Annotated in this window: 60 protein-coding genes and 2 pseudogenes (2 of these 62 only partly in view); 38 read left to right on the top strand and 24 right to left on the bottom strand. The window is 45.6% G+C overall.

Going from position 1 to position 57,671, the window contains the following annotated elements:
• The 11 genes from EJL04_RS01705 to EJL04_RS01765 all read right to left on the bottom strand — a co-directional run.
• A protein-coding gene (locus EJL04_RS01705) for a GNAT family N-acetyltransferase (protein ID WP_009124287.1) crosses the window boundary here: on the bottom strand, positions 1–720 show its 5' portion. The gene continues 138 nt to the left of window position 1, outside the view; 720 of the gene's 858 nt are visible here — the first part of the coding sequence; its start codon is at positions 718–720; the stop codon falls past the left edge of the window.
• Between the two features lie 28 nt (positions 721–748).
• Positions 749–1,315 (bottom strand): flavodoxin family protein, encoded by a 567-nt coding sequence (locus tag EJL04_RS01710; RefSeq protein ID WP_009124286.1) that lies wholly within the window; start codon positions 1,313–1,315, stop codon positions 749–751.
• On the bottom strand, positions 1,312–1,827 hold the full coding sequence (locus EJL04_RS01715; protein WP_009124285.1) for a GNAT family N-acetyltransferase: 516 nt from the start codon (positions 1,825–1,827) through the stop codon (positions 1,312–1,314). The genes EJL04_RS01710 and EJL04_RS01715 overlap by 4 nt, the downstream gene beginning before the upstream one ends.
• On the bottom strand, positions 1,827–2,390 hold the full coding sequence (locus tag EJL04_RS16790) for a zinc ribbon domain-containing protein (protein WP_370540970.1): 564 nt from the start codon (positions 2,388–2,390) through the stop codon (positions 1,827–1,829). Before EJL04_RS16790 ends, EJL04_RS01715 begins: the two co-directional genes overlap by 1 nt.
• Before the next feature lie 303 nt (positions 2,391–2,693).
• Positions 2,694–4,097 carry a mobilization protein gene (locus tag EJL04_RS01735; RefSeq protein WP_125103924.1) on the bottom strand — a complete coding sequence of 468 codons (1,404 nt, stop codon included), beginning with the start codon at positions 4,095–4,097 and terminating at the stop codon, positions 2,694–2,696.
• A 206-nt stretch (positions 4,098–4,303) separates the two neighbouring features.
• Positions 4,304–5,260: a toprim domain-containing protein gene (locus EJL04_RS01740; protein ID WP_039968574.1), complete on the bottom strand. Its 957-nt coding sequence runs from the start codon at positions 5,258–5,260 to the stop codon at positions 4,304–4,306.
• 212 nt (positions 5,261–5,472) lie between these two features.
• Positions 5,473–6,555, bottom strand: coding sequence for an AAA family ATPase (locus tag EJL04_RS01745; protein ID WP_009124281.1), 1,083 nt, complete (start codon positions 6,553–6,555; stop codon positions 5,473–5,475).
• A gap of 8 nt (positions 6,556–6,563) precedes the next feature.
• Complete coding sequence (locus EJL04_RS01750) at positions 6,564–6,872, bottom strand: DUF3853 family protein (RefSeq protein WP_008664960.1); 309 nt, start codon at positions 6,870–6,872, stop codon at positions 6,564–6,566.
• A 223-nt stretch (positions 6,873–7,095) separates the two neighbouring features.
• On the bottom strand, positions 7,096–8,121 hold the full coding sequence (locus EJL04_RS01755; RefSeq protein WP_009124280.1) for a hypothetical protein: 1,026 nt from the start codon (positions 8,119–8,121) through the stop codon (positions 7,096–7,098).
• An 11-nt stretch (positions 8,122–8,132) separates the two neighbouring features.
• Positions 8,133–9,422 (bottom strand): PDDEXK nuclease domain-containing protein, encoded by a 1,290-nt coding sequence (locus tag EJL04_RS01760; protein ID WP_009124279.1) that lies wholly within the window; start codon positions 9,420–9,422, stop codon positions 8,133–8,135.
• Positions 9,423–9,487: 65 nt separating this feature from the next.
• Positions 9,488–10,771, bottom strand: coding sequence for a site-specific integrase (locus tag EJL04_RS01765; protein WP_009124278.1), 1,284 nt, complete (start codon positions 10,769–10,771; stop codon positions 9,488–9,490).
• A gap of 471 nt (positions 10,772–11,242) precedes the next feature.
• Between EJL04_RS01765 and EJL04_RS01770 the strand changes: the two genes are divergently transcribed.
• The gene (locus EJL04_RS01770) at positions 11,243–12,463 is read left to right on the top strand and encodes a site-specific integrase (RefSeq protein WP_007756657.1); all 1,221 of its coding nucleotides are present in this window, start codon (positions 11,243–11,245) and stop codon (positions 12,461–12,463) included.
• A 121-nt stretch (positions 12,464–12,584) separates the two neighbouring features.
• Here the strand turns inward: EJL04_RS01770 and EJL04_RS01775 are convergent, their stop codons facing one another.
• Complete coding sequence (locus tag EJL04_RS01775) at positions 12,585–12,794, bottom strand: hypothetical protein (RefSeq protein WP_071122899.1); 210 nt, start codon at positions 12,792–12,794, stop codon at positions 12,585–12,587.
• Between the two features lie 1,039 nt (positions 12,795–13,833).
• On the opposite strand from EJL04_RS01775, the gene EJL04_RS01780 reads away from it, so the two are divergent.
• The 17 genes from EJL04_RS01780 to EJL04_RS16290 all read left to right on the top strand — a co-directional run bounded on the left by EJL04_RS01780 (position 13,834) and on the right by EJL04_RS16290 (position 27,586).
• Positions 13,834–14,223: a hypothetical protein gene (locus EJL04_RS01780; RefSeq protein WP_071122898.1), complete on the top strand. Its 390-nt coding sequence runs from the start codon at positions 13,834–13,836 to the stop codon at positions 14,221–14,223.
• A 133-nt stretch (positions 14,224–14,356) separates the two neighbouring features.
• Positions 14,357–15,952 (top strand): relaxase/mobilization nuclease domain-containing protein, encoded by a 1,596-nt coding sequence (locus tag EJL04_RS01785; protein ID WP_071122482.1) that lies wholly within the window; start codon positions 14,357–14,359, stop codon positions 15,950–15,952.
• A gap of 325 nt (positions 15,953–16,277) precedes the next feature.
• On the top strand, positions 16,278–17,153 hold the full coding sequence (locus tag EJL04_RS01790) for a ParA family protein (RefSeq protein ID WP_071122481.1): 876 nt from the start codon (positions 16,278–16,280) through the stop codon (positions 17,151–17,153).
• 40 nt (positions 17,154–17,193) lie between these two features.
• Positions 17,194–17,652 carry a hypothetical protein gene (locus EJL04_RS01795; RefSeq protein ID WP_071122480.1) on the top strand — a complete coding sequence of 153 codons (459 nt, stop codon included), beginning with the start codon at positions 17,194–17,196 and terminating at the stop codon, positions 17,650–17,652.
• Positions 17,633–18,229, top strand: coding sequence for a MarR family transcriptional regulator (locus EJL04_RS01800; protein WP_071122479.1), 597 nt, complete (start codon positions 17,633–17,635; stop codon positions 18,227–18,229). Before EJL04_RS01795 ends, EJL04_RS01800 begins: the two co-directional genes overlap by 20 nt.
• 8 nt (positions 18,230–18,237) lie before the next feature.
• Positions 18,238–18,891: a hypothetical protein gene (locus EJL04_RS01805; RefSeq protein WP_071122478.1), complete on the top strand. Its 654-nt coding sequence runs from the start codon at positions 18,238–18,240 to the stop codon at positions 18,889–18,891.
• A 213-nt stretch (positions 18,892–19,104) separates the two neighbouring features.
• Complete coding sequence (locus tag EJL04_RS01810) at positions 19,105–19,416, top strand: DUF4134 domain-containing protein (RefSeq protein ID WP_071122897.1); 312 nt, start codon at positions 19,105–19,107, stop codon at positions 19,414–19,416.
• Between the two features lie 29 nt (positions 19,417–19,445).
• Positions 19,446–19,736, top strand: a complete 291-nt coding sequence (locus EJL04_RS01815) for a DUF4133 domain-containing protein (RefSeq protein ID WP_071122477.1) — start codon at positions 19,446–19,448, stop codon at positions 19,734–19,736.
• A gap of 16 nt (positions 19,737–19,752) precedes the next feature.
• On the top strand, positions 19,753–21,108 hold the full coding sequence (locus EJL04_RS01820) for a TraG/VirB4 family ATPase (RefSeq protein ID WP_277595983.1): 1,356 nt from the start codon (positions 19,753–19,755) through the stop codon (positions 21,106–21,108).
• A 225-nt stretch (positions 21,109–21,333) separates the two neighbouring features.
• Entirely contained in the window at positions 21,334–22,059 is a 726-nt protein-coding gene (locus tag EJL04_RS01825) for a helix-turn-helix domain-containing protein (protein ID WP_048317560.1), read from the top strand.
• Positions 22,060–22,398: 339 nt separating this feature from the next.
• The gene (locus EJL04_RS01830; protein WP_048317558.1) at positions 22,399–23,538 is read left to right on the top strand and encodes a site-specific integrase; all 1,140 of its coding nucleotides are present in this window, start codon (positions 22,399–22,401) and stop codon (positions 23,536–23,538) included.
• A 25-nt stretch (positions 23,539–23,563) separates the two neighbouring features.
• Complete coding sequence (locus tag EJL04_RS01835; protein WP_048317556.1) at positions 23,564–24,013, top strand: helix-turn-helix domain-containing protein; 450 nt, start codon at positions 23,564–23,566, stop codon at positions 24,011–24,013.
• A 97-nt stretch (positions 24,014–24,110) separates the two neighbouring features.
• The gene (locus tag EJL04_RS01840; RefSeq protein WP_048317554.1) at positions 24,111–24,953 is read left to right on the top strand and encodes a hypothetical protein; all 843 of its coding nucleotides are present in this window, start codon (positions 24,111–24,113) and stop codon (positions 24,951–24,953) included.
• Positions 24,954–25,183: 230 nt separating this feature from the next.
• Entirely contained in the window at positions 25,184–25,579 is a 396-nt protein-coding gene (locus EJL04_RS01845) for a plasmid mobilization protein (protein WP_048317552.1), read from the top strand.
• Positions 25,576–26,841, top strand: a complete 1,266-nt coding sequence (locus tag EJL04_RS01850) for a relaxase/mobilization nuclease domain-containing protein (RefSeq protein ID WP_048317550.1) — start codon at positions 25,576–25,578, stop codon at positions 26,839–26,841. Before EJL04_RS01845 ends, EJL04_RS01850 begins: the two co-directional genes overlap by 4 nt.
• 19 nt (positions 26,842–26,860) lie before the next feature.
• Positions 26,861–27,409, top strand: coding sequence for a hypothetical protein (locus EJL04_RS01855; protein ID WP_048317548.1), 549 nt, complete (start codon positions 26,861–26,863; stop codon positions 27,407–27,409).
• Between the two features lie 21 nt (positions 27,410–27,430).
• Positions 27,431–27,586, top strand: coding sequence for a hypothetical protein (locus EJL04_RS16290; RefSeq protein ID WP_153093198.1), 156 nt, complete (start codon positions 27,431–27,433; stop codon positions 27,584–27,586).
• An 80-nt stretch (positions 27,587–27,666) separates the two neighbouring features.
• On the opposite strand, the gene EJL04_RS01860 is transcribed toward EJL04_RS16290, so the two are convergent.
• Positions 27,667–28,029 carry a hypothetical protein gene (locus EJL04_RS01860; protein WP_053078087.1) on the bottom strand — a complete coding sequence of 121 codons (363 nt, stop codon included), beginning with the start codon at positions 28,027–28,029 and terminating at the stop codon, positions 27,667–27,669.
• A gap of 119 nt (positions 28,030–28,148) precedes the next feature.
• Between EJL04_RS01860 and EJL04_RS01865 the strand changes: the two genes are divergently transcribed.
• Positions 28,149–29,435, top strand: a complete 1,287-nt coding sequence (locus EJL04_RS01865; RefSeq protein WP_125103926.1) for an IS1380-like element ISBf11 family transposase — start codon at positions 28,149–28,151, stop codon at positions 29,433–29,435.
• A 324-nt stretch (positions 29,436–29,759) separates the two neighbouring features.
• Here EJL04_RS01865 and erm(F) read toward each other — a convergent pair whose 3' ends face one another.
• The 4 genes from erm(F) to EJL04_RS16295 form a co-directional block, all read right to left on the bottom strand.
• Entirely contained in the window at positions 29,760–30,560 is an 801-nt protein-coding gene (gene erm(F) / locus EJL04_RS01870) for a 23S rRNA (adenine(2058)-N(6))-methyltransferase Erm(F) (protein WP_002682030.1), read from the bottom strand.
• 299 nt (positions 30,561–30,859) lie between these two features.
• On the bottom strand, positions 30,860–31,540 hold the full coding sequence (locus EJL04_RS01880; protein ID WP_049129570.1) for a UpxY family transcription antiterminator: 681 nt from the start codon (positions 31,538–31,540) through the stop codon (positions 30,860–30,862).
• A 715-nt stretch (positions 31,541–32,255) separates the two neighbouring features.
• Positions 32,256–32,696: a retropepsin-like aspartic protease gene (locus EJL04_RS01885; RefSeq protein WP_048316574.1), complete on the bottom strand. Its 441-nt coding sequence runs from the start codon at positions 32,694–32,696 to the stop codon at positions 32,256–32,258.
• A 2-nt stretch (positions 32,697–32,698) separates the two neighbouring features.
• Positions 32,699–32,866, bottom strand: coding sequence for a hypothetical protein (locus EJL04_RS16295; protein ID WP_153877556.1), 168 nt, complete (start codon positions 32,864–32,866; stop codon positions 32,699–32,701).
• Between the two features lie 579 nt (positions 32,867–33,445).
• On the opposite strand from EJL04_RS16295, the pseudogene EJL04_RS01890 reads away from it, so the two are divergent.
• From EJL04_RS01890 to EJL04_RS01945, 12 genes and pseudogenes are all read left to right on the top strand, one after another.
• Positions 33,446–35,008 (top strand): annotated as a pseudogene (locus EJL04_RS01890) (TraG family conjugative transposon ATPase); the annotation flags it as partial.
• Positions 34,996–35,733 (top strand): hypothetical protein, encoded by a 738-nt coding sequence (locus EJL04_RS01895; protein WP_071122476.1) that lies wholly within the window; start codon positions 34,996–34,998, stop codon positions 35,731–35,733. The pseudogene EJL04_RS01890 and the gene EJL04_RS01895, both read left to right, overlap by 13 nt.
• A gap of 14 nt (positions 35,734–35,747) precedes the next feature.
• Positions 35,748–36,446, top strand: a complete 699-nt coding sequence (locus EJL04_RS01900) for a hypothetical protein (protein ID WP_071122475.1) — start codon at positions 35,748–35,750, stop codon at positions 36,444–36,446.
• A gap of 25 nt (positions 36,447–36,471) precedes the next feature.
• Entirely contained in the window at positions 36,472–37,113 is a 642-nt protein-coding gene (locus tag EJL04_RS01905; protein ID WP_200800565.1) for a DUF5045 domain-containing protein, read from the top strand.
• A gap of 30 nt (positions 37,114–37,143) precedes the next feature.
• A complete protein-coding gene (locus EJL04_RS01910; RefSeq protein WP_071122473.1) occupies positions 37,144–38,292 on the top strand; it encodes a TraJ family protein in 1,149 nt (382 codons plus the stop codon).
• A gap of 18 nt (positions 38,293–38,310) precedes the next feature.
• A complete protein-coding gene (traK, locus tag EJL04_RS01915) occupies positions 38,311–38,907 on the top strand; it encodes a conjugative transposon protein TraK (protein WP_005938437.1) in 597 nt (198 codons plus the stop codon).
• Positions 38,908–38,928: 21 nt separating this feature from the next.
• Complete coding sequence (locus EJL04_RS01920) at positions 38,929–39,420, top strand: hypothetical protein (protein WP_071122472.1); 492 nt, start codon at positions 38,929–38,931, stop codon at positions 39,418–39,420.
• Entirely contained in the window at positions 39,420–40,658 is a 1,239-nt protein-coding gene (locus EJL04_RS01925; protein WP_071122895.1) for a conjugative transposon protein TraM, read from the top strand. Before EJL04_RS01920 ends, EJL04_RS01925 begins: the two co-directional genes overlap by 1 nt.
• A 134-nt stretch (positions 40,659–40,792) precedes the next feature.
• Positions 40,793–41,665, top strand: a complete 873-nt coding sequence (gene traN / locus EJL04_RS01930; RefSeq protein ID WP_125103927.1) for a conjugative transposon protein TraN — start codon at positions 40,793–40,795, stop codon at positions 41,663–41,665.
• A gap of 12 nt (positions 41,666–41,677) precedes the next feature.
• Positions 41,678–42,151, top strand: a complete 474-nt coding sequence (locus EJL04_RS01935; protein ID WP_071122470.1) for a hypothetical protein — start codon at positions 41,678–41,680, stop codon at positions 42,149–42,151.
• A gap of 34 nt (positions 42,152–42,185) precedes the next feature.
• Positions 42,186–44,522: a type IV secretory system conjugative DNA transfer family protein gene (locus EJL04_RS01940; RefSeq protein ID WP_071122469.1), complete on the top strand. Its 2,337-nt coding sequence runs from the start codon at positions 42,186–42,188 to the stop codon at positions 44,520–44,522.
• A gap of 54 nt (positions 44,523–44,576) precedes the next feature.
• Positions 44,577–45,269: a TraX family protein gene (locus EJL04_RS01945; RefSeq protein WP_125103928.1), complete on the top strand. Its 693-nt coding sequence runs from the start codon at positions 44,577–44,579 to the stop codon at positions 45,267–45,269.
• An 870-nt stretch (positions 45,270–46,139) separates the two neighbouring features.
• Here the strand turns inward: EJL04_RS01945 and EJL04_RS01955 are convergent.
• The 3 genes from EJL04_RS01955 to EJL04_RS01960 all read right to left on the bottom strand — a co-directional run bounded on the left by EJL04_RS01955 (position 46,140) and on the right by EJL04_RS01960 (position 48,892).
• Positions 46,140–47,075, bottom strand: coding sequence for a phospholipase D-like domain-containing protein (locus tag EJL04_RS01955; protein ID WP_234983071.1), 936 nt, complete (start codon positions 47,073–47,075; stop codon positions 46,140–46,142).
• Positions 46,999–47,346, bottom strand: a complete 348-nt coding sequence (locus EJL04_RS16530) for a DEAD/DEAH box helicase family protein (protein WP_338142727.1) — start codon at positions 47,344–47,346, stop codon at positions 46,999–47,001. The genes EJL04_RS01955 and EJL04_RS16530 overlap by 77 nt, the downstream gene beginning before the upstream one ends.
• A 289-nt stretch (positions 47,347–47,635) precedes the next feature.
• Positions 47,636–48,892, bottom strand: a complete 1,257-nt coding sequence (locus EJL04_RS01960) for a transposase (protein WP_071149385.1) — start codon at positions 48,890–48,892, stop codon at positions 47,636–47,638.
• 1,288 nt (positions 48,893–50,180) lie between these two features.
• On the opposite strand from EJL04_RS01960, the gene EJL04_RS01970 reads away from it, so the two are divergent.
• The 3 genes from EJL04_RS01970 (at position 50,181) to EJL04_RS01980 (ending at position 51,846) form a co-directional block, all read left to right on the top strand.
• Positions 50,181–50,594, top strand: a complete 414-nt coding sequence (locus EJL04_RS01970; RefSeq protein WP_005807140.1) for a single-stranded DNA-binding protein — start codon at positions 50,181–50,183, stop codon at positions 50,592–50,594.
• Positions 50,595–50,828: 234 nt separating this feature from the next.
• Positions 50,829–51,584, top strand: a complete 756-nt coding sequence (locus EJL04_RS01975; RefSeq protein ID WP_125103929.1) for a ParA family protein — start codon at positions 50,829–50,831, stop codon at positions 51,582–51,584.
• 7 nt (positions 51,585–51,591) lie between these two features.
• Positions 51,592–51,846 (top strand): hypothetical protein, encoded by a 255-nt coding sequence (locus tag EJL04_RS01980; protein ID WP_007215995.1) that lies wholly within the window; start codon positions 51,592–51,594, stop codon positions 51,844–51,846.
• Between the two features lie 167 nt (positions 51,847–52,013).
• Here EJL04_RS01980 and istB read toward each other — a convergent pair whose 3' ends face one another.
• Together istB and istA are read right to left on the bottom strand one after the other, a co-directional pair.
• A complete protein-coding gene (gene istB / locus EJL04_RS01985; RefSeq protein ID WP_011965959.1) occupies positions 52,014–52,769 on the bottom strand; it encodes an IS21-like element helper ATPase IstB in 756 nt (251 codons plus the stop codon).
• Positions 52,770–52,780: 11 nt separating this feature from the next.
• Positions 52,781–54,379, bottom strand: a complete 1,599-nt coding sequence (gene istA, locus EJL04_RS01990) for an IS21 family transposase (protein ID WP_011965960.1) — start codon at positions 54,377–54,379, stop codon at positions 52,781–52,783.
• A gap of 45 nt (positions 54,380–54,424) precedes the next feature.
• Between istA and EJL04_RS01995 the strand changes: the two genes are divergently transcribed.
• The 4 genes from EJL04_RS01995 to EJL04_RS02010 are packed head-to-tail and all read left to right on the top strand — an operon-like array spanning position 54,425 to position 56,509.
• Positions 54,425–55,054: a CatA-like O-acetyltransferase, family 2 gene (locus EJL04_RS01995; RefSeq protein ID WP_125103930.1), complete on the top strand. Its 630-nt coding sequence runs from the start codon at positions 54,425–54,427 to the stop codon at positions 55,052–55,054.
• A gap of 2 nt (positions 55,055–55,056) precedes the next feature.
• Complete coding sequence (locus tag EJL04_RS02000; RefSeq protein WP_007215997.1) at positions 55,057–55,596, top strand: GNAT family N-acetyltransferase; 540 nt, start codon at positions 55,057–55,059, stop codon at positions 55,594–55,596.
• 20 nt (positions 55,597–55,616) lie between these two features.
• Positions 55,617–56,015, top strand: a complete 399-nt coding sequence (locus EJL04_RS02005; protein ID WP_007215998.1) for an SRPBCC family protein — start codon at positions 55,617–55,619, stop codon at positions 56,013–56,015.
• Positions 56,012–56,509, top strand: coding sequence for a GNAT family N-acetyltransferase (locus EJL04_RS02010; RefSeq protein ID WP_071148956.1), 498 nt, complete (start codon positions 56,012–56,014; stop codon positions 56,507–56,509). The genes EJL04_RS02005 and EJL04_RS02010 overlap by 4 nt, the downstream gene beginning before the upstream one ends.
• Positions 56,510–56,614: 105 nt before the next feature.
• Here the strand turns inward: EJL04_RS02010 and EJL04_RS02015 are convergent.
• A pseudogene (locus tag EJL04_RS02015) lies at positions 56,615–57,589 on the bottom strand (sensor histidine kinase family protein); the annotation flags it as partial.
• Positions 57,589–57,671, bottom strand: the final stretch of a protein-coding gene (tet(Q), locus tag EJL04_RS02020) for a tetracycline resistance ribosomal protection protein Tet(Q) (protein ID WP_125103931.1). It continues 1,843 nt past the right edge of the window; the window shows 83 of its 1,926 coding nt (coding positions 1,844–1,926); its start codon lies off the right edge, out of view; it ends in the stop codon at positions 57,589–57,591. The gene tet(Q) and the pseudogene EJL04_RS02015, both read right to left, overlap by 1 nt.

Genomic DNA, 57,671 nt, shown 5'->3' on the forward strand with positions numbered 1-57,671 from the left:
TTTTAGCAAGGAAGATGCGACGCCTTTTCTGCGGAAAGTCGGATCAACAGCTATCTGGGTAATGTCACCGGACTTTGGAGAGAAAACACAGTATCCTGACAAAACAGAATCAACCATAGCTCCCAACGTCACCAAATCATCACCTGCTCTCTTAATAGATTCAATGTCATTCTGCCAGGATGGGGTAAAATCATGGAATGATTGGGCTGACAAAATATCTTCAGACTTCAGCGCGACGATGGAGCATTTGGCAGGTTTGTCAGATAGATGGTTAACAACCAGTTGCTTCTTTTGAGTGAAGAAATTAAATTCTCGTAAAATCTCGAAACCGAGACTTTCATATATTTTTAACGCTCTTTTATTATGTTGAAGCACCTCAAGCAAATAATTCTCTATACCGGCATTTTTCAGGAATGGCATAGAGTGCGTAAATATTCTTTTGGCAAGTCCTTGCCCTCTGAACTCTTTTCTTGTACCTGTTCCCGTATCGTATGCAGTAAGTTTGCCATTATAGTATTTACCAATACCATTAAACGTGAACGCCACGATATTGTCATCATAGAATGCACCGAATGATAAAGCCGGATTGAAGCCTCGCCGTTTCAGCATTGACTTCAATTCTGTCTTATCCACGCTGATTTCGTAATCCGAGAAAGCTGACTTGAAAGCCGTATATATTTGCTCGAATGAAATGCCTTCGAGGTTTTTTATTTCAATCATGGGTTACTTGCTATCGGATTCGTTACCATTAATTTAATTTGAACAGGATTGAAGCCATGTTCTGACCGAGATTGCGCATATTGGCAATTCCTTCATTATCTTTAAGAACATCGCCAATTTCTCGCCCATAAACCATGTTCCAGTATGTGGAACCAGCAACTATCATCTCCTTGTTTAAGAAAAAATGATTCATTGTATCGACCGCCGTCATACCTCCGGCACGACGAACGGCGGCAACTGCCACGCCCAGTTTGTGTTTCAATATTCCCGGATTGACAGCAGCGACAACGCCACCTCTGTCCAACAATGCTTTCATTCGAGAGGAAACATCTGCTGAATAAACCGGCGAACCGAGAATTATCCCGTCAGCTCCAACTATTTTGCTAAATACCTCGGCAAAACCGTCTTTGCGGAATACACAATTACCTTTACCTTTACAGGCAAAACAAGCACGGCATGGCTCTATATCGACATCGGCCAATTGGATAAACTCGGTTTCAATACCTCTCTTATTCAGTTCCTCAAATATCGTGCGGATTATGATAGCTGTATTACCATCTTTCCGTGAGCTGCCGTTAATTCCAATTACTTTCATAGTCCTTTGTATTGTTCCATTTCAATGCAATTCCAAGTTTCGCCCAAGCAAGAATAGCTTTCTGTTGTTGGAACAATCACGCGCCTGAATCCGGCAGACTTATAGCAATGGATGGCTGACGGATTATTTTCAAAGACACCGAGTGATACTTTCGTAGCACCAAGCGTCTCAAAAGCATATTTGACTGCCATTGAAACAAGAGTTTTACCAAAACCTTGACCACGTTTTGAATCATCGACAATGACGAATCCCAAGCGTTGTTCCGATGAATCATCTGCCGGAGTGCGCAGGGTGATATATCCCACAATGTTATTGCCATTCAACATTGTCAGGGCGCGTTGACTTTGTCCGTCAATATACCGCTCGTGATAGATATTCATATCTTCTGGTGTGACCGGGTAACACTCATATCTGTCAGCGCACCATTGGCGCATAAGATATTCGTTTTTTAGCCAAGTAGTAATTACATTGGCATCTGTGGGCTGATATGGTCTAAGACTAAGGCGCATCATTATAGAATTGTTTTCAACTCTTCATTGCAAAACATTGTCGGGGTAAATTCCACAATCTGATAGTTGGCAATGTCGTTGATGTGGAACGGATCTTCGGAAATAATAGCATCAACCGCTTCACGGTTGTTGGCTTTTATCATTATCACGCCACCAATGCGAGGGATCTGTGGCCCAGATGTTATGAAATCTCCGATGGCATAATGTTTGGCGAGATATTCACGGTGCGCACTCAGATAGTTATCAACCTCGCTCAACGGCTTTTTGTATGTGAGAATTGCAATAAACATAACGAGTCTATTTTTCCAGCGTTTAAGGTGAGGGAAGAATTGACGCATCATGTCTTTAGCCTGTTCCTGTGTCAAGTTCTGTCCTGACTGTTTGTTTATCTCATCAGTGAATTGGGCGCAGTGGTCAATCATCTGCTCCATAGTCATATCCTGCGCAAACTTGCCATCTTTGTAGCAGTAGATGCAATAATCTTCATTGAGTGTGCCATCGGTATTCGTACCGAGGATTTCGTTTGTTAGCGGCATTCCGCAGCTTTGACAGAATTTTTGTTCCATATCGTTTTCCTTTTCGCCCATCAGTCCAACAGGGTAGGTTATTAAATACAAAAGCGTGGACTACCTATGTCAATCTAACTTGACGGCCCTGAGAAAGCCTATGATGCAGATACAACGATAGCAGCCCACGCTATATGCGTGAGAACCACTATGCTATCTCTTGCATCAAATTTGAAAGGCTCTCAGGTTTTCAAGTTACAAGATGAGCATAACGCTTCTTTTTCTTATGTCTTGGAAAGAGTTGCCCCTATCCGAATGCAAAATTAGTTATTTTATTGATGTTTTGCATTATATAGAGTGGAATTATAGCTTGAATCCTCTACTTTTTCTTGGCTCTTCCGCTGATTGTCGTAAACCTTGCCGGAGTTTCTCCCATTGCTCTTTGAACCATTCGCCTATCGGTTGCCTGTTTATTGTAAGCACCAATTTATTATTATCAACCAAACTTTTCTCAATCTTGAAAATATCGTTCTTTATGTCAAACTTTCGTCTATGCTCTTCGGAATAGATTTTCCCATTGCATCTGATTGCTTCTTTTTTTGTCAAAAGATTGTTTACCATATCTTTGGTAAATCCGATGGCATAGCAGAATTTTTCCATTCTCAACATCTCTTTGAGTAAAGGGAACCAGTTGAACGCTTTTTCAAGAATGGTGTTCAATCGTGATATTTCCTTGTCTTTGATTTCAAGCTCTTGATTATGTATTCCTTGTAGGTTACGAATCTGCTTGCCGTGCTGTTCCTGCATTTGTTGCATCTTGGCTTTTAATTCATCAATACCCTTGTCACGCTTGGCAATTTCATGACGTAAATTCTCATTAGTTTGTTCCAAATCTTTCAATTTTCCGCTTCCGAAAAGAGAACCGACACCGCTTGCTATGGCTGTGGCTGCATCGGTAGCTGCGCTTTTGAGTTTGTCGGTGCGTATTTCCGATTTTACCTGTTTGAGTTCTTGCTCAGCAAGAGTTACCTGCTGCTTCTTGTGCCTTTGGGTTTCCTCTATACGTTGCAGTTCGGCTTTCTGTTTCTTTATGATGAAATCGTTACGTTCCAGATGTTCCTTGCCTGTTTCGGTTTTAGATTGTCCTCGTTCCATCAGGAGAATGTCAGAAGCCAAACTTTGCATTTCGGTCATATCCTCGTCATTGAGTTTACAGCTTTTTCCTGTATCGTGGTTCATCCAATCGAAAACGATATGAGCGTGATAATTCGGCTTGAACCACTTTCCATCAATTTGGAAACTCTCTCTGTCTTCAGCTTCGGGTTGTCCGCTCAGCCAATGTCCTTCATCTTTGTGCAGGAAGATTTGCAGCGGAGTAATACCCCAGCGTTGTTTGCACTCCTCGCCAAATTTATGCACATCTGCCAATGTGGTGTCCGCTCTGATGAGCAACACCCCCTCACGGATAGGTGAACACCCTGCCACCTTGATGATTTTTCCGTTCTTGCCTTTGCGTTCACGTTCTTTCTCCTGCATGGCACGTCCGGTCTTTTCCTTGACCATCCGTTTGATGTTGTCGTAATGTGTCCGCAATTCGGTAGTGCCGAAGTCAGGATTTACCCACTGCTCGTTATTGGTGGAAAGTTTGGAAACGACATAGATTCTGGACTCTCCGATGTTGCGTATGTACTCGGCAGTCCTTCGGTTGTGTGCCTCGCTCGATGCGATGTTGCAAGGCTTGATATGTATGCTTGATTTTGTTGCCATAGTTTTTTTGTTTACATTAGATTACTTTGTTCGCTTCCGCAGTGGGGTTCTTAGGGGTGCAACCCATAAGCGGTGATTGCAAAGAGAGGGTCACTCTTTGCTCGGGGTTCTCAGGGGTGAACGCCCTGAGTGGGTTATTAGGGCAAAGCCCTAATCCCCTCGGGAGAGCCCACAACTACGAAAGCGGAGCGTGTAGTTATAGTGGGCTATAACCGAAAACCGTTCTTCTTTTTCGGTGGCTGGGTGTGCGTCTCTCTTACGGACTGGACTTGCCTGTTTCTTTCAGCCTGTTTCTGTAAGTATTCGTTCAAGTCCTTGCATCCGCTGTAGGTTTGCGAAGCGTCACGGATGTATAAATCCCTGCCGTATTCCATACGAATTTGCCGGAGTGCTTCCATCCCTGCACGGTCATTGTCAAAGAAACAATGTATGCGCTCGTAGCTACCCAACGGATAGAGAGCCTTGCTCACATTCGATACAGAGTTCAATACCATATAATCTTGTCTGTCCAGTTCGGGAAATTTCGGGCAATTTTCCAATCTCAAAGTAAGAAATGAAAGATAGTCCATAAATCCCTCGAACACATAACACGTTTCCCTCGCTTTTCCCGCCTGTCTGATGTGGGAGATTTCCTTAGGGGCAATACAGCCCTTGAAATAACGGTTGCGAATCTCATAGCCGCCCGATATGTTTGGAAAGGCAATGGCGAAATACCGTTTGCCGTTGTTGGTGAAATGAGCTTCGCGGCATTCTCTTTTCGCCAGTTCCGTGTTTATTCCCCTTTCCTGCAAATATGAGAGTAGGGCAGGCGAAGAAAGCGGTACAATCTCCAGTTGTTGAAAACGTGGCTCGGAAGATGACTGCTTGCCAAAAGAGAAAGAATCAGGACGGATATGTGGTGTCTGTTCCGCTATGCGTTCCAATATATAAGGTATATGGTCGGTAGCATATAAGTGTGACGCCAGTTCGATGGTGCCGCCGCCTTTGCCGAGTGCAAAATCATACCATTGGTTACGCTCGATATTTACCTTGAACGAGGCTTCAGTTTCTTCCCTTAACGGTGATTTATACCATAGGTTGATACCCTGTTGTTTGACGGGAGAATATCCCAAACTGTGCAGATAATCTGCTATCCTGATTTGCTTGGCTGTCTGTATATCCATAAGATAATTGTTTGAGTAGTTGGTGAATTGATTTATTTTTCTTTTCGCCCGTACCATTTTAAGAAGTACGGTCTATATAACCACTTCACTAAATTGTCGTATATATAGAATACGGCAATAAAGTGAAGCGGTTTATCCATTCCTTGCATCACTTCGCTTTATCCTTAATATATAGACCCACAGAATGAAGTGAAGCGATTGCAGGTAACGGGTTAATAGTGGAAGTCGGGCATGAATGTGTATTTTCTGCCGTTCTCTTGCACTATCATCCGTTTGTTGCGAAGCATGGTGATGAGCGGTACTGCCTTTTGATGGTTCAGTTTTACACCTATTGACGTATAGCTTTTGATTAAAGCATCTTCCAGTTCCTTGTAACCGTATTCCTCTTTCAGCCCGAAAACGGCTTCCAATGCGATGCGGTGCTGCTGTTCGGTGATATGCCTGTAAGGGTCGAACTTTTCTTCCTCGGGTCTTCCCGGTTTCTTGCTTTCTGTTTTGTAACCCTCTATGAGTTCGGGCAAGGCATTGTCGTTGATGCGAAAGGCAAAAGGCTCGAAATCCATTGCCCGGATGTGCATGGCTGAAACACTGCTTATATCCCCGTTGCTCTTGTCCTTTTCCACCAGCAATACGGTTTCCGCCTTATTGTTTAACTCCGTGCCGATATGCCCTCTCGCATTCTCATCCCCTTTGTTCTGATGCAGTATCGTATGGATGTGTATCTGCCTGTCGTCCGTCCACTGCATCAGTTTGGATATGATGCGTGTGGATTCGCCGGGGCTGTTGATGTCATATACCATGTCACGGATGCCGTCTATGATTACAAGACCAATGTCGGGCGTATTATAGATAGCCTGTTCGACAATCCTGATACGCTGTTCAGGCGTGTATTTCCTCAAAGCGAGAAATTCAAGGTTTTCGCTGTCCCTGTCATCGGGCAAGCCAGCCATCCGTAAAATGCGTTTCATGACTTTCAGGCAATGATAAGGGCTTTGCTCCGTATCAACATAAAGCACTTTCCGCTTCCCGTCGGAGAGCTCTGCCACATACCGCAACACAGTGCCATTCTTCAATGTAGCGGCTACGATAGCCGATACATTGAATGTCTTTTTACTTTTGGCTTTGCCGATGGATGCGCTGAAGTTGCCCAATGTCCCAATGACAGAACCATGCACTTTGAGGATTTCGGGTGCTTTCTCATAACTTTTCGACAGGCTCAAACGTGAGGCTTGCCAAAGGATTACGGCTTCTTCTGCCGATATGTCCTTAATCTCTTTCATATAGTCCATAGCCATACCACCCGTTATTTCCGTCCTCCGGTTTTCTTTCCTGCCAGTTCAAGGGCAAGTTCCGCATCAACGATAATCTTGCGCCCTATTTGCGTAATAGCTTTGTCTATCTTACCGCTTTTCTTTATACGGTTGGCGGTGGGCAGACTACACCCGAACAGTTTGGCAATGCCCAGTATTCCGTACACATATTTTCTTTCTGTGTCCGTAACGGGTCGTGGTTGCGTTTCCGTTTGACCGGAAGCGTGCTTGCTCAGGAATATGAACTCTTCGCCTGTCATCTGCCAGACGGGTTTTAATAATAACTCTTGAAGATTTGTCATCGTTCAATCTATTTAGCCGTTAAACAATCAGCCCTGCGCACTGGCTGTTATCTCTGTTCTCGAACGATGCAAAATTAGGTAGGGGCGTGAGTGGTAAGGATGTGGTTGGTGTAAATGGAATATCCTGTTATTTCTCTGAATATCAAATAATAAAAATACCACTCAAAAATTAATTTGAGTGGTAAAAGTGGTGATTTCGTAAAATGTCAGGACATATCACGGATTATCGGAATATTGCGTCCATTTCTTTAGCGAACTTTTGGTTACTGTCACTTGGAAAATCCGACACCGGTTCCTTGTACTTTGACTTGTAGTAGTTCTCGTCAATATCCAACTGTTTCAGGATTATATTCTTCCATTTATCCCTGTCTTGTTTGGGCAGTCTTTCACTCATCAGGAATATCAGGTAACACACCCGTATTTTTTCTCGTGCCTTGATTTTTAATTCCTTTTTACAGGAGTAGAGGTTCATGTTGGCATAAAAGTCCTGCGTTGCAATATCTTCAAACTGTTCCCCCACACAGACTTTATGAATAAGCGAAAGTAATTCTGCATCGAAATATTCGGGTTGCTCCTTTGGCGCATCCTGCTGTTTCTCTTGCTTGCTCGGTTCATCCGGCTTGTCTTTTGCTACGGGAATATATTTTGCCAATATTTCCATAAAATGAAAACTCAGTTTATAAATATCTCCGCAACAGTTCTCAATGTATTGGAAAGCTTCCTTTCTTGCCTGCCTTTCCAATTCATAAAGCCTTTCCAGTTCTTTTTTTTCCTTCTCATATTCAGCCTTGCAGCGTTCATACTCCTTTTCGGCTTGCTTTTCTTCTGCTGCCGTATGTACCCTATAGCCAATGGAATCATACCTGTTGTATGCTTCATTCAAAGGCTTGCTTAATTTTTGTGTAACCTCCAATTGTGCCTTTATATCAGCGTCATATCTGCCTGCGAAGTTGTAGCATACACGAGAAATTACCTCGTTATCAAACAATGGATGTTTTTCGTAAATCAGTATGTTTTTCTCTATTTCGGTTCTCAGGCTGTTGAGAACTAGAGTATATTGTTCCTTCGGTTTGTCAAGCACCAGTTCAAGGATGGCGGCTTCGAAAGCTTTTGTGTTATTGTATTGCTTGTAGAAGTCCGTGATGAATTTCTGCCTGTCAAAAGAGAAAGTATGGCTGATTAAAAAGTCGTTGTATATCCGATTGAGTTCACCATATTGGGGAATCATAATCTGTATTTCTCCTGCCATATACGCTTGGTTTATGGGTTCTTATCTTTATCAAGAAAGGAAGTCAGTTCTTCCTCCACTTCCTCTATACTTGGCAGAGCCGATTTTAAGTTTTCAGGTATAGCCTTGCTCAACTGGTAATCGCTGATGCCTATCGGCTGGTCGTAGCCTGTCAATGCGTATTGCGCTACAACTTCGTCTTTCCCCTTGCACAGCAACAATCCGATAGTCTTGTTGTCATTCTCTCCCCTCAGTTTGTCGTCCACCACATTGATGTAGAAGTTCAGTTGCCCTGCATACTCCGGTTTGAATGGGGTTGCTTTCAATTCCACTACGATGTATGCGTGCAGGGGGATTGAATACAGAATCAGGTCGGCAAAGAAATCGCTGTTGCCAATTTGAAAGTGTTTTTGTCGGGCAACGAAAGCAAAGCCATTTCCCATTTCCAGCAAGTAACGGGTGACGTGCTTAACCAGTTGTTCTTCTATGTCCCTTTCGTCTGCCTTTTCCTTAGTTCCAGCCAAGTCAAAGATGTATGGGTCTTTCAGAAGGTAATTGGCAAGGTCGCTTTGCGGTGCAGGAAGCGTGACTGTGAAATTATTAACCTTGTTGTTGCTGATTTGTCTGCTATACAGATTGGTTTCAATTTGTATTTTAAGAACATTGCTGCTCCAGCCCATTTCTACGGACTGTTTCATGTACCAATAGCTTACACCCAATGGAAGCGAACTGTTAAGCATAATCACATGGCTCGCCCAATTGGTTTTTGCAACAGGTGATGCCATAAATACGTTTTCTATATCCTTAATTTCCATACGGTAAATGTCGGATACGGTTTTAGCAACATTATGAATTTGTGCAAGAGGTTCTTGCGTGATTGTAATTTCCTTGTTACCAGTAGATTGAATTTGCGCAAGAGGTTCTTGCGTAAATTGCGAATCGTTTAAGTAGTGTACTTCATCTTCAATTTTCTTCACACTTGGAGCTATTAGTTTTGCATCCGTTTCAATGAAATTCTGCAATACTCTCAATGGATATGTTCTTGCAAACTGACACATATAGGTAAGGTTGCGTTCCGAATAGCCTTTCTTTTCAGGGAAATTCAGCCGGATAGCCTTTGCCAACTGTTTGATGGTTTTGCTTCCCCATCCATGCAGTTGCTGATGATAAAGAATATAGTTGCCCATTTTCCAGTAGTGGAACAGCATTTGCGCATTGGCTGCGGTAATCAGCCGTACTTGCGCCTGTTGTATTTCCGAACCGACAGCATTTATAAATGCGTCAAAGTTCGTCTTTTCTATGTTATGTCCGTTGTTGCTCATCTTATGATATTTTCAGAATACAAATATACTTCAATGGTGGTAATCTATGAAACTAATTGATACTTTTATAGTTGATTAAACTTGTTCATGGCGTTTGCCCTGATGTCATCCGCTATGTCAATGTAGGGCTTCATGGCTTTGTAATCACTGTGTCCAGTCCATTTCATAACCACCGGTGCCGGAATTCCGAGTGCCAACGCATTACAGATGAAAGTCTTTCTTCCGGCATGGGTACTTAACAATGCGTATTTGGGTGTGACTTCATCTATGCGCTCATTTCCCTTGTAGTAGGTTTCCCGTACAGGTTCGTTGATTTCTGCCAGTTCACCCAGTTCTTTCAGATAATCGTTCATCTTCTGATTGCTTATGACAGGCAATGCCATGTGGTTCTCGAAATGAACATCCTTGTATTTTTCAAGAATGGCTTTGCTGTGGTCGTTCAGTTCGATTATCAGGCTGTCCGCAGTCTTGACTGTGGTGACTTCAATGTGGTCGGGTTTAATATCACTTCTTTTAAGGTTACGAACATCCGAATATCGTAAACTCGTGAAGCAGCAGAACAGAAAGACATCCCTGACACGTTCCAAATACTGTTTGTCATGCGGTATATGATAATCTTTCAGTTTGTTCAGTTCATCCCATGTCAGGAATATTACCTTTTTAGGGGTTGTTTTCAATTTGGGTTTGAATGCGTCGTATGCAATGTTCTGATGATGTCCTTTTTTGAAGCTCCAACGCAGGAACCATTTGAGAAATCCCATTTGTTTACCGATGGTGCTGTTTCTCATGTCCTTTTTGTCACGCAAGAAATTGACATACTCATTTAGCCCGAATTCGTTGAAGTATTCAAAGGTTACATCCTCCTTGAACTCTTTGATGTGATTTCTCACCGCTGCAAATTTCTCGTATGTGGATGCCGTCCAATTATTCTGGTTGCCACACTCTTTTACAAACTCATCAAACACTTCCCAAAAACTAATCGGTGCTTCTTCCTGTTGTTCTTCACTGCTCTCTTTCATCCGCAGATTGAACGCATCCTTTAGCTGTTGGGTGGTGGGCATGGTTTCCTGCACCTCAAACTCCTTGAACACGTTTTGCATTTCGGCATAGTATTTCAGCAAGTCTGCATTGATTTCGGATGCGCTTTGTTTCAGCTTGTTGGTGCATCCGTTCTTTACCCGTTGTTTGTCGGCATCCCATTTGGCTACGTCAATCCGGTAGCCTGTTGTAAACTCGATGCGTTGGCTTGCGTATATGACACGCATACGGATAGGCACGTTCTCTACGATTGGCACACCGTTCTTCTTCCGGCTCTCCAATGCAAAAATGATGTTACGTTTGATATTCATAATTGGGTGCGTTTGAAATTCTACACCCAAATATACACCCAAAAATTGAAATAGCAAAAGGCATTTAGAAAGATTTAGATTTACTCTGCATTGTAGATAATATATGATTATCAATGATTTGCAATTTTATGATATTTTCTGAAAGCGTAGGTTCGGGAGCCTCTCTCTCCGCTGAAACAAAAACGAAGGACTTCACAAAAGCCTTCAAAAAGTCATTCAAAGCATCGTATATCAGCTGATTACGGTGCTTTTTTATTTTTGCGCCCCAACAAGGTGAAGGCCTGAATGTAGGGTTTAGCCTTCAAAGTTCGGTCATTATTTGCTACATTTACTGCTACACTTTGAAGACCCCTCAAAAAAATGTAGCAGTGACCGAAAAATGAAGCCCATTTTGAAGCCTATAAAATCATTGATTCATAACTGATTATGTAGAACTTTGTAGCCATGGTGCTACATTAAATTTGAGTCGTTATGAGAATGATTTTTAAAGTGTCGTACTATGTACGTTCAAACTACGAAAACAAGCAGGGAAAGTCTCCCTTGATGATCCGGATTTTCCTGAATGGTGAAATGCTGAATGTCGGTTCTTCCGGTATCTACATTGACAAGAAGCTATGGAACAATTCCACCAACCGGGTAAAGGGGCGTGGAAGCGAATCCTTGAATCTGAATGCTCAGCTGGACAACATCTCAAATTCGCTGCAGATGATTTTCAAGAAGCATGAATTTGACGAAGACCTGACCCTTGACAAAATCAAAAGTATCTTTTTGGGCAAGAATAAGGTCAAGACTACGTTTGTGGAGTTCTATGACAAGTATCTGGAGGACATCAAAGCACAGGTTGGTGCAGGTAAAAGCATAGCCTTGTATCACAAATATTCGGCAGCCCGAAGCCATTTTGTGAATTTCCTCCATGCCAAATACGGCAGAAAGGATCTCATGCCGGGTGAACTGACGCATCTGATTATCCATGATTTTGAAATATACCTGAAGACAGTGGTTTCCCTGAAGTCAAATTCGGCTACCAAGACGCTCAAATTCTTCAAGACCGTAGTTATCTTTGCCCAGAAGTGCGGTGTGATGACGCACGACCCTTTCTTGAACCACCACTTTCACCTGGAACCGGTGGATCGGGGTTTTCTTACGGATGAAGAAATACAGCGCATCATGCAGAAAGATTTTGAGATACCTCGGCTTGAAATGGTGAGGGACGTTTTTATCTTTTCCTGTTTCTGTGGGCTTGCCTACATCGACGTGGCTCACCTGACGCAGGAAAATATCATCACCCTTGATAACCGTCCGTGGATTATCATCAACCGTCAGAAGACCAATGTGCAGAGTAATATCCCTTTGTTGGAGATACCTCAAATGATTCTTGACAAGTATAAAGGAAAGACTAAAGACAACAGGCTGCTTCCAGTCCTGTCAAATCAAAAGATCAATGCTTATCTCAAAGAGATTGCTGACCTTTGTGGAATCAAGAAACGTCTCAGCTACCACCTTGCACGTCATACGTTTGCAACGATGTTGCTCAGCAAGGGTGTTCCCATTGAGTCCGTTTCGAAGATGCTGGGACATACCAACATTAAAACAACACAAATCTATGCGCGTATCACCAACAAGAAAATTGAGCAGGATATGATGCAAGTCGCCGACAAGTTTGATGGCTTCAAAAACTGTTTCATCAATTAACCGACTTGCTTCTGTTCAATCCTTACTTCGAGGGAAAAGACCCGTTACACCTTTACCAAGCCGTATCATTCCAACAGGAAGATACGGCTTTTCCCATATTATACCTTTCCTCATGCCACTTTTATCCGTCCGAATGCTGCCGGAACAGACTGCCAGAAATAACCAGCACAAACGCAAGCGTCACCAGCTTCCATATCAAGACGAAAGTTTTCTTTACCAGCCATAATGCCAACCGCAGCATTACGCGAATAAGCCAAAGTGCAAACCGTATCAGCAAACCAATAAGAATGCAGACCGGCAACATATATATAAGGAGCAACAGTTCAAACATGGTCATCTGTTTTTTAGTTATAAATAATCTCTACGAGGTAGATTGTTATTACCAAATATACTAAAAATCAATGAAATACGCAAGGATTTATCTTCGTTTTATTCGTACCTATACATGCTTTTTCAACCTCTTTTTCTGTATTTGATGACCATGAACTCTGTGCTTGTCAAGCATTGTCATCCTGCAACTTTGAATACCATGCTGATATGCCCGAAGTTTTGAATGTCCAGAATGTGTAGGTTCTACAATACGATTACACCTTATTCTTCTTTTCCCTTTGGGTTCAGTTCCATAATAGCCGGTATCATTGTTCTTTTTCTCCTTCTATCACAGAACGCATGTTTACAGATTTTCATTGCTGAATGCTCTTTTCCTTGTGCTGTCATGGCTATTTGGATGATAAGCAAATAAACATAGGTTGAATAAAGACTGATGCCATAGTTATATATCCTATTGTCTTTCAGCTAATGCTCACATGGCAATATGATTGCACATTCTTCTGTTTACAGATTTGTTGTTCCTCTATCTCTTGTTTCACTCATTATGAAAACTGTGCAACACCAAGCAAACAAACGCAGGATGATGCAGCCATGTAACTGGCATGCCTCCGACAGCTAAACTTCAAGCCTTGTTTCTATAGCCACATGAACAACCGTCGGTTTTTACTTCATGCTTTGTGAACATTTCACCATGATATGGATGAACAAGGAGTCAATGAACAGGAACTTGGGAAACCTTTGAATGCAAGTCACAAGAATGCTTGATACACAGGTGAATTTAACAGAAGATTTTCTCTCAGAAAGATGTTGTGCATTTTTGCGCTTCGCAAAATTTTGCGGTAATTTGGGTCTGAAATCATCCCGGAAGAAATCGAACTGCGTTGCATATGGAGCCAAGCAAGTTGTACCCTTGTCATTACAAAACAAGTTTTGTCCTCACAAGGGTAACTTGCCGACTGCCGTGCAGCGGAGCGATGTGCATCGCTGTTTCGCTTCGCGAAATAGGTGTCCGGGAATCCGAACAACTAAAGTTATGGAATATGAAGAACCAGCGTACCAAAGTATTTCAGTTGCGGCTTACAGCGGACGAACTGTTGAACCTGAAGGAAAAAGCAGTTCCCTACCAGTCCGTGAGCAATTATATCCGCAAAGCTGTTGAAGAATTTACCCATGTGGATGTCAAACAACAGATTGAGATGATGCAGGACTTGTGTGCATTTTACCGAAAGTTCCAGAACGAACTGTCCTGGGCTGGCAGCAACCTGAATCAGTCGGTCAGACGGGTCAACGAACTGGCGGTTGCTGGACTGCTGTCACCCGGTTATGTGAATGAAGTCTTGCTCCCTTCGATTCAGGATGTACAGAACATCTTGAAAAGGATAAAGGATGACTTGGAAACTTTGAACAACAGAACACGGCTGATTAAGTAAAGGTAAACGGATATTTTGTATTTGGGTGTGATGAATAGACTAACCTGTATCCAGTTTTACAAGCGACCGGGATTTTTAGTCTGTCTGGTCCGCAACCCCAAGTTTCATGAGTCAGCAAACAAATATATAAATTATGATAGCAACCATACTTCCCGGAAGTGCAGACTTCCATGCAGTCGGTTATAACGAACACAAGGTCTATAAAGGAGTGGCCACCCTGCTGGAGATGCAGAACTTCGGTGGACTGGATACCTCGGAACATCCGACCGCCAAACAGCTGGTGCAATTTCTCCAGTTCTACAGTTCCCAGAACAGCCGGATTCAGAAACCGCAGTTCCATGTAGCCATTTCCTGCAAAGGGCATGAAATGTCGGAACAGCAGTTACTTGATTTCGCGCACCAATATCTGCAGGAAATGGGGTATGCCGAGCCCGGACAACCCTGGCTCATCTATGCACACCACGATACAGACAACACTCACTTGCACATTGTGACTTCGAGAGTGGCGCCCGACGGTCGTAAGATACAGCATGACCATGAACGCAGACGCTCGCAGGCGGTCATTGACAAGATACTCGGTATGGACCGGCAGCAGAAAACAGACAAGGACATCGAGGCTGCCAAGCAGTACAGCTTCTCCTCCTTTGCCCAGTTCAAGGCCGTGATGGGAACCATGGGCTATGAAGTCTTCCAGAAAGACGGGAACGTCTTCGTCAAGCAAGGCGGCCGAATCCAAAAGAAACTCCCCCTGACAGAGATTGAAGCCCTGTTCAAGAAAGGTTATCAGGACAAGTCACGCAACCGACAGCTGAGAGCCTATCTGAAAAAATACCGGGACGTATGCGCTAACAAAGAGGAACTACAGAAGGAAATGAAGAAGAACTTCGGAGTGGATGTGGTCTTCTTCGGAAAGAAAGACAAACCCTATGGCTATATGCTGATAGACCATGCCAACAAGACGGTCATTCATGGGGCCAGAGTCCTTGCCGTAGAAGAACTGCTGGACTTTGCTACTCCCGAACAACGCTTTGACCGGATAGAAGCATTCATAGACCAGCTGCTGACCCTCAATCCCAAGACCACTCAGGGAGAAATCTTCCAGAAACTCAAGAAACAGCGTGCCTATATAAAGAAAGGTGTCATCTACTACGATGGCAAGAGCAGACCCTTGCCCCCTTTCATGGCCAAGGCCATTGACCGCAACAACCGCATCAGCTTCATCGAGAAGTTCCGCCCTACCAATGACGCGGAAGTGGACTTGCTCTGTAAGGTTTTCAAGGTGGACCGTCCGGATCTGGTGGACATCTCAACAGAACGTCCTCCCAAGTATGCCGATTCCGTCGGCCGAATGCATGAAATCTTCAATGATCCCGAAATGAAGTCCCCCCGCAGTGCCATGTACCAGGAAGGCTTCATCATCCGTCAGGTAGATGATACCTACTATGCCATCAACTTCAAGGAGCATATCCTGATCAACCTGAATGAAGAAGGCTTCGATGTGGAACGGGTGAAGAAGAAATCCAAAAAGCAGAAGCGCCAGGGGGTGCCGTTCAAGAAGTCCAAGAAGAAGACGCTCAATCCGGTCAAGAGTCTGCAACGGAAGTCTCATCAAGGACTGGGCAAACTCCGGAAAGAAGGAGAAGGCAGTCACAGCGCCAACCGCGAATGGGAGGTTGGAAATAAGACCGACTACAATGATGTAGATGATGGACGTTCATTAAAGATGTAAGGAGCTTTTGGTTCTTTGCGGAAGAAGGAAACACTTGCTTACGGGAAAGTAACATTGTTTTAATCATGCAGATAAACGAATATTTATTAAACAGGCTATGGCTATAATCCGTAACCGGACAACCAATGGGGACCACTATTTTTTTGAAAGACTTTCATGGGACTGCCTACTGCAACCAATTCGGGCATATAGATTGAAAAACTCAGGTTCATCCGACTTATTTACCCATGTTTCTGCAATCTCAAGCACATTGATGTTGTGCATTTAGGTTTTCAATATCTCTGCACATATTTTTGCTTGCAAATTTAATTCAAGTAAAAACGACATGATACAGTCCCCTGTCATAGTAACCTTTGCCAACCAGAAAGGAGGAGTCGGAAAGACTACTCTTTGTGTGACCTTTGCCAATTACTTGGTGACGAAAGGTGTCCGTCTGGTAATAATCGACTGTGATTTTCAGCACTCGATTATGAAGTGCCGTAAGACAGACCTTAAAAAATATGGAGAGGAACAGGTGCCTTACGAAGTATGGGCTTATGAACCGGATGACAAGACGGCCATGACCTCCCTGATTGAAAAGTTGCATAATGATCCGGAGATTGATGTGGTGCTTATGGATTCACCGGGAAGTCTGAAAGCGGAAGGTCTGGTCCCCATGTTTGTCAATTCAGATATCATCGTTGTTCCTTTCCACTATGATCTGGTGACCGTTCCTTCCACAGCCAGTTTTCTGCTTTTTCTTGACAGACTTCGTCAGGTAGTTGGAGACCGTATGAATGCACAGCTCTTCATCATTCCCAACCTCAATGACAACCGCGTAGGAAAGCGCTCAGAACTGATACTTTGGGACAATACACGGGAAACGTTTTCTAATTACGGTTATGTAACCGGGAAAATACCGAAGCGTGCTGATATGGAGCGGTTCAGTACAGTGGCTGCACTGGATATGCAGATTCGTTATGTTGGCAATGTTTTCGACAAGATCTATTTCAGCATTTTCGGCAAGGTAACTCCAGTGAGGGAGGTAAAGCTTACCGGAATACAACTGACGGATAATCTTAATCAGAAAATAGGCAAGAAAAAAAATCGGGAAGAAGGTGTTACACATATTGCCATGGATGAAGATGGAAATGAAGAAGAACGCGAAGCAGGAGGTCTGTCTGCTGATACAACCGATAAGGAAGAATCGGAATATGAATGACGAGATTAAATTTATCAGTAACCATCAAATAACATAGCGCATGAAAAAAGACATTCCGGAAATTGGTGACTTGACACAAGGCATCAATGATTCTGACATTATCCTGACGCACGAGTTGCCCGAAATGTTGGAAAAATCATCCGGCCTCCAGGATCGGACGAATGATACAAGTGAGAAGAAAACGGAAACTGACGGAGAACCTATCCTTCTTTCTCCCTCAAAGGAGGTGGAAGATTATTGGACAGGATTTCTGAAAAATTTGGAAATTTCCGATGAAAGTAATGTCAAAAGCGAACGACTGGTATGCAGGCTAGACCGGGATCTGGCAGACTCGCTGGATGACTGCAACATCCATAACCGCAGCCGTTCGGATATGGTCAATGCCATTGTCCGTACATTCTTTGATATTTACCTTCTACAGCTTGTGCCGTTTCGCAGAGAAAAGAAATCATTGTTTACAAATTTCAATCAGAAAGATTATGAGAAAGAAAAGAACTAATTGGACAGAGCAGAAGATTGCGGTTCTTATCCAGCTCTATCCCATAGAAACAACCCCGAGAACCGCAGAGATTTTGGGCATGTGCGAACGTGCTGTAAAGGAAAAGGCCCGTAGCTTGGGGCTGAAGAAAGCGGTCAAAAGCCGTTGGATGGAGCATGCAGAATATGTACGCAATCATTTTGCTCACCGGTCTTATGCTGAGATAGGCAAGGAATTGGGAATTTCACGGGAATATGCCCGGCGCATTGCTGTTAGAATGGGATTGAAGCGTACTGCGTTGGAGGATTTTAAGGTGCTTTCACGAATCCATTCCGACATGATGCGGAGGGAAAGACGCAGGGTTATATTCGGGCTGAGTCCGATCACCCGCATTAAGGTTGTGTCCAACCGGGCACGGGTAAGACTCCGTTCATGGCTCAAGTCCAAAGGCTACATTGCCGGAGAGGAATACGGCATCCTTTATTATACGGATGACCTTCACCGGATTCAGGAATCAGAACTGAGAGGAGCCAAACTGGGCTTCCGTTTTCTGCCTTATCCGTCAGAGGAAACCCTTGTATTGTCAAACCTCCTATAACTACAGCTATGACCTACGGACAAGTAATCTTAATCCTCTTTGTGGTCTTGATAGGCTACTACGGCTTTCTGATATTCATGGACATCCAGCACCTGAAAGCAGCCGAGGCGGCAGCGCAGGAGAATCAATCCGAAGAGGAAATAGACATCACGGATGAAGCCCGTTCCTTCCAGCCCCAGCAGGTGACCCGGGACGATAAGAAGAAGGAAGAGGAAAAGAAGCAGGAAGAAGCAGGGAATGAAAATGATTCCAACACGGATAAACAGCAGACAACATCTGATGAACAACCGAATGAGAATGCTTCTAAAAGTGGTGAAGATGTTCTCGTTTCGGAAGAAACATCTTCAACTGAGAATCCTTCATCCGAAACAGGATCACAGACTCAATTTGCTGAGCCTGATAATAAAGAAGAAATATCTTCTTCAGAAGCTACTGATGAAGATGAAATTGAAGATACTTCCAATGCAGATGCCGAAACAGCCCCATCGGAAGCTGGAACTTCGGCCGGATCTAACTTCTCACCGACCTACCGGGAACCCATCCTGACAGACGGTATTCTGGTAGATGACATCTTCAAAGCCATCGACCAGCTGGCCGAAACCGGTGAATGTGACCTGGGTACCATTATCTATCACTGCGAAAGCATGCGATATGCCGGGTAATACACCAGATACTACTTGGACGAAAGTCCACCGTTCCTTTAGCGACCTCTGATACTTGAATGACCTCTGTTTCTTTGGCGACCTCTGTTCCTTTGGCGATGAAATCCATTATCAAAGAAATATACAATGAAACAATTCAATCAACTTGTATGCGGAAACCCAAACATCTTCCGCTCTATCCAGCGTTTTTCTGAAAAAGCAGTCAACCGCCTCATGGTCTGCAGTGCGGCACAGAAATGCCTCATGTTCATCTTTGCCCTTACGATATCGGTCGGTGAAGCGATGGCAGGCAGCAAGGGGGCCGCAGGTTTTACCAAAGCCACGCAGGAAGTGAGTTCCTACCAGACTCCGGTGTCAAATTTGATGAAAGCGATTGCGGCCGTTATTGTGCTTGTAGGGGCGTTTAACGTCTACTTCAAGATGCAGAACGGTGACCAGGATGTCAAGAAAACTATCATGCTGACGATTGGTGGCTGTATCGCATTTATCGCTCTTTCTGAGGCTCTTCCGCTCTTCTTTAAGTAATCCAATCTGTCAATATACTATCCGGAATTATGACGATGAATCAAGAGGGTTATCCCGTTTTCAAAGGCTTGCAGAAACCGCTGGAGTTCATGGGCATACGCGGTCGTTTTCTGACTTTGGCAGCAGCGGCCATCGGTGTGTCGTTCGTGGGTTTTATCGGTTTCTCCATCGCCTTGGGAAAGCTTGCAGGGTTCATCGCCATGCTGGTGATGGCAGTGGTCGGATTGGTCACCATTTACGTCAAGCAGCGTGGCGGTCTCCATAACAAACGGCGGGCAAAAGGTATCTATGTTTACAAGAATCTGAGACGCAACTCGTAAAATAAAATGAATGATTATGGCACGTACCAAGAAAAGAATATTTGACGGCCTTTATGCGCAGCTGGAGGAAACGGACGGCAATGTCGTCCTTTTTTCAGCCAAGGGGGAACCGTCGGTTATTTTCGAGATAACCAATCCCGTGCAGCAGCTCTGTACCGATGCGGAGCAGTACATGCTCTTTCAGGATGTGCTCTCCAATGTGGTACAGACGCTCGGCGAGGGTTATGCCCTGCAGAAACAGGACGTGCTCTGCAAGCAGTCCTACCACCATGAGGTGCCGGAGGATGCGGAGTTCCTGACCAAAAGCTACTTCCGTTACTTTGAGGGAAGAGAATTTACGGAGATACGTACCTACCTTATCCTCACGCAGGAGGTGCAGCGCAGCCAGTTCGTGCAGTACGACCCGAAGAAATGGCTGGACTTCCATTCCAAGGTTTCCAAGGTGAGCGACATCCTCAAGGAGAAGAACATCAAGCACCGGAAACTCAGTAAGACGGAAGTCGATGAGTATTGCCACCGCTTCATGGCCTTCCAGTTCCGGCATGGCCCGTTCTCCATGACCAACTTCAAGGCATCAGACGAATATCTGAAAATTGGCGACCGGGTAGTCCGTTCTTATCCGCTGGTGGATATAGACGAGATTAACCTGCCTTCGCTGGTGAAGCCCTACACACAGATGAACATCAACGGCTACGGCATCGCCACGGATTTGTTCTCTTTTCTGACGAGTGTGCCCCATGCCGATTGTGTGGTGTTCAACCAGGTGGTACAGATACCGAACCAACGGAAACTGCTGAGAAAACTCCAGGCCAAAGCCAAGCGTCACGGCTCCATGCCCGACCCGAGCAACAAGATTGCCAAGGAGGACATCGAGGAAGTGCTGGACCGCCTGGCGGTGGACAGCACGCAGCTGGTCTATTGCAATTTCAACATCCTGGTGAGCTGCCCGGCAGACAAGGTCACTCCGGTCACTTCCTATCTGGAAACCAAACTGTATGAGTGCGGCATCATGCCGTCCCGTACCGCCTACAACCAGTTGGAATTGTTTACAGATAGTTTCCCGGGAAACGGCTATGCCTTCAATCCGGACTATGACCTGTTCCTTACTTTATCTGATGCAGCTTTGTGCTTCTTCTTCAAGGAACACTTGAAAGGTTCGGAAGATACCCCGCTGACTACCTATTATACCGATCGCCAGGGGCTGCCGGTATGTATTGACATCACGGGGAAAGAGGGCAAGGTGAAGATGACGGACAATGCCAACTTCTTCTGTATCGGACCGAGTGGCAGTGGTAAGAGCTTCCACATGCATGTCATATGGACTAAAACGCATCGAAAAGAACTCCAAACAAAACTTAGAGAAACGTCATAAATAGCTCATTTTCAATACATATTCATTAACATAACGCTCCAACCGCCTATTGCGAGTTTCATCCGTTTATAGTAATTTTGTACCACAGTTGTACCATGGGCAGAGGGACACACGGTTCTTAATGAGGGTTCTTATTTCCTCTTATTTCCCCTTGTTTCCTCTTAAAAGTTTCCGTCAAGGACCATCCCCCATGAGTCACTGCAAAATTCAAAAATAACGGTAAAAATGAATACTACAACTCGCATTCCAATCGTGCTGATGTCCGTAGAGGAAACAGCGCAGGCAGTAAGCATCAGCGTCAAGACAGTACGCAGTCTTATTCGTCAAGGCAGGCTAAGAGCCGTAAATTTCGGTACACGCATGACCAGGATCTATTTGCAAGACCTTCTTGAAATAGCCAAGGGACAAGGTTATCAGGTGGTTCTCCCTTCTTCCCTATCGTTAGAAGGAGCAACGTCCAAGAAAGCACAGAGGCTAAAAGATGCCGAGACTGGCTCAGTCAACAAGTTGGCAAAGTGTCGCAAGACTCCCAGGGCTGGTGAAAGAGCACCTGATGGAGTAACCCACGACACCCATTACACAATGGCAGAGGTGTTGAGCACCTTTAATATCAAGTATGGAAGATTCTATGAAGTCCGCAATCGTTACCAACTCCAGTCAGTTCACGCATGGGGAACGACCTGCTTCAAGAAAGAAGACGTGGAAAGGGTTATCGGGCTTTATAATGAAGAACAGGGTAAGAACATTTCCGATGACTGGTACACCTGCTTCGACATCATGAAACTCTACGGATTAGGCAAGACACAGGTACGCAGATTTGCGGAGACCCATGGAGTGAGAATCCGAAAGTTCAAAGGCGGAAGAGCCAACTACTATCTGAAAGCAGACTGGGAGGCTGCACGCAAGAAGGCAGAGAAAAGCAGTACTACGACCAAGGCAAAACGGAAGTGAGACACAAGTCAAGAGATGGTTCAAACAAACTCATATACGACCCATGCCGTTGCAATTGCTATGCAGCACCCATCCATGTCGGTCGAAACAAACCCACAACGCAGAGTAACGGATATAAGACAAAAAACGCATCCAATACCTGCTTTTAGTCTGATTTTGAGCGTAAAATCATACTCAAAAGCAAATTCAGGTTAAATTCTGGCTGTATTTGAAGCCATCTTTGCTTTTCTCTTTTCACGGCAATCTAACTTTGCATCGGATTTGAGAGTTAAAGCGTTGCGACCATGGCTATTCGCATCCACAGATACACATCGGTAAGAATAATAAAAGAATAACAATATGACGAACATTTGTACAAAGGTCACCGTGCGGAAACGACCTATCAAGAACGGACAGACTTCCCTCTATCTGGATTTCTATCCTCCAATCCGCAACCCGAAGACAGGCAAGCTCTCACGCAGGGAGTACCTTGGTCTTTACATCTACACCAACCCTGTTGAACGCTTTCAGCAGGAGTACAACAAAAGTATGATTCAGAAAGCGGAAATCATCAAGTGCCGCAGGACTGAGTCCATCATCAATGAGGAGTATGGCTTCCTCGACCGCAACAAGGGCAAGGAGAGCTTCTTGGAATATTTCAAGAACCTCATGATTGAGCGTGGCAGCAGCCAGAACTGGGCAACCGCCTACATGCACTTCCACAATTACACGCATGGCGAGTGCCGCTTCTGCGACCTTACCGTTCCGTACTGCCAGGGATTCCTCGACTACCTGTTGTCGGATGCCTGTATGCACAACGGCAAGCGCATGATGGGAACAACAGCCAACAACAACCTTACCAAGTTGAAGTGCATCCTTGCCATCGCATACGAGGACGGACTGCTCAAAGAGAATATCGCCAAGAAACTTGTGCGTGCCAAGGCTCATGGCAACAAGCGGCAGTTCCTCACCAAGGAAGAGTTGTTGCAGTTGTCTCAGACTCCTTGCAAGAGTGATGTCCTTCGCCGTGCAGGTCTCTTCTCCTGCCTTACAGGTCTTCGCCTTTCTGACTGCATCAGACTCCAGTGGGAGAATATCGTCAAGTTGGCTGATGGCGGCTGGGGAATGGACATTATCACAAAGAAGACTTCCACCGCTGCAATCCTGCCTATCAGCGAAGAGGCTTTGCAGCTCTGTGGCGAGCGAAGCACTGGACAGGTGTTCAAGAATCTCACGAACAGTACAGTGGCATTGTATCTCAAACCGTGGATAAAGGCTTCCGGCATCGAGAAACACATCACCTTCCACTGCTTCCGTCATACCTTTGCCACCTTGCAGTTGGCAGAGGGAACGGACATCTACACCGTGAGCAAGCTGCTTACCCATAGCAATCTTGCCACTACTCAGGTGTATGCCGATGTGGTGGACGAACTCAAACGTGATGCGGCAGAACGTATCTCGCTCAAAATACCAACAAAGGAAGAGAGTGACCAGACATAAGTGAAAAACATAATCAGGATAACAAATGGAAGAAAACAAATCATTATCGTTCGACCAACTGCCCAGTGCAGTTGGCGAACTTCTGACAAAGGTCAATACGATGATGACTCGTCTTGATGACATTGGTCAGAGAATAGGCAATGCTCCGAGCGAGAATGACCATGTTCTTATGGACATCAGAGAGGCAAGTGCCTTCGTCCGAAAGAAAGTCTCATCGCTTTATGCTTACACATCTGAAAGGCGCATTCCTTTCTACAAGAGAGGGAACACGCTCTACTTCTTCAAAGACCAGCTGATAAAATGGATTGAGGCAGGTGGCTCATGGGACAAGCCTTACGAATCGACCCAGGAGGAACAGGCAGACTTCGAGGCTCATCTGGCAATGTTGCAGAAAAGCAAGAAGAACAAGCCTGCCTCCATGAAGAGGGTCAAGGGCGAGAAAAATCCTGATGGGGAAGAATGGCATGACGGATAAGAGAATCATGTAATCTACTTTTTACGAAAGGGGAAAGAGAAACTATTCATTCTTTCTTTGCTGAGTAATCCGTTTCACTAATAATCAGTTTTTCAAGATGAGTAACCAAAGCATAAAATACGGAATCCTGCTGACCAAGGAACAGCTCGATTTCTTGAAGGATGACAGGCAGGGCTTCCACCGCATGACCGCCTTCGGCACTTTTGTATCAATGGCATCCACCAAGCCAAGTGTTTATCTGAAGACAGGCTTCTCCGCTTCTCTCTCCATCGGGCAGTTTGCCATCTCTACCGTTGAGCTGTCTGCCCTTTGGAAGTGTGACCGCAAGACAGCGGCAAAGGTGGTGGAACTGTTCAATCAGGTGGGCATCCTCTCAACCGAGAGGAACAACCGCACCTCCATACATACGATACTATGCATCGCCTTCTGGTACGTTGACGGCATCAAGGAAGCCATCAAGAACCCCTTCTACAACCGTCAATCCGTGACTTCCGCCACCCAAGAGGAATCGGTGTCCAATGTCCCATCCGATACCGCTTGCTCTTCGGAAGGCAATCTTTCCAATGGCATAGGTCAGCAGAAAGACAGCAGCGTCAATCCTGCCACTACTGACATTCTGCAGCCCCATGTTCCTGCCTCTTATAATACCTCTTCCCCTTTCGTTAATTCTCATGTTATCGGGGATGGACTTTCAGATCCTTCTCCGATACCACAAGACTTCAAACAAAGGGAAAAGGAAGGTGATGACCATTTTGAGTATGAGGTTGGACAGCCGTCAGAAGATGACTGCAATCAAGGAGAAGGGGCATCACCCATTGAGTTGCTGCCGTCTCCTGTCTATGATGACGAGGGCAACCTCTTGCAGCCACCGCCCCATGAAGGACGATGCGAGGATCACACGGAGAGACATGGCGCGCATATCACCCCAAGTCACTCATGATGTCATCTCTACTTTTCCCTTATTTCGACTATTGACGTTCCCGACAGGCAAGCTATCCAGAAGCCGCTACCTCTATTAGCCGTAGTTTTTTTTCGGAGGTCTAAACAAGAAGTACCAGTGTCAGACGGTTTCGCTTCGCCCACCGCTTCCTACTGGCATTCTTGAATGTTCGCAGGCTCACATTGGCTGTCCTGTTATATCAAGTATAAACTTTATAAACCCCATCTACAATGACAAAAGACAAGAATAACAACACGGAGAAAACCTCAAGGAAGAGACCTCCGAAGACCAGACACATTGACGTTCGTTTCACAGAAGAACACTACGACTTGGTAGTACATAATGCCCGACTGTCAGGCAGGAGCAAGAGCACATATCTTCATGACTTAGGCATCGGACACAAGCCATCCCTACCCATGACCGCAGAGCAGGAGGAAGCCTTGAAGGGCTTAATCGGGGCAAGGTCTGAACTGGTTTATGTGCGCAATGCGCTTCATGCCCTGCCACAGACCGAGAGACTAAAACTCTTCAAGAGAGCCGACTTCATGGAACGTTGGCTTCAAGGCATCAACACCCTGATAGAGGAATTGAGCCGCATTAGAGACAAATTCTTGGATATGTTATGATAGCAAAAGCGTCAGCAATTCAGCATGGTCAGGCAATGACCAATTACGCAACCAAAAACAATCGCGCGGACATCGTCAAGACCAACCATCTCAGCGAGGGTCTGCCGCCGATGGGCATGTGGGACGAGATGGTGCTGCATCAGTCCATGTTCAAGCAGAGGTATGCCAAGAAGCCCATCGAACTGACGTCCATCCGCTTTGAGCTTTCCCCATCTGAGGAGGAGGCACGTAACTGGACTATGGAGGACTGGAGAAGATTCCTTGACGAGTTCATTCGTGAGATGGATGGTATCTCCAAGGTGAACCACATCGGCAAGAAGAAAGGCAAGGCTGCAACTTCGGTCAAGCCGACCAACATAGCCAACTCACAATATTTTGCCGCCCTTCACCGTGACTCCAAGAGTGGCATTCCCCACCTGCATCTGGTGGTGAACCGCATCGACATGGACGGTAATCTCAATGATGTGAAGTTCATCGGTGAGCGTGCCGTGATGGCTGCGAAAGCCATCAATCAGCGTCATGGTTGGAAGGATGCCATGGATATTCGTCAGGAACGCATTGCAGAGGTGACCAAAGCCTGTATGGATGTGCTGCGTTCAATGCCGTTCTTTGATTGGGATGAATATGCCGACCGATTGAGGGCAAAGGGATATGACATCGAGCTTATCCGTGACAAGAATGGTCAAGGCAGGGTGCATGGCTACCGCTTCAAGTTCGGAAAAACTACCATCAAGGCTTCCGAACTGGGTGTAGGAAGGAATCTCACCGCATCGAAAATCGGGAATACCTTCCGCAAGCTGCACCCTCAGCCAACACCTGTTGCAGTTGGTCAAAGACCTTCTCCTTCTGTTTCAAACGCTACCACATTGGACAGCAGAAATACGGCATCGCAAGGTGGTCTGTCTCGTACAAGCAATGTTGCCAAACCTGACCTTCCTGCCGGATTGAGAAAGATTATTGAAGTCGATGGTGAGCGTTTCAGCATAGTCATGCCGAGAACTGCTTACGACACGATGAACAGTTGTATCGAAGTTCCCGAGAATGGATCCGCAAGCCACACTGACATTCTGAATGTAGCCATGCTGCTCTTCATGAACTACCTTGATGCTGCCACATCGATGTCTGAGTCATGTGGTGGCGGTGGCAGTCCTGGCAGTGGCTGGGGACGTGATAAGGACGATGATGACCGTGAATGGGCAAGACGTTGCGCAATGCAAGCAAACACACTCTGCAAGCCGATAAAGAGAGGCATGAAACGATAACTTTTCAAACAAGAACGGTATGGGAAGAAACAAGAAAGATGCCACACAGGATGTGCTTAACCTGTACAATCAGATGCAGGAGGACGAGAACATCGAGAGTGGCAAGGAAGAAATCAAAGTGACCCTGAAAGAGATTGAATCAGCCAAGAAAGCACTCTATGAGGCAAAGGAGGAACTGGGCAATGCCTATCGGAGGTTGGAATCAACGAAAGTGGCACTTATGGCTGCCCACAGGAGCACGGACAACATCGTGGATAGTATATGCCATGCCATAGTCAAGGCAGAGCAGAGCAACCTCAAAGTCGGCATCAACGATGAAGGAGTTGCCCAGTTGGATAAGCGGAACAACACCGCCATTTCTGCTTTCAAGCAAGCCCTTGACGAGCATGAGAAGCGGATAAACGACCTGTTCACTCACCAGCAGAAAGAGCTTAAACGAATCCGCAATATCGAGGAGGGTGCATACTTCAACGGTAGCACCTATGCCTGGATGTTCGGCTTGGCTTTCCTAAGTTGGTCTATCATCTTTGTTGAAATCACCATTTGGATATGCATCACACTTTTTTAGAAAACTCAAAACATCAGAATCATGACAGACAACGAATACAGCAAGGCAAGAAAAGCCGCTGTTGATGCCCTTATCTACTGGGCAAAGACAGGCATGAGAGAGTTCACCATGCGTGACGCAGTAAACGACTATCTGGAGGCGAGCGGTGCTAACCGCCCCTCCATCGGTGGCGAATAGACCATCCTTGCACACAGAAAAAATGCAGCCAACCGACTGGCGATTGACTGCATATACAATTCATTTTGCAATAAGATTACTTACTTTCCCTCTTTTCCATCGGTTTTATTAGATGAGTTTGTTTTTGTAGTTGCTGTTTTTGATGAGGTTGCTCGTGGAAGAAGAGTTGGATTAGAGCCTATTGACCAACGATTATTCTTCGGTTGCGACGGAGGAACATTTGTGTTTGTGCGACTGGTTTCTTTTCGCTTTTGTTCCGCTTTTCTTTTTTCCTCTGCTCTTCTCCTCGCATTTTCCCGTTCTAAAGCAATGCGATTACGTTCATTAATCTCATGAAGACGTTGATTGTTTATCCTTTGTTGCTCTTGTTGGAATCGTCTCTCATTTTCTTTTCTAATTTGTTCATTACGTTCTTCTTCAAGATATCCTAAATTCCGCAGCATTTTAGTTTAACTTATTTTATAAGTACCTGAGCAACAAAAAGTTGCTCAGGATTTTGCTATGTCAGATTTTTCACCTATCTTAGTGTTGCAAATCAAAATATGTATCAAACCCGACAGACATGGCAAAGGTAGCAATAAAATCTGAGAAACTCTCTCCTTTTGGAGGAATTTTTTCAATAATGGAGCAATTTGACTCCAATCTCTCATCTGTAATCGACTCAACCCTCGGTATGAGATGCAGGCTGTATGGTTATCAATACAGCGAAATCATCCGTTCGCTTATGAGCGTTTATTTCTGTGGCGGCTCATGCATAGAGGATGTCACCACTCATCTGATGTACCACCTCTCGCTTCATCCGACACTTCGCACATGCAGTGCCGACACGATTCTCAGAGCCATAAAGGAACTGACCCAGGATAACATTTCCTACACATCCGACACTGGCAAGACCTACGACTTCAACACGGCAGACAAGCTGAATACACTGCTCCTCAATTGCCTATTGTCCACAGGGCAACTGAAAGAGGGCGAGGGGTATGACGTTGACTTCGACCACCAGTTCATAGAGGCTGAGAAGTATGATGCGAAGCCTACATACAAGAAGTTCCTTGGTTATCACCCTGGCGTGGCGGTTATTGGCGACTTGATTGTCGGCATTGAGAACAGCGACGGCAACACAAATGTCCGTTTCCACCAGAAGGACACGCTGAAGAGGTTCTTTGAAAGGTTTGAACAGAACAAGCTTATTATCAACCGTTTCAGAGCTGATTGCGGCTCGTGTTCTGAAGAGATAGTGGAAGAGATTGCTAAACACTGCAAGACCTTCTATATCCGTGCCAACCGATGCAGTTCGCTCTACAATGACATCTTTGCCCTCAGAGGTTGGAAGAAAGTGGAATTGGGCGGCATTGAGTTTGAGCTGGCCTCCATTCTCATCGAGAAATGGAAAGGGAAGGCATACCGTCTTGTGATTCAAAGACAGAAGCGGATAGACGGCGAACTCGACCTGTGGGAAGGAGAATACACCTACCGCTGCATCCTTACAAATGACTACGAGTCTTCCGAGAAAGAGATTGTCGAATTCTATAACCTCCGTGGAGGGAAGGAACGCATCTTCGATGACATGAATAACGGATTCGGCTGGAACAGGCTTCCAAAATCCTTCATGGGAGAAAACACGGTGTTTCTTCTGCTTACGGCACTCATACGCAACTTCTATAAATTCATCATGGCGAGGCTTGACGTGAAGAGGTTCGGACTCAAAGCAACAAGCCGCATCAAGGCGTTTGTCTTCAAGTTCATCTCTGTGCCAGCCAAATGGGTCAGGACATCAAGGCAGTATGTGCTGAATATCTATTCATGCAACAACGCTTATGCTGATGTGTTCCAGAATGACTTTGGATGACACCGACAACTTATGGTCGTGATTTTGCGTATTGCCTCAAGTCGCATGGTGGGGTAAGGGGATTTAATGCGTCTTTGTGGCGATTTTTGCTGCGTTGCACCCTCTTTTGCCACAGTGTCGCTACCTTTTTGACCTCTGTGTCATCTTATGAGGGCGGTTGCGGATTTGAGGTTGAACTTTTGTGCAATGTTGAAGATTAGTAATTCTATTCAACATTTGTGCTAAAAGTCGGCTCCATCGCCAATTTGCCAGCCGTTATGCGGCAGCTTAAAAAAAGACGACACCAAACCAAAAAAATCATCTTGACAACCACCCGACTTTGAACTACGAAGGATGAAATTTTTCAGGGACAACTTCCAGCATTTCCAAAAAACAGTTTAACCATTGACTTGGAGACAAACAAACAATTTGAGCATTAAGGTTTAAACCGAATTTTTCCGAAATTGACCTGACCTGACTTTTCCTGAAAATCGACTTTAAAGCTGTTTTTACAGATAAATCAGGTTTCTCTAACAGACAGGAAATAAATGCTAAGTATTTGGCTTTAAACTTAAAATCAAAAAATAAGTGTTTTCTTTTAATGTTTAACAGGGCTGATTTGACAGTTGGCGGTGGCAAGAAACTTTCAGGACCTACCTCATAGACAAGTTTCAAATCAAAAAAAGTATGATAGAAAACGGTATATGGATTGTAAAGCTTCCTCGAAAATAACTTTTGTGTAGGTTCTAATTGAAGGACAATGGAACCTCCCAGAAAATTTCCAAGACTCTCAAACATCAGGATTTTGAAAATATCGGAAGTAATGCCATAAGGAATATTTGACACCACTTTGAAAGGAAATTTCGGAACTGCAAAATTCCTAAAATCACAACCGACAACTTGAACATTTCGGGCATCAGAAAATAATTTTCGTAAATGTTCAACCAAAGCTGTGTCGTTTTCAATAGCAACAACATTGTTGGCGATTTTTAATAAATGAACAGTAAGAAACCCCTTGCCTGCCCCAATATCTAAAACCGTATCCTGATTACTTATATTTGCTTGTCTTATTGCATCTTTTATTAGCACTTTATCAATAGTAAAGTGCTGACCCGTAAAACGAACGGGCAATTTCTTTTTTGTCATCCTTAATTCCGCAACACTTTGATTTAACTTTATTTATAAGTACCGGAGCAAGTTCTGCTACAAGTACCATGACATGTGTTGAAGCAACTGTTCATACAACGGTTGTTACATCCTGCGCATGACATTGCATTTGCAGTTTCTGACAAGATAGGACTTGACAGGAGAGCTGCACCAGCCAAAATAGGCAGAGCACCTTTAGCGGCTCTCTTAAAGAACTCACGACGAGACTGAAGTTCTTCATTCTTACCATTTTTCTTCATAAAATAAAAAATTTAAATTAAACAATATGCCTTTCGGCATTATTTGACAATCTCAATAAAATCAGTAGGAATATACGCAGTAGCGACAAGGCACAATCCCGAGATCTCAACAACAATTCTTTGTTGTCCTGCTATTCTGGCAACTTTTCCAACCACTCCCTTGAAGTCACCAGCTATTACTCGTACTTTATCTCCACTTTTATAGTGACACTGTTCCGCTGTAACAATGCGTACATGCTCACTATCAGTACTTGTTGCTTTGATAAAATTTATCATTGCATTGTATGGTATAATAAGCGGAGGATTTTTACCGTTTGCCTCTGGAGGAAGCGTCTTATCCAAATAATATTTTATAAAAGAGATTGGGGCATCAACTGTCTTTTTCACAAAACTGTCTGATTGTTCCCTTGTGGCGTATATAAAAAGAAAGTTGGGAAGAAGAGGCTGTTGTATTCGCTTCTTCTTCCCAGCAATCACTTTTAGTACATAGTGCATCGGCACGTATGTCTTAATATCATTCTTCTTTGCTTTCTCTACGGCTGCATTTACCCTGTTATAAGTAGCACGAAGAACAAACCAGTTGTAACCTTCCTGCTGGACATATTCCGAGGACACCCCTGTTTGTGAGCTTTGGGCTTCGGGGGAGACATTGGAGGCAAATCCAATGTGAGGAGGTGAATCGCAACCTCGTTTGGTATGCGCATTAAGCAATGCGTTCATATCGGCTTATATGTCGTTGCTCGTTAATAGCAATATAGACATAAAAAGAGCGTGGAAACGTCTGTTGTCTATTCCACAGTCTGAGGCTCTAGCAATTGCCTATCATAGTTGAACAGACAACGTCAGAGCCCACGCCGATATGAATAATCATTTCCATTAGGAGACCATAATAAACAATTGTTGTGCCCGAAAAGGTACAATCCGTGCTTACAGGTCTCCGCAGGAGCGATATTATCACACCCGGGACATCTACCGTTGGCTTTGCTCAAGACTATGATAACTGTTAATTTGCTAGATTACAGACTGTCTTAAACAGAGCGTTAGTAAACGCCTTCATTATGTCTGGACTATCTTTCCCACCCAATGCCCGCTTTGTACCGCTTTGTCATTATGACTCCGCCATACTCAGCACGGCGTAGGCTGCCTTGTATGCCATCACGAAAGAACACGTCTAACCTCAATGGCTATAAACATGGCGATAATAGTCCGCTGCAAAAGTACAAAGAAAATCTCAATACAACCTCATTTTGTTATGGAAAAGTATGTATAAACCTTAAATTTAACCATAATTAACTAAATTCTTGCTCAAATCTCGTATATTTTGTGTAAGGAAATGGCCTCTTATTGGCGTAAAAAGCAAAAGACAGATGCGAATGTCACATCTGTCATTATTGTTGTCGCACATGTCTTTCTTGAAAGAAAGCCTATGGCTGGTTTATTTCAGAATGATTTTCTCCTTTGCTGGATGACATAAGGAGAATGTACTTTTGCCGTCTTTGTTTGTATAGCAGAAGTCGCATGAATTTATAATATCCATGCCAATCACCACATCATAGTCTGAATTGTCGTTAAGCAGAGCCTGAACATTCAACTCTGCTGTTCCTGTTGGAAGGATAACATGAACAAGGTAAGTCCAGGATTCGACATCACCTCCTGCACTCGAAATAAGAGCCTTGTTCTTCGGTTGTAACCCTAAAGCATTTACAACTTCCTGTGAAATCAATGTATTGGTCGCTCCTGTGTCCCACAATACATTTTCAACTTGGCAATGAACAGGAACAGCCACGTTTGCCGACAAATCTACGGCTGGACAGATAATGACGTTTGTAAGAATAGCCTCTGGCTGGGATTCGTATTCTTTTGTATATACAGCCATTCCTACCTCAACTCAATTTTTCCCGTATATGAAGTTTGTTGAGGAACAGGCTCGTCAGTGATAAGGCGAACCAAACGGACATAACCTGTCCGTGCAGCTCTATTTCCGTTAATGACGGGAGCCTGAACTGCGGTTGCAAAATCTATTGTCTTGTTCTTTATAACTTTCATATACCTACAATTTAAAAAATGTCCCGCTGGGTACGCTGTTCTTATGGGAAGCGAGCGGGATTTGTCAATGCAAAGGTAGGCATTCAATTCCAAAAAACCAAACAATTGGAAGAAAAACTAATCTAACTACCCTAAATTTAACATTTTATCAGGAAAACTACTAAACAATGAATACGTCTTTCAAACGCTATTCTATTGCCGCCGAATTATTAACCTGCATTGTCTATCAGCAATATATGCCGACTGAGATACAACTGAGGTACAAGACATCCATTTTCGCCCAATGTTGAAGCCACCAAGAAGGCTCTCTCATCCCTCTTTTTCTTTTTCGATTGTCACACTCTTTATGGCTGATGGAGGTGGGACTTATTATCAAAAATGCGCTCTTTGGATAGCAATCAGCCAAAATTACCCAAAATATTTTCATAAATAATCTTAAAACCACTTTTTACCCCTGTCATAGTTTTTTCTCTTTGCCGAGTGCTTTGAACTATAGATTTTCGCCTGTTCAAAATTTGTACCGTTTTGAATTTGTTGTTTTCAAGAGAGTGCTGTAGCTCAGCGTGTTAGGAGATATAAAAAGGCTTCCACATGAACAGCGTGGTCAGACAGCTGCTGGAGCAAGAGACGGATGTGGTTATGGTTGATACGGGCGACTCCTATGAAGGTATCTGCGGTTACTACAAGGGCACTTACATATCCTATTCCAAGGAGAAGCCCATCTCCATGAATCCTTTCAAGGTAACAAAGGAAGAGTATGACTTGAACTTCGGGGAAAAGAAGAATTTCTTGAAGTCTTTGATATTCTTGATATTCAAAGGAAACGACTTTCCAAGTAAGATTGAGGACATGCTCATTAACCAGACCATCGTGGAATACTACGAAGCCTACTTCCATCCCTTCACCAAGTTCACCAAAAAGGAACGTGAAGGGTTGAGACAAAAGCTGTTGGTTGCCTCCAAGATGGAAGAAGACTACGACAAGTTTTCCCACAGTATGGAGGACATTGATGCCCAGATTCAGGATGCTGAAATGGACAAGCAGGCGGAAAGCAAGGCACTCATGCTTCCTGCAGAAGCCCGGCGACTCAAACTGCTCCGTCAGTGCCGTTCGCTCTATGCCCTTGCCCAAGATGAAGCTGCCAGCAAAGGGGAAAAGGAACGTGCCCTGCAGATTATCGAGAACTACAAGAAGGAACTCTACAACAACTCCATGCTTATCAAGATAGACAAGCAGATAGACCACATCGAGGAACAGAAACGCAGACTGAAAGTCCGTGAACTGTCCTTCAATTCCTTCTATGAGTTTGCCCTGGAACGCATTCCGCAAATCGTGGCACAGGAGAAGATTCAGTTCAACATCCGCGACTTCGCAGCTATCCTGAAGCAGTTCTACCGGGGAGGCGAACTGGAGATGACCCTGAACTCCGACCTGGACGTGAACCTCTTCGATGAGCAATTCATCGTCTTCGAAATCGACAAGATTAAGGATGACCCCGTGCTTTTCCCGATAGTTGTCTTGATTATCATGGATGTGTTCCTGCAGAAGATGCGCATCAAGAAAGGACGCAAGGCACTCATCATCGAGGAAGCGTGGAAGGCGATTGCTTCACCCACCATGGCAGAATATATAAAATATTTGTACAAAACGGTCAGAAAGTTCCACGGCATTGCAGGTGTCGTTACCCAGGAGTTGAACGATGTGATAGATTCGCCCATTGTGAAGGAAGCCATCATCAACAACTCCGATGTGAAGATACTGCTCGACCAGACCAAGTTCAAGGACCGCTACGAGGACATTGCCGCCATCCTGGGACTGACCCCCATTCAGCGGCAGCAGATATTTACCATCAATGCCCTGAACAACCGGGAAGGACGCAGCTACTTCAAGGAGGTGTGGATATGCCGGGGACAAAACTCGGATGTGTACGGTGTGGAAGAAGCACCGGAATGCTACTGGGCTTACACTACCGAACGCACGGAAAAGGAAGCCCTCAAACTCTATCTGGCCCACTACGGAACCATGCAGGAAGCCATCACGCATATCGAGGCGGACCGCAAACGGGACGGTGGCCATAAGTATCTGGAATTTGCCAGAAAAGTCAATCAACATCAAAAAGTCATGTCATTATGGTCAAGTTAAAATTTGCTTTTTTAGTCATGTTGTTTCTTACAGCATCTATTCAATCATTTGCAGGTTGGCGTGTAGTTGTGGACAAGAACTGCATCAAAATCGTATCGTCCAACCTTGCCGCCCAGAAACTCATCGAGGAACAGCACAATGCCCGGCTGGACACCATCGCCGCCAAGCAGCAGAAGGTGGAACTCTATTCGGTCAGCATGGCCACGATGAAGGAACTCTACAAACTGTCGATGCAGAACATCTCCGGCTTCGGTACGAAGAGCCTGTACTACAAGGAAATCGGCAGCTGCGCCTTCGACATCATCCGGAATGTGCCGGAACTGATAAAGACGGTCAGCAAGGCGAAGTTCACCAACCAGCTCTACTGCCTGACGGAATTGGGAGGGCTGGTGATGGAAACACAGCAGCTGGTGGGCAACTTCGTAAACATCGTGAACAATGCGAGGATTTCCAATCCGCTCAAGGGAGAAGGCACTGCCGAGAAGAAGAGCGACGGCTACAACATGCTCGACCGCTACGAACGGATGTCGCTGGCCAACTCCATCTACACCCACATGAATGAGATCCGCTACAAGGTGGACGGCATGATGCTCATGGCACAGTATGCCACGCTGAATGACCTCTGCTTTGCTATCGACCCCGAGGGATGGGCCAACATGGTCACCATGAAAAACCATGTGGACGGACTGGTATCGGACTGGAACGGACTAGTGGCTGCTAACTAAAAGATGAAAAAGCTATGGAACACTGGAAAAAGAAATTGGGCGCAGTCTGTCTGGTATTGTCCCTTCTGGTGCCGGGTACGGCCACTGCTGTGGTCATCCCCAAGGATCTGCCGACCATTGAAGCGCTGATAGCCCTGCACAAGTGCATCAAGAAGGACGAGGACCAGGCACTGGGCAGAGTGGTCACCAGCTTCGGGGAACAGTCGCTGGTGACGAAAGGTGCCAACAAGTTCAACGAGGTACGGACCACGCTGAACACCAAGATGAGCAATGCCCATTCCTATCTGGTACTGGCCGGAGCCATTTCCTCTACCGCCAACTCGCTCTACATGCTGGTGAAGGAGTACAAGGACTTTACCTCCAACACTTTCAAGCATGTCAAGAAGAAGCCCTTTGTAGGCTGGTACTATGCCGATGCCAACGTGGCGATAGCCCGGGAAGTGCAGCACTGCTACAAACTCTATGCTTCCGTGGCCGCCTCGGGCATCAACCTGATGAAGGCTTCCATGGACGAGAAGCTGAATCTGGTGATGACGCTCAAAGCCACCATCGACAAGGCCCGCTACATCGTGGACAATGCGAACCTCTACTGCTTTCTCATCACCGACTGCGGCTGGAAGCCCGACTACATCTGGGAAATACTCAACTCCAACGTGAAGGACGAGATAGCAAATCGTGTCATCAATCAATGGAACAAAGGATATGCGGTATAGAATTTTATTACTCTGCTTGCTGGGCATGACGATGGCTTCCGGTCTGCATGCCCAGCGAAAGGCCAATGATAAGGAGAAACAGCGGCAGTGGCGCTCCATGGAGAACGGCCCCTGGAATTTCGCACCGGACTGGTACTATTTCTTCCTTCATAAGAAATACTCGGGAGCGGAAATGTACTGGAAGTGGGCAGGATTTCAATCCGGCTTCCGGGTGCGCTTCAAGGAGCACAAGTCCAACGTGAAACGCATCATGCCCACCCGGGTGATGGCGGAAGAGACCCAGCGGCAGAAAATCAAGAAAGTGGAGGAAGAGCGGCAGAAGATGGAGGAACTCTATCAGGAGGAACTGCTCCGCGAGGCAGACCGCAACGTGGATCTGATGTTTCCTTCCTACAAGGACGAGTTCAACCGGATGCAGGACTGTATCACCGACGGACTGCTCTACTGCATGCAGAAAAGCAAGGGCAAGCTCCAGTACCAGGTGGACGAACTGAGCCGTCAGAATGAAATCCTCTGTGCCGACATCGCCTACATCCACAAGATGGGAGTCGGTTACGGACTGGAGAATGCCAAACGGCAGAAGGCTTACGAGGAAGCCCGGCAAAAGATGGAGGAACTGGTCAAACGGACCGCCAACCTCTGTGCAGTGGCTTCCACACACTATTAAAAGGATTATGTAATAAAAATAGAATGAAATATGAATCTACTGTTAGTACCATTAACCATCGGATTGCCTGCCATTGACGAGAGTCTGGACAAGCTGCTGGTCGCCATGGAAACCTTTCCCAATGTGGCGGTGCTGGGGGATGCCGTCGGACTGGCACGCATCATCGGCTTGCTGCTGGCGCTCTGTGTAGGCTCCTACGAATGCTGGATGATGATGCTCGGACGGCGCGGCATGGACGTGATGAAACTCCTGCGCATCATCGGCATTTCCATCTGTATCTCTTCTTCCTCGTGGATCTGTCAGGCCCTGCAGGTTCCCGGCAAAGGACTGGAAACCGCTACCAAGGCCATGGCAAAAGCCAAGAACAAGGAAGTGGCCGCTTTCGAGCTGAAGGTGGCACAGAAACAGAGTGAATACCTCGACCGCCTGCGGCAGGTACAGGACTCCATTTCCACCGCCCAGCAGGTAGCCGCCATCGGACAGGATGCTGCCTGGTGGGACAAACTCATCTACAACGTGGAGAATCTGGGCAACACCATCAACAACTATGCGCAGCGGGCAGCGGTGGCGGCTGAAACCAAGATGAGCGAATGGATCAACGATGTCATACGCTTTGTGGGGGAACTGATATTCCAGATGTCCTACTACGGCATTCTGGTGGCGCAGCGCATCTTCATGGCCATCATGATGATTTTCTGTCCCATCATGTTCGCCCTGTCTCTGGCTCCGCCCTGGAACTCGGCCTGGAGCCAGTGGATGTCGAAGTTCCTTTCCCTCTCGCTGTGGGGCTTTGTCACCTATATGTGCATCTACTACATTGACTTCATCCTGCTCTATAACCTGCAGCAGGACCTCATAGCTTACAACCACCTGCTTCATGGTTCGGTAAACTCCTGGGAACAGATCGGCGCACTGGGACTGCAGGGTATCGGTTCCAACTGTATGTATGCCATGGGGATGCTGGTGGGTGCCTATATCATCCGCTTTGTGCCCGAAGTGGCTTCCTGGCTAATTCCGGGCGGTGTCAGCTCCGGTGCAGGTTCAGCAGCCGGCAGTACCGTGATGGGCATGACAGCAATGGCAGGAGGTATGGCAGGAAGTGTGGTCGGCTCTGTAGCCAGCGGTGCCGCTTCTCTGGTCAGACCGGGCAAATCCAAGAACAGCAACAACAAGAAGTAATCACTCAAACCATTCCCTATGCTTATAGAATCCTTAGCACAGAAAACGAAACTCGCCCTGATGACGGTGCTGGCCACGATAGGTGGCTGCACCCTCATCTGCGGGTTCACCGTCTGGTGCTGCATCTCGCTCGTGACAAAAGAACGGGAGCAGATTTACATACTGGACGGTGACATTCCCTTCCTGGCACAGCGTGCCCAGTTGGAAGCGAACTTCACGATGGAAGCCAAGGCGCATATCCAGCTCTTCCATCAGTATTTCTTTAACCTGCCTCCCGACAACGACTACATCAAGTGGACGGTCGGCAAGGCAATGTACATGGCAGATGGTACTGCCCTCAAGCAGAAGCAGGCATTGGATGAGAACGGATTCTATTCCGACATCATCTCCTCTTCAGCGGTGTGTACCATCATGTGTGACTCCATTCAGTTCGACGAACACGAACGGAAGTTCACCTACTACGGAACGCAGCTCATCAAGCGCCGTACCCGGGACTTGAAACGCTCCATGGTTACTACAGGCTACATCGAATCAGTCCCCCGTACCCGAAACAATCCGCACGGTTTGATGATCACGAACTGGAGGACACTGGAGAACAAGGACCTCGATTACTAACATTTAGAGAATAAGTACCCCATGAAATCATTTAGAAAGACACTTCAGGAAAGCAGGCTCAAGACGCATCACTTGATACGCTCCTGGCTGCAACCCAAGTTGAGAGCCGTCGGCACCAGATATCGCCTGGCAGGACGCATCCGTCTGGCTAACATCTGGGCAAGGAAGCATCCCAAACGCACCTTTGCCTATGTCACCGGTTCGCTCTTTTTCCTGCTGGCAAGTACCGTGGCTATTGACAGCATGACCTTGTCAGACAAACGTGAGCCGGATGTCAGCAGCATTGCCCAGTTGGAACCCATCTTTTCCGGATTCCGTACCATTCAGACAAACAAGAGCGTACACCGTTCCACGCTAACAAAGTTGACCCATGAAGGGCAGTTGCTTAGGGAGGAACTGGACTCGCTCATTGCAATACCGCGTAAAAGCCATCAGGACTCCATCCACATCGTACAAAGTTACAACCGGCTGGAATCCATCGTCAAATCACTTCAAAACAATGACCATCCATGATCAGAAAAATCAATTTCAAACAGCCCAAGTACATCTTCCCGTTGGTGGTGTTCATTCCCCTGTGTGCCCTGGTGTACTTCGTGATGCAGACCTTCGGAGGCAGCGAGGACGCCCAACAGACGGTTGCCACCGACCGCATCAATACGGAACTGCCGCAAGCCAATGCGGAGGAAGCCGGAGATAAAATGTATGAGATGTCGCGCCGCTTCGGGGACGAAGATGCCTTCACTGCGATTGGTGCCATCGGTGAAGAACAGAAAGAGAACGAGGAACTGGAGCATGGCTACAGCGAAGACGAACTCAACAAACTGGATGCAGCAGAAGCGGAACGGCTTCGTCAGCAACGGGAAATGGAGGAACTGGAGAGGTCGTTGGCCGAGTCCAGAAGACACATCAACTCCTTTGCATACGGGGACAATGCTCCTGGCAGTACAGGAAACTCCCGTACAGGTCAGAGAGGCAATCCTTCCGGAACATCCGAAGGCTATACCTCACAGGATGACTTCGCCCGTGACCTGGAGGAAATCCAACGCAGAAGTTACGAGCGCCAGAAGGCCATTGAAAGCGGATTGGGTATCGGTCGCTTTGACCGGGATGAGTTGGCTGAGAAACAAAGTACTGATTCCATCGCCAAAGTCCGTCAGGCTGAAAAGGAACGCAACCGCCCCAAGCTTGTTATCAAATCCGGTGATACCAATGCGGAGAAGTTCCACACGGTAACATCCCCCGATGATGTAGCTGAAGCCAAGTTGATTCGCGCTATGATTGACCAGACCACCAAGGCAAAAGAAGGAACCAGACTTCGTTTCAAGTTGCTGGATGATATTACCGTCAGCAACACCAAGTTGAAGAAAGGCACCTATCTCTATGGTACAGTGACAGGCTTCGGACAGCAGCGTGTGAAGGCCACGATTACCAGCATTCTGGTCGGTGATAAGTTCATCAACGTGAAGCTTTCAGTATTTGACAATGACGGCATGGAAGGGTTCTATGTACCGGAAAGTTCTTTCCGTGAGTTTGTAAAGGATGCCAGCTCCAGTGCCGTGCAGCAGAACATCAACTTCCAGTCGGAAGATGGCTATGGTTCCGGTATCTCAGGTGAAGCCTTGGCGCTGCAAGCCTTGCAAAACGTCTATAACTCAGCTTCTTCGGCCATCTCGTCCAACATACGCAAGAATAAAGCGAAAATCAAGTACAACACGATTGTGTATCTGATAAATTCGGAGGAAGCAAGGTAAAGGTCAAGAATGAAAATAGGTAAACTATCTTACTAATCACAGAGTAAGTAAGGTTACAAGTAATAGAGTAAGTAAGTTTACAAGTAACGGAATCAACAAATAATCAAATCAGTAAATCATAAAAATTACATAATATGAAAGCGAAATTATTTTTACTTTTCTTCGGTCTTCTAGGTTTTGTCGTACAGGCTGCAGCCAAGGAGAAGATCTACGTGAACAGTGAGGTCACTACCCACATCGTCATGCCAGAAAACATCAAGTTGGTGGACATCTCCACGACCAAGATTATGGGCAACCAGTGTGCCGACAACATGGTACGCATCAAGCCTTATCTAGAGCAGGATTCAGTGAAATCAGCGTTCAGCGAGAATGAGCTCTTAGGCACCATCACCCTGATTGGAGAGCGCCATATCGCTCAGTATGACGTGGTTTATACCCATTATCCCAGCATGGCAGCCTCCATTTTTGAAGTGGTCTATAGCGATACCCAGTCCTATATCAACCCCGAGGTGTCGATGCCCAAGGCCGAAATGGTGCGCTATGCGTGGGCGGTGTATGGCAGCAAACGCAAGTACAACCAGGTGGTGTCTAACGCCCATGGCATGAAGGCCATCGTCAACAACATCTATACCATCGGTGACTATTTCTTTATTGATTATTCGTTACAAAACAAGACGAAGATAGCCTACGACATTGAGGAACTCCGCGTGAAGTTGACGGATAAAAAAGAGACCAAAGCCACCAACTCGCAGACCATCGAACTGACACCGATTTACTCGTTGAACCCGGTCAAGAAATTCAAGAAGAATTACCGCAATGTGCTGGTGATTGAGAAGCTGACCTTCCCGGATGAGAAGGTACTCCGTCTGGAAATCTCAGAGAACCAAATCAGTGGCCGTGTGATTACGCTCACCATTGAATACGAAGACATCCTCAATGCCGATGGCTTTGATTCGGACATTTTGAAGAACTCTTCGTGCTATCCATACTATTACATTTACCGTTAAAACCTATCCGATATGAAGAAGATTTTAATGATTATCTGTTGTGCGTTTGCCGTGCTTTCGGCATCCGCACAGGACAAGAAACTCACGCTGAATGCCGGTTTCCTGTTCCCGAATACCTTGAATGCGATGATTGGTTACGAGCATCCGTTGAGCTATGGCAATGCCGTGGAAATCTATGGTGAAGTGGGGAATCATTGGCAAAAACCCACATGTTGCCGATTCTGGAAGGGCTACTATTGGGATGGCGGATTGGTCTATAAGCAGCGACTGGTACGTTACAAGAACGGCATGCTCCGCTTCCGTTTGGGGCCTCAGTTCGGTGCCACCCAGAAGAAGTTCTTCCTCGGTGTGGAAGCCGGCTTTGAATACAGCTATGTCTTTCAGAACGGCTGGGAGTTTTCGCTGATCCAGAAGAACAACGTCAACTTCCTGCATGGAGATACCTTCCGCAACGGACTCTTACTGGGTGTGAAGATTCCGTTCTGATTATCGTTTAACGTGTATTTTAAATGCAATAACAATGGCATTCGAAGAAACCCGGGAACAGCAACAGATGTACAACTACTTCCGCAGTTGCATCTACATCTTTCTCATCATCGAGATTGTGATGAATCTTCCTATTACGGCGGATAACCGTGGCACGCAGTTTATTCTGGACCTTCTGGCACGCTTCAAGGTGTTCAACTCCGTATCAGGCTGCAAGGTGGCTGAGCTGATTTGCATCTGTGTAGTCTGCATCGGCACCAAGGCAAAGAAGGCATTGAAGTTCAACGTGAAGACGATGGTCATCTATCCGGTGCTGGCCGGATTGACATTGGTCGGCATGTGTTTTATCTTTCACGGCATGAATATCGGCATGAGCTGGTTTGGCTTCCCAGCCAACCGCATCCTGTATGCGCTCTGTTCGGTGGTAGGTACCATGCTGGTGCATCAGGGACTAGATGGCATTGCCAAGTACTACAACTACAAGGTGGGTGAAGACCGTTTCAATTTCGAGAACGAATCGTTCCAGCAATCAGAAACTCTGGTAGACAATGACTATTCGGTGAACATCCCGATGATTTACTACTGGAAGCAGAAGATGCACAAGGGCTGGATCAACATCATCAATCCTTTCCGTGGGACGATTGTGCTGGGTACACCGGGTTCGGGTAAGTCGTTCGGTATCATCGATCCTTTTATCCGTCAGCACGCTGCCAAGGGATTTGCTATCATGTGCTACGATTTCAAGTTCCCGACGTTGGCCAAGACACTTTTCTATCAGTATTGTAAGAACCGCAAGGCAGGTAAACTGCCGCAAAACTGCGGCTTTCGCATCATCAACTTCACGGATGTGGAGTATTCCGACCGCATCAATCCGATTCAGCGCAAGTATATTCCGGACCTGGCGGCAGCATCGGAAACCGCTGCTACTTTGCTGGCTTCCCTGAACAAGGGAGGCGGTGAAAAGAAAGGCGGTTCGGAGGCGTTTTTTACCAATTCGGCAGAGAACTTTTTGGCAGCCATCATCTATTTCTTTGTGAACTTCCATCCGGTAGGCTTCAAGAATGGCAAGAAGCTGAAACGCTATGTTTCCCTGGCACCAGACTCCGAAGTGGTCATACCCGAGGGAAATAAACTGGAATTGGTGATACGGAATTGGGACGATTACCATGCCCTCGATGAAAAAGGCAACACCATCCTGGACTTTGTGGACAAAGACGGCAACGACGTGTCAACGGATGAAGACCGGATGTTTGTAGATTTAAACGGCTTCTCGTATTTGGACCGGACGGGTAAACAAGTTCACATCGAACGCTGTTGGTACGAGGATGATAAAGGCAAGGAAGTGGAGCCGGACACTATCACAGGGGAGTATTCGGACATGCCGCATGTGCTTTCCTTCCTTGGCAGGTCTTACGACCAGGTGTTCAACATCCTCATGCAGGACGACAAGATTGCTTCCCTCATGGCGCCCTTCAAGAGTGCCTACGAAAACAAGGCGAACGACCAGTTGGAAGGTATGGTGGGTACCCTTCGTGTCAATGCCGCCCGATTGGTATCTCCCGAAGCCTACTGGGTGTTTACGGGAGATGATTTCGACTTGAAGATTTCGGACAAGGCAAATCCAAGTTATCTCGTGATTGCCAACGACCCGGAGAAGGAACAGGTCATCGGTTCATTGAATGCACTGGTGCTGAACCGATTGATTACCCGAGTCAATTCCAAGGGCAACATCCCGGTGAGCATCATCGTGGATGAGCTGCCTACACTCTACTTCCATAAGATAGACCGCTTGATTGGTACGGCTCGCTCCAACAAGGTAGCGGTGACCTTGGGCTTTCAGGAGTTGCCACAGCTGGAAGCGGACTACGGCAAGGTGGGCATGCAGAAAATTATTACGACCTGCGGTAACATCTTCATGGGTGCTGCCCGTAACAAGGAAACGCTGGAATGGGCGCAGAATGATGTGTTCGGTAAGGCGAAGCAGACTTCCCGATCCATCTCCATCAACGACAACAAGGTATCGACCACCATTTCCGAGAAGATGGATTACCTGGTGCCTGCCGCCAAGATTGCGGACATGGCAACCGGTTGGCTGGCGGGTCAGGCTGCCCGTGACTTCACGGCTACGGACGACAGCATGCTGAACCACTTCGACATCGAGCAGTCGGAGGAGTTCAAGACCACGAAGTACTTCTGCAAGACGCACTTCGACATGAAGAAGATTAAGGACGAAGAGGACCACTATGTACCGCTGCCGAAAATCTATGAGTTCAAGAACGACCGCGAGAAGGAAATCATGCTGAACCGCAACTTCAAACGGGTGAACGAGGAGGTGGACAAGATGGTCAAGGAACTGCTGGGTATGGCATAACCACCTTAAAGCAGTATCTTTACAGATAAACGTAGAATATTGTAATACAGCGAAATGAAGATACTTCATTCCACCAATACTTCAATTCGATTGAGTGGTAGTACACTGAAGGTCATTGCCGTCCTTTCGATGGTGACAGACCACAGTGCCTACTACTTGATGGAGCACGGCACACTTCTTTACGAGGTCATGCGCTGCTTCGGTCGCATCGCTTTTCCGGTGTTTGCTTTTCTCATTGCAGAGGGCTTCCGGCATACCCGAAACCGGATGAAGTACTTCCTGCAGCTGCTGGGATTTGCTGTAGTCAGTGAGGTGCCGTGGTACTTGCTGAATGGCGCAGACGGGACGCACAATGTACTCTTTACCCTGACATTGGGCGTGATGGCGCTGGCTGCGATAAAAGCATTAAAAAAGGATGGCATCCTCTGTGGGGCTGTCATCCTTTCTATAGCCGGCTTCGCCACTTGGTCCGGAGTGGACTACGAGTGGCGGGGGGTACTGATGATGGTGGTATTCTACCTGTTTGGGAACGTCAGCAATCCTTCTTTTCCCTCGTGTAGAAAGGCGCAGCTATTTTGTGCCTTTCCACTCATGATGCACTATGGAATAGTTGGCGCTTTGCTGGCTTGCCTGGTGATTGCCTGTTATGATGGAACACGTGGCTTCATTCATGGCAAGGTGGCGAAGTATGGGTTCTATGCGTTTTATCCAGTGCATCTGATTCTTTTGGTTCTGATAGGAAAGTAATCTATCTTAATGTGGGTAAGGTTGAGTCCTTATTCAGGTTTTATTTTTTTCCCCTCCTTGTTGATGTAGTACCATTCCTTGCTTTCCTGATAGTGCTATTATCTAATTCCTTTCTTCCATAAAGGCTGTGACAATTCCCTTTCGAAAACTATTATAGCATAAAAACAGCCCACTCTGTTGTTTTTTTGTTCCTTTGTGTAAATTTGCGATTGTACAGCATCCTGTTCGAAGGGTATGTACCTTAAAGAAAGAGTGAGAATCAAAGAATAGAAACAAATCTAAAAACAACAAAAGTATGAAACGAATGAACTGTTATTTTCTGCTGTTGGTAGCCGCACTATGTGTTTTACTGTTTCATGCACAGAAAGAGTAGCCGATAGATGGTATCACAGGCATAAACCTGGAAGACGGCCGTATTCTCCACCGGGAAATTTCGGGCGACAAGCCTCTTGACGGAGAGCACCGCATTATCGACGGCTACCATTCCTCCTATATCCTTGAACGTTTCAAGGGCGGTCTTTTCAATGGCGATTATGAAGAGTACATCTACAACAAGTTGAAAGCCAAAAGTTCCTATAAGGAGGGTGGAAGGACGGAACCTGCAGGAAGTATGACGATGAAGGTAGGGTAACGGAAGAGAAATCCTAGAAATCCGGCAAACTGGACGGTGCTCACCGCACGTTTTACACAAAGGAGAAACTGGAAAAGGAACGCTTCTACAAAGAAGGAATGAAAAACGGAAAGGACGTGTACTACGAGTTTGACGGTACGCTGCGCAGGGAACATAACACCAATAGCTGTTTAATGAAAAAACGATATTCCATCTATATATACTTCTTCTGTACAAGTTGGATAAAAGACCGACAGATGTTATGTATATAGAACTTCCAAAATTTGATCAGCCACTTTTGAATCACTAATGCGTATGGCATTGTTTTCATCCGTATTGTAACCAAGATAATTGACGCTTCCATACCATAGCAAAGACTTGTCAATGACAACAGCGTCCATCGACAATGAATCAATGACCCTGGTCCGGATTCCTGTCTCTTTCAGTTTTTCTTCCTTCTCTGTTTTGTTTTTGACCAAGACGAAAACCTCCACGCCTCGTGCCGATAATTCCTTCAGCATGTCAAGTATGGGGGAATGTTTGCTCAGCCATAGCCTCGTTGCAGAAATGACGACCGAATGTTTGGCTTGGGACAAATCATTGAGAAACAACTTTTGATAGGTGTGTCCGTTAAAAATAATGCCTTGTAGGCTTTCAGCAGATACATACACCGGTTTCTCCTGCTTGATCCGATAACCTACAGATGCATATCCTTTCAGTCTGCGTCTGTACATCACATCGCACATCGGCATGCGGATGTCAATATAGTCATAGATGCGGACTTCCTTCTTACCTGTATATTCCCGGTGCAATCGCCCGGCATATTGAGCGACAATCCCTTTCCAGGAAACGGGCAATGCCAGAAACAGGGTGTCTAAACGTGGATAGTCGAATCCTTCGCCAACATACTTTCCGGTTGCCACGATGACAAGTGGTTCTGAGGGCTGTACATTTTGCAGATATTCCATTCTACGATGTTTTTCCTTTGCCGGTTCCGAACCGACAAGGGTAACTACATGTTTGCAATGAGGAGCCAAAGCTTTTGTCAATGTTTCTACATGAGCGGTAAGGCCGGTCAGTACTATAGGTGTTTGTCCCTCCTTCAAGGCTTCACATACATCATCCGTGATGAGCCTGTTTCTGTTCACGTCTTCGGACATTTTCTGCACCATCCGTGCATAAGTGGATTTTTTCATCTGCCAGTTCCCTGTAGGAGGTAAAACGGGGTACAAGCAGGCGTGCGAAGGTTTGGGATGCCATCTGGACTTTGGCATCAGCCGAAAAACGGACCGGCCCGCATTGCATGAAGATAATGGGCTGGTGGCCGTCCTTACGGATGGAGGTGGCCGTCAACCCATAGACGTAGCGGGCATTGACATACTTCAATACCCGTTCAAAATTCACAGCCGAAACATGATGGCATTCATCCACAATCACCATTCCGTAGTTTCGGACAAAGGGCTTCACCCCGTTCCCCTCCAGACAGGACTGTATCAGGGCGATGTCTATTTTTCCATGCAACGTGTTTCCCTTTGAATCCAATGTACCGAATGGAGAAAAGGTCTTTTTACGACCGCACTTTTGGGGTAGTTCATCTTCTGTAAAGTCGATATAGGGGTATCTTGATGTTTTTATCGTAAGATACCCCTGTTTTTATCTAAAAATGGCGAAATATTCAATAAATAGCCTTTAAAATAAACTTATTGAAAATATTACAGCGATATTTAGAATCAATAGTTCGTTAAATTTTGGATAATCACGCAGCGTCCGAGACGCCATAATATAAGAGTTCTTTGAAATCGTTGGTATTTAATAGCCTGTGTGGGTGCTTTCCAGACATACGAATAAATCTCTGTATCATATCCGCATTATGAATCAGCGTCTTTACATTGGAGACAGAAAGATGCACGCCGCAACTCCGGGCAAAAGCCCTTGCCACGTTGACAGAGGAGAGCGACATGTTGAACGCAAAGTCCAGTGATTCCCTCTTCCGTGACTGGCAGTGGGCGAGTCCGGTAAACTGCTTTGCATCGCGGTAAAGGTACTCAATCTGGAATCGGGTTCGGTAGATGTCCATGATGTCTCTGGCAGACATCGAGGTGTCTGTAGAGAAGAACACCTTCCTCTCCTGAGTCTTCCTGCCTGGCTCGAGGCAGTCAACAATGACCACCTTGACCTTGCGCTTGAGACCTGCCGACCAGACAACCGCAGAATAGAGTGTTACCACCTTGTCATCCGAGGTGATGTCTTCACTCACAAACGCATTCATGTCGAGATTCCTGATGTCCACCCTGTCACCATAGACCTTAGGTCTTCCACGCTTGCCGGTCTTGGGACCATCATAAAGATAACGCAGTCTTACATCGCTCCTGAATCTGCTTATAAGGTTGAATCCCAAAGCAATGAGACCATCCACAAAAGGTTTCTTCGAGAAATAGGCATCAGCAACTACCGTCTTGCAGACTTTCCAAAGTGCATCTTTCTGAGAGGCAATGACCTTAAGATACCATGCCAGCAGTGAATTTGGATCATCCATTCCCGCAAGGTACTTGGGAGGACGGCCTCTGGACACGATGTCCACCGTCTGCACAGCCCTGAGATGTACGGCATCACGCTCATCGGCATCAACAAGCGCTATGCCCAGAATCTCAAGCCCCCATTTCGCGGCAGATGCGCATCCACTCCAGAAGTATCCCGTGCCGGGAGTGTGCTTTCCCGACTTGGGAATGTAGCTCGGGTCGATGGCGATGGCAATCCTGTGCTGGAGTTTCTCCCTGCAGTACGCAAGGTTATATCCCACCCAGTCAAACTTCTTCCGGAAGTTCTGTCTGAAACGGCTCTCGCAGCAGTCGCTGGACAGCGCCATTTGGGTGAAGTTCTTACGTTTCGTCATGCTTAGGAAAAGAATTGAAGTAATGACGAAGAAAGTTTTAAAACTTTTGCGTAACTTTGCAGTGCCATCAAGGGCATCATTGATGATCTTGGTGAGCTGGTCAAGTGGCTGAATTTCCATTAGCAAATTGGTTTGTCTGGCAACTGCTAATTTACTAATTTTTAGCGACTTGGCCAATTTTTTTAGACGCTTATTTTCAGTCTTTCAGGCTATTATTCCCATCTATTTTAAGATTCGTTGTTTATGGTTGTCTGACAGGTGTACAAGTTCCTGTCAGAGGTGCTGTATATATGACGTAATATATTATAAATGAGTCTCTAAACTAAAAATTAACTAAGTATTGAAAAAGTAGTAAATGGTGAAAAAACTAAGGAATCAACTAAAGAAAAACCCTTATCACATCTTGATAGAATTTTAGAAACACTCAATATTGAAGGCTACAATTTTATTGTATTTCTCAGGAATCTTCAATCCTTACGTTCCTATATGCTTCATCGAAATAGTAAGAAATTAGATAAAGACAAAAAAAGGGCTTTTGAGTATTTCGGCTTAAATGAAGATAAATCAAATTCCCAGTCGGTTTCAAATAATGTATTATCGCTCGGTGCAACAGCTATTTCAAATATGATAAAACAATTGTAAATACATGTGTTATTACATCAAGATCTACATCTTTCAAAATTGAATCCTTTTCTATCCGGCTTTCCCCACCCGAAAATTAAGGTATGATGTCTGTGCCGCGGTCCGCCCTCCACTCCAAGGTACGGAAGGCTGTGCCCGATCAACGGCAGTCTGCATCATACCGCTTCATGCCGGAGCTTCGACCTGTCGAAACAACCGGTATTCCGCTATATGGGCATCCTGCCTGGTTGTTGCTCCGGCACATTCCGCCTTCTGTCCGTAGCTTTTCTTTCCGGGCCGACGGCGTCGTGGGCAAACGGTGACACATTCTGCTTGTGCCGTCCGTCGTGCCTCCGGCATGTCACAGGCAGAAAGAGTCCCCATTTTGTTTGCCCGGCAGACCGTTTCTTTTACCCGCCCAAGCCGTCATTCATCACTTTTATAAACATCCCCTTATATATATGGGACAATTCTGCCTTTTATATCTGTATCGGGATTACCTTCTCTCGTCATACCTTGCCTGCCGCCGCGTAGGTTTTATCAGGTGCGAATGTAGGCTGTCGCGCCTGATTCTTCCGTTTTGAAGTGCATTTTGAAGGAAAATCTTCCTTGCCGGGCAAGAGTATTTTGCTTCAAAAAAACGTCGAATGGGCTGTACCGACATCCTTGTCATGCACCATAAAACCCCAAGGCGGTCCGGCAGAAAGGATCCGACCAGAGGGAAGAAAAAAACAAAGTCACAGGTAATGGCAGGACTAACCACCTTGCCGCAAAACATTTTCAAATTATGCTATACATTCACACTATCGGTCGCATCGGAAAGGATTGTCAGGTTATCGAGGGTACACACGGTTCGTTTATAGCTTTTGACATGGCAGTAGATGACTTCTCGCACGGAAACGCCGTTACCACATGGGTAAGGGTACGCAGCAACAAGGAAAACCATATCCGCCTCTCCGAATACCTCACCAAAGGGCGCATGGTCCTTGTCGGGGGAACATTGTCAACTTCACTGTGGAAGGACAAAAACGGCGACAGCCAGATCCAGCTCTCCATCACGGCGGATGCCCTGGAGTTCATCAATACCGGTAAGCGGGAAGGTACAACCTCCGAAGCCGACGGCCAAGCCGCAGCTGCCGATAACGCACCAGTTCCTCCGGCGGACATGCCACAGGACGGGGAGGAAGACCTTCCGTTCTGACATCTTCCGGAAAACGGTCACGGATGTAGTATTTACTAATTGTAGTAATTTAGGAGATTAGTAAATCCCGGGTTACGAAAAATAGTAGATACTACATTTAGTGGCTAAGTCTTTTAGTAGAGTAGTAAATACTACGATACTAAAATATGTTATAGTAGTAAAATAGTAAATACTAATTGTAGTGAATACTAAAAATAGTATTATCTTTGTACCAGAACATTAAGACTCTGAATCATGACAAAAATTATAGCAGCTCTGAATCATAAAGGTGGGGTCGGAAAGACAACCACTACCATAAATCTCGCTGCCGCACTGCAGCTGAAGAAAAAACGTGTGCTCCTGATCGACATGGACGGTCAGGCAAACCTCACGGAATCCTGCGGCCTGTCCATCGAGGAAGAACAGACCGTGTACGGGGCGATGAAGGGCGAATACCCTTTGCCGCTGGTCGAACTGAACAACGGCCTTGCCATCGTTCCCTCGTGCCTTGACCTGTCGGCTGCCGAATCGGAACTTATCAACGAACCTGGCCGGGAACTGATACTGAAAGGGCTGATTGCGAAGCTGCTTGACAGCCGGAAATTCGACTATATACTGATTGACTGTCCGCCATCGCTGGGACTGCTCACGCTCAATGCGCTTACCGCATCGGACTTCTTGATTATCCCGGTACAGGCACAGTTCCTCGCCATGCGCGGTATGGCAAAGATTACGAATGTGGTTAAAATCGTCAGGGAACGCCTGAATCCGGGACTGAGCATCGGAGGTATCGTGATCACCCAGTTCGACAAGCGCAAGACGCTTAACAAAAGCGTGTCCGAGCTCATCAACGATTCTTTCTGCGACAAGGTGTTCAAGACCGTCATCCGGGACAACGTGGCTCTGGCGGAAGCTCCTATCAAGGGTCTGAACATTTTCGAGTATAACAAAAACAGCAACGGGGCCAAGGATTATATGGACTTGGCGCTGGAGGTACTGAAACTAAAGTAAAAACAATATGGGCAAAAGCGATTTATTGAAAGACGGTATGAAAAGCGGCCTTGACGGGCTGCTTTCATCAACCAAAAAATCCCCGCAGAAAAAAGAAACGGCTCCGGCCAAGGCGGAAAAGGAACCGGCGGTGCATTGCAACTTCGTCATTAACAAGAGCATTCATACCAGGATGAAATACCTGGCCATCGAAAAGAACATGTCTCTCCGTGACATCGTCAACGAGGCCATGAGAGAATATCTGGAGAAGCATGAAAAATGATTGAAAATTTGAAAGACGCACTATGAGAGAAATAAATCCCAAAGAAACCACCCGTGCATACGCATTTGAGCTTTGGATTGTAGATACTAATTGAAAAGTGCACCGTATTTTAATTGAAAAGAGCTCCATCCATACTTGTTACAAAATTACATATAAGTTTAAAATCTTCATTTATCTTGTCTCATTTTTTGTGTTTCTTTGAGCCTATAAGAGAGTCCGGTCATATTTACCAGATAGGCTTTATGTGTAAGCCTGTCGACCATTGCCGCTACAAGCACCTTGTCCTTTATGATTTCATTCCATCTGTTAAAAGCCAAATTAGTAGTAATGATTGTAGCCTTTTTCCCGGCCCTTAAGGACAAGTGGTTAAAAAGCAGTTCTCCTCCTTCCTTGTCACAACTGACATATCCGAATTCATCACAGATAACCAGATCGTATTTTTCAAACCGTAATTGCAACGCCCGCAGTGTCTTTGCGGATTTGGCTTCCCTTATCTGGGTAAGCAAGACAGGGACTGAAGTAAACAATACGGTAAAATCCTGCTGGCAGGCCTTTATTCCTAAAGCCGTAGCAATATGAGTCTTTCCCGTCCCCGGATTTCCATACAGGACTATGTTTCTTCCCTCCCTGATGAAGTCCAGTGTTTCCAATTCAGGCAATATTATCTGTGCCTCTTTGGGCATGTCTTCCATGACAAGTTCATGCAGATACTTCATTTGTGGGAATCCCGCAGATTTTATCCTTGATTTTCTTCTACATTCCCTTCTTCTGACACTTTCCTTTCCAAGCAATTCGGTCAAGAAATGCAGATGGCTCCAGTTTTCTCCGGCTGCCAATGAAAGGGTGTATTCCAGTTCCTCTTTGAAGGCCAGCAGCTTCAGTTCTGTCGCATAGTCATAAATGGTTTCTTTTTCTGATTTCATATATTATAAACTTAAATGGTTGGTATTATATCATGCGCTTCATTGTATCCTGTCATGAGTGCCGTGATGCCTTCAAGCATATCCACGGCTTCTCTTTCTATATTCTCTTGTTGTGCCGGAAGAACAGGCGACTCCATGGATTCTTCCATCTCTTCCTGTGCGTTGCCATGCAACATGGCCTTTACCTGTTCCGGAGATATCTTTCTGACACCACGTCCGGTCAGTTCCCTGCATGCCCTGATGATGTCTGTCCCGGAAAAACCATTTTCCCATGCATAGTCCAGCAGCAGGACGAATGCCCTGTTGTCATTCTTGAAATAGCTGTCATACAGTCTTTTCAGTTCTTCCGGTGCTCTTTGCCAGACCACAGAATGAGGTAATGCACCCGGTTTACGGGAAAGTGTACGCAAGTAGTGCTCCAGCTTGATGCACCAGTCGCCACCACAATAACTGCGTTGGTGCGAGGCCACTTTCTCCTTCCCGTACAGGATGACGATTTTTTCACTGTAGACCTTGACATGTACTTTTTCTCCTACAAGGGAATCAGGTACGGAATAATGAACATTTTTCATGCTGACAGTCGACCACTTGTCCACGATGTACTCATTGACCTCAAAACAGCCAAGGTTGCCGGGAAAAGGCTTCAGCGATGACAAATCAGCCTCCAGACGCGATGATTTCTCCGCTGTTGAAAGACTGCCCTGCTCGTTGTTGACCTGCGTACACATTCGGTTCAAATGCTCCTGGGCGGAACGTATGTCATTGAAATGGTCAGTCAGGCAGAAAGCTTTCCTCCTGACATATTCCACGCTGCGTTCCACATGCCCTTTCTCCCATCCGGCCCGTACATTACAGAAACGGTACTCAAAACAATAGAAACCGGACATCTTCATCAGGGCTTCCGTAGGCTTCTTGTCACCACCGACAAAGCTCTTGACGGCTACACGCATATTGTCATAGACCATCATGGCGGGGACACCATGTATATCCCTGAAGAAGTTGCGGTGGGATTCCATGAAGGCAAGCGTATTCTGATGCCTGAAAAGGTAGGCGTATCTGCCATTGCTATGCCCGAAAGTGAATACGGCCAGATAAAACTTGGTCTTGACACCGTCAATAAAAAGAAGGACTTCACCCCAGTCAAACTCAACAATGCATCCCGGCTCATAGAACAACCGGATAAAGGCTTCGCTCTTTTTCTTCTCTTTGTATGACTCTATATTTTTTATATAACTGCACACTGTGGCATAACTGATGGTATATCCTTTGGATAACAGAAACTGGTGGATATCCTTCTTCAGCATGCGCTGCTTGCGAAGCCCCGTAGCTACCTTAACGGCATTCTTCTTCAGGCAAAACCCGATCTCGTCCTTAATCTCTTGTGTAAGGCGGCGAGGGCGGCGTTTGGAACTGTCATACTTGGGCTGGACGGTAAGCAAATCACTCAAAGCCTCTTCCGGATTATCAGTACGGATGGCTGATTCGTATTCTGAAAGAATATTGTCAACGGTATGACGGCTGACATGAAGTTCACGAGAGATACGCCGTTTGCTATAACCGCATACTCTATACATGTGTATTATTGATTGTCTTTCTACCATAGTCTTCATTTTACCTTTGTATTTGGATGATACAAAGGTCATTATACTTATCCTATGGCGGCGCACTTTTCAATTGGAATATTGGCGCACTTTTCAATTAGTATCTACAAGCTTTGGATGAAAGCCCCGATGCCGATGGTTACATTTTTCAAGACTTTGGATGTCAGTCATCTGGTCAAAATCAGCAAAAAGTCAGGTATGAAATTCAATATGCTGATGTGCTGGTGCATCGGCAAGGCGGCAAGCGGTATCAAGGAATTTTATATGCTGCCTGTCGGAGACAAATTGATGCAATATGATGCCATTGCGGTTAATACCATTGTTATGAACAAGGACAATGAGGTCAGTTCATGCGATGTGCCCTTTTCTGATGATTTGCAGCTATTCAATGAAGATTATCTGAAATTGACAACGGATGTAGCACAAAGCTGTGAGAACCACAACTTGACTGAAAGCATGGTAATAGGAACTTCCGCACTGGCCCAATATGAAATTGACGGTGCGGTAGGTATGTACAGCGGTATCTTCAACAATCCGTTTATGATATGGGGCAAGTACCGTAAGGGGTTCTTCAGGACGACACTGACGGTTTCATTCCAATTCCATCACACTCAAATGGATGGGGCACATGCTGCAAAGTTCCTGGATCGCTTGCAGCAGGAAATCAATAAATTACTTGTATAGCGATGAATATGGAAACACAAAGATTGATACTTCGTCCCTGGACAGAAAACGATGCAGAGTCTCTTTATAATTATGCCAAAGATCCTGCTATCGGCCCCATTGCCGGATGGCCTCCTCATACATCTGTGGAAAACAGCAGAGAAATAATACGCGATATCCTTTCTGCACCCGAGACATACGCTGTAGTATTGAAAGAAACCAATGAACCGATAGGCAGTGTCGGAATTATGTTCGCTGATGGCGTACACAGTGCGGAGATGCAGGATGGAGATGCAGAAATAGGATATTGGATAGGTGTTCCTTATTGGGGACAGGGACTTATACCGGAAGCCGTACAACGTTTGTTGAAGCGTTGCTTCGTCGAACTTGATGTGAAACGGGTCTGGTGTGGACATTATGACGGAAACATCAAATCCCGCAGGGTAATGGAAAAATGTGGATTCAAGTACCATCACACAGAAGAAGGAAAGACTTCTCCGTTAGGAGATATCCGTACAGAACATTTTACTTTGCTTACCAGAGAGGACTGGAAAAAACGGTAAGAGAAATATAAAAATGTCCCATGATAAGAACTACGATAAAATCATTTATACAGGCTGATTTGGAATCTGTCTGGCATTCTGTCACTTCACTTTACGACTATTCATGGCGAAGTGACATAAAGGACATAGAAGTTTCCGACGAGCGCCATTTCAGGGAGATAAGTAATGAAGGCTATGTCACCTGTTTTACTGTTACTGTTATAGAGCCTTTTCTAAAATATTCATTTCTTATGGATAATGTGAACTTTTCCGGGGAGTGGACGGGACATTTCAGACAGGCTGAAAATGGAACGGAAGTGATTTTTACAGAGTCAATTAACCTAAAGAAATGGTGGTTATATCCTTTTGCATTGTTGTATTTGAAATTACAGCAGAAACGGTATATAGCTGACCTGAAAAGAAAATGTGAACAAGAATGAACGGATCGGCCAAGTATATAATACGCCATTTGCAAGGTAGTGAGAACCATTTGCTAAGAGAATTTCTTTACGAAGCGATTTATATTCCTGAAGGAGTCAAACCGCCCTCAAAGGACGTGGTGGATTTACCTGAACTGAAACTGTATATTGAGGACTTCGGAAATAAAAAAGATGACTTTTGTCTGGTCGCAGACAGTGAAGGCAAAGTGGTTGGTGCTGTGTGGGTACGTATTATGAATGATTACGGACATGTGGATGACAGGACCCCATCGCTCTCCATATCCCTATATAAGGAATACAGGAGTAAAGGCATAGGAAGCCATCTTATGCGTGAAATGTTTCGATTACTTGAGAGCAAAGGATATAGTCGCGTCTCTCTGTCCGTACAAAAGGCGAACTATGCCGTCCGAATGTATCTAAAACTTGGATTTAAGATCATCCATGAGACTGAAGAGGAGTTTGTCATGCTTAAAGATCTCTCACTATCCTACTAAAGACGGACAACCTCTTATATATGTCATCTTCTTCAAGAAGACATCTCCCTATTATAGATTACCGGTAAATTATCGGTAATCTTTTTCTTTTATAGTTCCATAGAACATCAGTCCGGCATAACCCGTTATTGCCGTCAGTGGTGTACGTAATTCATGGGTAATGGTATGAACGGCTTTCTTGCGAGAGGCTATCAGTGCCTCGTTTCGCTTTGCCATTTGTTGCAGTCGCTCAATTAAATCTGCGGTTTCCTGTTTATATCGCTTGATGCGGTTGGCATTTCGGTGTATGATGATATATGATATGACCAGTAGCAGTATAACGAACCCTGTCAAGCCCCCAATCTGAATGAACGACCGTTCCCGCATGGCTGTTATCTCGGCTTCCCGCTTTTGTAGGTCAGTTTGTACTTTCCCGTCTATTTGAACAACCAGTCCTTGCAGTTGCCTGTTAAGTTCCGCATTTCGTGCGGCAAGGCTATCGGCATGAACCGATAAGCGACGGCTTTGCGCCTGTTGTTCGGTTCTCATATTCCGGTTAAAGGAACGGTGCATCGTGGTAGTCACAGTTGGTTTCGCTTCTTCCTTTTTGCCGAAGATGCCCAAGAATCCTTTTCGTTTAGGTTTCTTGGGTTGTTCTTGCACACTTTTCTGCGCGATTACGGGTACTTGACGGGGTATCTTATCGTTGATGGCTTGTTGCTGTTCAAGTATCTGCACGATTTGGCACATCTGCCGTTCCTTATCTTCGAGAAGATGGCGTACGCTGTCTATACGCTCTGCCGGATAGGTAGCTTTGAAACGGCAGAGCATACTGTCCATTGCCATACGCTGTGCATGGTAATGTTCGATATCTTTATCGTTCCATTCCAGTATTGTTTCACCAAATAGAGAGAATTTTATCATTTGAATATTGATATTGTTTATCTCTTTTCGGAACTCGTCTATTTTTTTATTGTCAAGTTCTAATGCTTCTATCTCCTGCCATTCATAGAAGCTATTATATGCTATACATCCGATAAGAACGGAGATAAGTATATACCCCAACCGTATTGTCTTATAGAAATTCCTGGATCGTTCCATTATTTTGATGATACTGATTTTTCAAACATGAATAAAAGTTTATCCTTTTCTTCCATACGGGTATTATCAGAATAACCGCCTT

The organism is Prevotella marseillensis (assembly GCF_900625065.1).
GTDB lineage: Bacteria > Bacteroidota > Bacteroidia > Bacteroidales > Bacteroidaceae > Prevotella > Prevotella rara.

Bases quoted from the DNA above. Each gene is read 5' to 3' on its own strand.
- EJL04_RS01710 (WP_009124286.1), bottom strand. From the start codon at position 1,315: ATGAAAGTAATTGGAATTAACGGCAGCTCACGGAAAGATGGTAATACA.
- EJL04_RS01715 (WP_009124285.1), bottom strand. From the start codon at position 1,827: ATGATGCGCCTTAGTCTTAGACCATATCAGCCCACAGATGCCAATGTA.
- EJL04_RS16790 (WP_370540970.1), bottom strand. From the start codon at position 2,390: ATGGAACAAAAATTCTGTCAAAGCTGCGGAATGCCGCTAACAAACGAA.
- EJL04_RS01735 (WP_125103924.1), bottom strand. From the start codon at position 4,097: ATGGCAACAAAATCAAGCATACATATCAAGCCTTGCAACATCGCATCG.
- EJL04_RS01740 (WP_039968574.1), bottom strand. From the start codon at position 5,260: ATGGATATACAGACAGCCAAGCAAATCAGGATAGCAGATTATCTGCAC.
- EJL04_RS01745 (WP_009124281.1), bottom strand. From the start codon at position 6,555: ATGGCTATGGACTATATGAAAGAGATTAAGGACATATCGGCAGAAGAA.
- EJL04_RS01750 (WP_008664960.1), bottom strand. From the start codon at position 6,872: ATGACAAATCTTCAAGAGTTATTATTAAAACCCGTCTGGCAGATGACA.
- EJL04_RS01755 (WP_009124280.1), bottom strand. From the start codon at position 8,121: ATGGCAGGAGAAATACAGATTATGATTCCCCAATATGGTGAACTCAAT.
- EJL04_RS01760 (WP_009124279.1), bottom strand. From the start codon at position 9,422: ATGAGCAACAACGGACATAACATAGAAAAGACGAACTTTGACGCATTT.
- EJL04_RS01765 (WP_009124278.1), bottom strand. From the start codon at position 10,771: ATGAATATCAAACGTAACATCATTTTTGCATTGGAGAGCCGGAAGAAG.
- EJL04_RS01770 (WP_007756657.1), top strand. From the start codon at position 11,243: ATGAGAATGATTTTTAAAGTGTCGTACTATGTACGTTCAAACTACGAA.
- EJL04_RS01775 (WP_071122899.1), bottom strand. From the start codon at position 12,794: ATGTTTGAACTGTTGCTCCTTATATATATGTTGCCGGTCTGCATTCTT.
- EJL04_RS01780 (WP_071122898.1), top strand. From the start codon at position 13,834: ATGAAGAACCAGCGTACCAAAGTATTTCAGTTGCGGCTTACAGCGGAC.
- EJL04_RS01785 (WP_071122482.1), top strand. From the start codon at position 14,357: ATGATAGCAACCATACTTCCCGGAAGTGCAGACTTCCATGCAGTCGGT.
- EJL04_RS01790 (WP_071122481.1), top strand. From the start codon at position 16,278: ATGATACAGTCCCCTGTCATAGTAACCTTTGCCAACCAGAAAGGAGGA.
- EJL04_RS01795 (WP_071122480.1), top strand. From the start codon at position 17,194: ATGAAAAAAGACATTCCGGAAATTGGTGACTTGACACAAGGCATCAAT.
- EJL04_RS01800 (WP_071122479.1), top strand. From the start codon at position 17,633: ATGAGAAAGAAAAGAACTAATTGGACAGAGCAGAAGATTGCGGTTCTT.
- EJL04_RS01805 (WP_071122478.1), top strand. From the start codon at position 18,238: ATGACCTACGGACAAGTAATCTTAATCCTCTTTGTGGTCTTGATAGGC.
- EJL04_RS01810 (WP_071122897.1), top strand. From the start codon at position 19,105: ATGGTCTGCAGTGCGGCACAGAAATGCCTCATGTTCATCTTTGCCCTT.
- EJL04_RS01815 (WP_071122477.1), top strand. From the start codon at position 19,446: ATGACGATGAATCAAGAGGGTTATCCCGTTTTCAAAGGCTTGCAGAAA.
- EJL04_RS01820 (WP_277595983.1), top strand. From the start codon at position 19,753: ATGGCACGTACCAAGAAAAGAATATTTGACGGCCTTTATGCGCAGCTG.
- EJL04_RS01825 (WP_048317560.1), top strand. From the start codon at position 21,334: ATGAATACTACAACTCGCATTCCAATCGTGCTGATGTCCGTAGAGGAA.
- EJL04_RS01830 (WP_048317558.1), top strand. From the start codon at position 22,399: ATGACGAACATTTGTACAAAGGTCACCGTGCGGAAACGACCTATCAAG.
- EJL04_RS01835 (WP_048317556.1), top strand. From the start codon at position 23,564: ATGGAAGAAAACAAATCATTATCGTTCGACCAACTGCCCAGTGCAGTT.
- EJL04_RS01840 (WP_048317554.1), top strand. From the start codon at position 24,111: ATGAGTAACCAAAGCATAAAATACGGAATCCTGCTGACCAAGGAACAG.
- EJL04_RS01845 (WP_048317552.1), top strand. From the start codon at position 25,184: ATGACAAAAGACAAGAATAACAACACGGAGAAAACCTCAAGGAAGAGA.
- EJL04_RS01850 (WP_048317550.1), top strand. From the start codon at position 25,576: ATGATAGCAAAAGCGTCAGCAATTCAGCATGGTCAGGCAATGACCAAT.
- EJL04_RS01855 (WP_048317548.1), top strand. From the start codon at position 26,861: ATGGGAAGAAACAAGAAAGATGCCACACAGGATGTGCTTAACCTGTAC.
- EJL04_RS16290 (WP_153093198.1), top strand. From the start codon at position 27,431: ATGACAGACAACGAATACAGCAAGGCAAGAAAAGCCGCTGTTGATGCC.
- EJL04_RS01860 (WP_053078087.1), bottom strand. From the start codon at position 28,029: ATGCTGCGGAATTTAGGATATCTTGAAGAAGAACGTAATGAACAAATT.
- EJL04_RS01865 (WP_125103926.1), top strand. From the start codon at position 28,149: ATGGCAAAGGTAGCAATAAAATCTGAGAAACTCTCTCCTTTTGGAGGA.
- EJL04_RS01880 (WP_049129570.1), bottom strand. From the start codon at position 31,540: ATGAACGCATTGCTTAATGCGCATACCAAACGAGGTTGCGATTCACCT.
- EJL04_RS01885 (WP_048316574.1), bottom strand. From the start codon at position 32,696: ATGGCTGTATATACAAAAGAATACGAATCCCAGCCAGAGGCTATTCTT.
- EJL04_RS16295 (WP_153877556.1), bottom strand. From the start codon at position 32,866: ATGAAAGTTATAAAGAACAAGACAATAGATTTTGCAACCGCAGTTCAG.
- EJL04_RS01895 (WP_071122476.1), top strand. From the start codon at position 34,996: ATGGTCAAGTTAAAATTTGCTTTTTTAGTCATGTTGTTTCTTACAGCA.
- EJL04_RS01900 (WP_071122475.1), top strand. From the start codon at position 35,748: ATGGAACACTGGAAAAAGAAATTGGGCGCAGTCTGTCTGGTATTGTCC.
- EJL04_RS01905 (WP_200800565.1), top strand. From the start codon at position 36,472: ATGACGATGGCTTCCGGTCTGCATGCCCAGCGAAAGGCCAATGATAAG.
- EJL04_RS01910 (WP_071122473.1), top strand. From the start codon at position 37,144: ATGAATCTACTGTTAGTACCATTAACCATCGGATTGCCTGCCATTGAC.
- traK (WP_005938437.1), top strand. From the start codon at position 38,311: ATGCTTATAGAATCCTTAGCACAGAAAACGAAACTCGCCCTGATGACG.
- EJL04_RS01920 (WP_071122472.1), top strand. From the start codon at position 38,929: ATGAAATCATTTAGAAAGACACTTCAGGAAAGCAGGCTCAAGACGCAT.
- traN (WP_125103927.1), top strand. From the start codon at position 40,793: ATGAAAGCGAAATTATTTTTACTTTTCTTCGGTCTTCTAGGTTTTGTC.
- EJL04_RS01935 (WP_071122470.1), top strand. From the start codon at position 41,678: ATGAAGAAGATTTTAATGATTATCTGTTGTGCGTTTGCCGTGCTTTCG.
- EJL04_RS01940 (WP_071122469.1), top strand. From the start codon at position 42,186: ATGGCATTCGAAGAAACCCGGGAACAGCAACAGATGTACAACTACTTC.
- EJL04_RS01945 (WP_125103928.1), top strand. From the start codon at position 44,577: ATGAAGATACTTCATTCCACCAATACTTCAATTCGATTGAGTGGTAGT.
- EJL04_RS01955 (WP_234983071.1), bottom strand. From the start codon at position 47,075: ATGAAAAAATCCACTTATGCACGGATGGTGCAGAAAATGTCCGAAGAC.
- EJL04_RS01960 (WP_071149385.1), bottom strand. From the start codon at position 48,892: ATGGAAATTCAGCCACTTGACCAGCTCACCAAGATCATCAATGATGCC.
- EJL04_RS01970 (WP_005807140.1), top strand. From the start codon at position 50,181: ATGCTATACATTCACACTATCGGTCGCATCGGAAAGGATTGTCAGGTT.
- EJL04_RS01975 (WP_125103929.1), top strand. From the start codon at position 50,829: ATGACAAAAATTATAGCAGCTCTGAATCATAAAGGTGGGGTCGGAAAG.
- EJL04_RS01980 (WP_007215995.1), top strand. From the start codon at position 51,592: ATGGGCAAAAGCGATTTATTGAAAGACGGTATGAAAAGCGGCCTTGAC.
- istB (WP_011965959.1), bottom strand. From the start codon at position 52,769: ATGAAATCAGAAAAAGAAACCATTTATGACTATGCGACAGAACTGAAG.
- istA (WP_011965960.1), bottom strand. From the start codon at position 54,379: ATGAAGACTATGGTAGAAAGACAATCAATAATACACATGTATAGAGTA.
- EJL04_RS01995 (WP_125103930.1), top strand. From the start codon at position 54,425: ATGGCGGCGCACTTTTCAATTGGAATATTGGCGCACTTTTCAATTAGT.
- EJL04_RS02000 (WP_007215997.1), top strand. From the start codon at position 55,057: ATGAATATGGAAACACAAAGATTGATACTTCGTCCCTGGACAGAAAAC.
- EJL04_RS02005 (WP_007215998.1), top strand. From the start codon at position 55,617: ATGATAAGAACTACGATAAAATCATTTATACAGGCTGATTTGGAATCT.
- EJL04_RS02010 (WP_071148956.1), top strand. From the start codon at position 56,012: ATGAACGGATCGGCCAAGTATATAATACGCCATTTGCAAGGTAGTGAG.